At 56.7% G+C, this 57,671-nt stretch carries 46 protein-coding genes and 1 tRNA gene (1 of these 47 running past the window's edge); 27 read left to right on the plus strand and 20 right to left on the minus strand.

Annotated features, from left to right (window positions below; all coding sequences use genetic code 11):
* On the plus strand, positions 1 to 378 hold a 378-nt coding region (locus K6118_RS03080), incomplete at its 5' end, for a sensor histidine kinase (protein WP_247118754.1).
* On the opposite strand, the gene K6118_RS03085 is transcribed toward K6118_RS03080, so the two are convergent.
* A complete protein-coding gene (locus K6118_RS03085; RefSeq protein ID WP_247118755.1) occupies positions 341 to 1,033 on the minus strand; it encodes a response regulator in 693 nt (230 codons plus the stop codon). The genes K6118_RS03080 and K6118_RS03085 overlap by 38 nt on opposite strands.
* Positions 1,034 to 1,275: 242 nt before the next feature.
* Between K6118_RS03085 and K6118_RS03090 the strand changes: the two genes are divergently transcribed.
* From K6118_RS03090 to K6118_RS03110, 5 genes are all read left to right on the plus strand, one after another.
* On the plus strand, positions 1,276 to 2,328 hold the full coding sequence (locus K6118_RS03090) for a DNA-binding transcriptional response regulator (protein ID WP_247118756.1): 1,053 nt from the start codon (positions 1,276 to 1,278) through the stop codon (positions 2,326 to 2,328).
* Between the two features lie 208 nt (positions 2,329 to 2,536).
* Positions 2,537 to 3,235: a YIP1 family protein gene (locus tag K6118_RS03095; RefSeq protein WP_247118757.1), complete on the plus strand. Its 699-nt coding sequence runs from the start codon at positions 2,537 to 2,539 to the stop codon at positions 3,233 to 3,235.
* A gap of 4 nt (positions 3,236 to 3,239) precedes the next feature.
* On the plus strand, positions 3,240 to 4,448 hold the full coding sequence (locus K6118_RS03100; protein WP_247118758.1) for an efflux RND transporter periplasmic adaptor subunit: 1,209 nt from the start codon (positions 3,240 to 3,242) through the stop codon (positions 4,446 to 4,448).
* The gene (locus tag K6118_RS03105) at positions 4,445 to 5,146 is read left to right on the plus strand and encodes an ABC transporter ATP-binding protein (RefSeq protein WP_247118759.1); all 702 of its coding nucleotides are present in this window, start codon (positions 4,445 to 4,447) and stop codon (positions 5,144 to 5,146) included. Before K6118_RS03100 ends, K6118_RS03105 begins: the two co-directional genes overlap by 4 nt.
* Positions 5,143 to 6,366, plus strand: a complete 1,224-nt coding sequence (locus K6118_RS03110; RefSeq protein WP_247118760.1) for an ABC transporter permease — start codon at positions 5,143 to 5,145, stop codon at positions 6,364 to 6,366. Before K6118_RS03105 ends, K6118_RS03110 begins: the two co-directional genes overlap by 4 nt.
* 40 nt (positions 6,367 to 6,406) lie before the next feature.
* Here K6118_RS03110 and K6118_RS03115 read toward each other — a convergent pair whose 3' ends face one another.
* Complete coding sequence (locus tag K6118_RS03115; RefSeq protein WP_247118761.1) at positions 6,407 to 8,386, minus strand: bacteriohemerythrin; 1,980 nt, start codon at positions 8,384 to 8,386, stop codon at positions 6,407 to 6,409.
* 169 nt (positions 8,387 to 8,555) lie between these two features.
* The gene (locus tag K6118_RS03120; RefSeq protein WP_247118762.1) at positions 8,556 to 9,449 is read right to left on the minus strand and encodes a LysR family transcriptional regulator; all 894 of its coding nucleotides are present in this window, start codon (positions 9,447 to 9,449) and stop codon (positions 8,556 to 8,558) included.
* Between the two features lie 118 nt (positions 9,450 to 9,567).
* Between K6118_RS03120 and K6118_RS03125 the strand changes: the two genes are divergently transcribed.
* The 9 genes from K6118_RS03125 (at position 9,568) to K6118_RS03165 (ending at position 22,792) form a co-directional block, all read left to right on the plus strand.
* A complete protein-coding gene (locus tag K6118_RS03125) occupies positions 9,568 to 10,203 on the plus strand; it encodes a nitroreductase family protein (RefSeq protein ID WP_247118763.1) in 636 nt (211 codons plus the stop codon).
* A gap of 48 nt (positions 10,204 to 10,251) precedes the next feature.
* Positions 10,252 to 11,178, plus strand: a complete 927-nt coding sequence (locus tag K6118_RS03130; protein ID WP_247118764.1) for a DMT family transporter — start codon at positions 10,252 to 10,254, stop codon at positions 11,176 to 11,178.
* A gap of 471 nt (positions 11,179 to 11,649) precedes the next feature.
* A complete protein-coding gene (locus K6118_RS03135) occupies positions 11,650 to 12,861 on the plus strand; it encodes a tyrosine-type recombinase/integrase (RefSeq protein ID WP_247118765.1) in 1,212 nt (403 codons plus the stop codon).
* Positions 12,862 to 13,020: 159 nt separating this feature from the next.
* On the plus strand, positions 13,021 to 15,003 hold the full coding sequence (locus tag K6118_RS03140) for an AAA family ATPase (protein WP_247118766.1): 1,983 nt from the start codon (positions 13,021 to 13,023) through the stop codon (positions 15,001 to 15,003).
* A gap of 170 nt (positions 15,004 to 15,173) precedes the next feature.
* Positions 15,174 to 16,283 (plus strand): McrC family protein, encoded by a 1,110-nt coding sequence (locus tag K6118_RS03145; protein WP_247118767.1) that lies wholly within the window; start codon positions 15,174 to 15,176, stop codon positions 16,281 to 16,283.
* Positions 16,284 to 16,425: 142 nt separating this feature from the next.
* Positions 16,426 to 19,152: a type I restriction endonuclease subunit R gene (locus tag K6118_RS03150; protein ID WP_343269904.1), complete on the plus strand. Its 2,727-nt coding sequence runs from the start codon at positions 16,426 to 16,428 to the stop codon at positions 19,150 to 19,152.
* Positions 19,152 to 20,495: a restriction endonuclease subunit S gene (locus K6118_RS03155; protein ID WP_281500571.1), complete on the plus strand. Its 1,344-nt coding sequence runs from the start codon at positions 19,152 to 19,154 to the stop codon at positions 20,493 to 20,495. The genes K6118_RS03150 and K6118_RS03155 overlap by 1 nt, the downstream gene beginning before the upstream one ends.
* On the plus strand, positions 20,492 to 21,340 hold the full coding sequence (locus K6118_RS03160; RefSeq protein ID WP_247118770.1) for a hypothetical protein: 849 nt from the start codon (positions 20,492 to 20,494) through the stop codon (positions 21,338 to 21,340). The genes K6118_RS03155 and K6118_RS03160 overlap by 4 nt, the downstream gene beginning before the upstream one ends.
* 9 nt (positions 21,341 to 21,349) lie before the next feature.
* A complete protein-coding gene (locus tag K6118_RS03165) occupies positions 21,350 to 22,792 on the plus strand; it encodes a type I restriction-modification system subunit M (protein WP_247118771.1) in 1,443 nt (480 codons plus the stop codon).
* Positions 22,793 to 22,813: 21 nt separating this feature from the next.
* Here the strand turns inward: K6118_RS03165 and K6118_RS03170 are convergent, their stop codons facing one another.
* The 3 genes from K6118_RS03170 to K6118_RS03180 form a co-directional block, all read right to left on the minus strand.
* Positions 22,814 to 25,432, minus strand: a complete 2,619-nt coding sequence (locus tag K6118_RS03170) for an amidohydrolase family protein (RefSeq protein ID WP_247118772.1) — start codon at positions 25,430 to 25,432, stop codon at positions 22,814 to 22,816.
* A gap of 11 nt (positions 25,433 to 25,443) precedes the next feature.
* On the minus strand, positions 25,444 to 28,359 hold the full coding sequence (locus tag K6118_RS03175) for a hypothetical protein (protein ID WP_247118773.1): 2,916 nt from the start codon (positions 28,357 to 28,359) through the stop codon (positions 25,444 to 25,446).
* Positions 28,360 to 28,628: 269 nt separating this feature from the next.
* Positions 28,629 to 28,871 (minus strand): helix-turn-helix domain-containing protein, encoded by a 243-nt coding sequence (locus K6118_RS03180; protein WP_343269901.1) that lies wholly within the window; start codon positions 28,869 to 28,871, stop codon positions 28,629 to 28,631.
* 129 nt (positions 28,872 to 29,000) lie between these two features.
* On the opposite strand from K6118_RS03180, the gene K6118_RS03185 reads away from it, so the two are divergent.
* Positions 29,001 to 29,468: a hypothetical protein gene (locus K6118_RS03185; protein WP_247118774.1), complete on the plus strand. Its 468-nt coding sequence runs from the start codon at positions 29,001 to 29,003 to the stop codon at positions 29,466 to 29,468.
* A 183-nt stretch (positions 29,469 to 29,651) separates the two neighbouring features.
* On the opposite strand, the gene K6118_RS03190 is transcribed toward K6118_RS03185, so the two are convergent.
* The 5 genes from K6118_RS03190 to K6118_RS03205 form a co-directional block, all read right to left on the minus strand.
* Complete coding sequence (locus tag K6118_RS03190; protein WP_247118775.1) at positions 29,652 to 30,038, minus strand: hypothetical protein; 387 nt, start codon at positions 30,036 to 30,038, stop codon at positions 29,652 to 29,654.
* Complete coding sequence (locus K6118_RS03195) at positions 30,035 to 30,322, minus strand: hypothetical protein (RefSeq protein ID WP_247118776.1); 288 nt, start codon at positions 30,320 to 30,322, stop codon at positions 30,035 to 30,037. Before K6118_RS03195 ends, K6118_RS03190 begins: the two co-directional genes overlap by 4 nt.
* A gap of 11 nt (positions 30,323 to 30,333) precedes the next feature.
* The gene (locus K6118_RS17605; protein ID WP_425531534.1) at positions 30,334 to 30,525 is read right to left on the minus strand and encodes a helix-turn-helix transcriptional regulator; all 192 of its coding nucleotides are present in this window, start codon (positions 30,523 to 30,525) and stop codon (positions 30,334 to 30,336) included.
* A 127-nt stretch (positions 30,526 to 30,652) separates the two neighbouring features.
* Complete coding sequence (locus K6118_RS03200; protein WP_247118777.1) at positions 30,653 to 31,279, minus strand: hypothetical protein; 627 nt, start codon at positions 31,277 to 31,279, stop codon at positions 30,653 to 30,655.
* Between the two features lie 339 nt (positions 31,280 to 31,618).
* A tRNA-Arg gene (locus K6118_RS03205) sits at positions 31,619 to 31,695 on the minus strand.
* Between the two features lie 335 nt (positions 31,696 to 32,030).
* Here K6118_RS03205 and K6118_RS03210 point away from each other — a divergent pair.
* Both K6118_RS03210 and K6118_RS03215 read left to right on the plus strand, forming a co-directional pair.
* On the plus strand, positions 32,031 to 32,399 hold the full coding sequence (locus K6118_RS03210) for an energy transducer TonB (protein ID WP_247118778.1): 369 nt from the start codon (positions 32,031 to 32,033) through the stop codon (positions 32,397 to 32,399).
* A gap of 242 nt (positions 32,400 to 32,641) precedes the next feature.
* Positions 32,642 to 33,007: an energy transducer TonB gene (locus K6118_RS03215; RefSeq protein WP_247118779.1), complete on the plus strand. Its 366-nt coding sequence runs from the start codon at positions 32,642 to 32,644 to the stop codon at positions 33,005 to 33,007.
* Positions 33,008 to 33,091: 84 nt separating this feature from the next.
* Here K6118_RS03215 and nadB read toward each other — a convergent pair whose 3' ends face one another.
* Both nadB and K6118_RS03225 read right to left on the minus strand, forming a co-directional pair.
* The gene (nadB, locus tag K6118_RS03220; RefSeq protein WP_247118780.1) at positions 33,092 to 34,720 is read right to left on the minus strand and encodes an L-aspartate oxidase; all 1,629 of its coding nucleotides are present in this window, start codon (positions 34,718 to 34,720) and stop codon (positions 33,092 to 33,094) included.
* Complete coding sequence (locus K6118_RS03225) at positions 34,717 to 35,673, minus strand: ABC transporter ATP-binding protein (protein WP_247118781.1); 957 nt, start codon at positions 35,671 to 35,673, stop codon at positions 34,717 to 34,719. The genes nadB and K6118_RS03225 overlap by 4 nt, the downstream gene beginning before the upstream one ends.
* A gap of 135 nt (positions 35,674 to 35,808) precedes the next feature.
* Here K6118_RS03225 and K6118_RS03230 point away from each other — a divergent pair, with 135 nt between their 5' ends.
* The 4 genes from K6118_RS03230 (at position 35,809) to K6118_RS03245 (ending at position 40,898) form a co-directional block, all read left to right on the plus strand.
* Positions 35,809 to 36,003, plus strand: coding sequence for a zinc-finger domain-containing protein (locus tag K6118_RS03230; protein ID WP_247118782.1), 195 nt, complete (start codon positions 35,809 to 35,811; stop codon positions 36,001 to 36,003).
* Between the two features lie 87 nt (positions 36,004 to 36,090).
* Positions 36,091 to 38,868 carry a DNA polymerase I gene (gene polA / locus K6118_RS03235; protein ID WP_247118783.1) on the plus strand — a complete coding sequence of 926 codons (2,778 nt, stop codon included), beginning with the start codon at positions 36,091 to 36,093 and terminating at the stop codon, positions 38,866 to 38,868.
* Entirely contained in the window at positions 38,850 to 39,638 is a 789-nt protein-coding gene (locus K6118_RS03240; protein ID WP_247118784.1) for an alpha/beta hydrolase, read from the plus strand. The genes polA and K6118_RS03240 overlap by 19 nt, the downstream gene beginning before the upstream one ends.
* Positions 39,639 to 39,722: 84 nt before the next feature.
* On the plus strand, positions 39,723 to 40,898 hold the full coding sequence (locus K6118_RS03245) for a Bcr/CflA family multidrug efflux MFS transporter (RefSeq protein ID WP_247118785.1): 1,176 nt from the start codon (positions 39,723 to 39,725) through the stop codon (positions 40,896 to 40,898).
* Positions 40,899 to 40,912: 14 nt separating this feature from the next.
* Here the strand turns inward: K6118_RS03245 and K6118_RS03250 are convergent, their stop codons facing one another.
* From K6118_RS03250 to K6118_RS03270, 5 genes are all read right to left on the minus strand, one after another.
* The gene (locus K6118_RS03250) at positions 40,913 to 42,373 is read right to left on the minus strand and encodes an inorganic phosphate transporter (RefSeq protein WP_247118786.1); all 1,461 of its coding nucleotides are present in this window, start codon (positions 42,371 to 42,373) and stop codon (positions 40,913 to 40,915) included.
* 177 nt (positions 42,374 to 42,550) lie between these two features.
* A complete protein-coding gene (locus K6118_RS03255) occupies positions 42,551 to 45,058 on the minus strand; it encodes a TonB-dependent receptor (RefSeq protein ID WP_247118787.1) in 2,508 nt (835 codons plus the stop codon).
* A gap of 695 nt (positions 45,059 to 45,753) precedes the next feature.
* The gene (locus K6118_RS03260) at positions 45,754 to 48,369 is read right to left on the minus strand and encodes a TonB-dependent receptor domain-containing protein (RefSeq protein WP_247118788.1); all 2,616 of its coding nucleotides are present in this window, start codon (positions 48,367 to 48,369) and stop codon (positions 45,754 to 45,756) included.
* Between the two features lie 281 nt (positions 48,370 to 48,650).
* Positions 48,651 to 49,064 (minus strand): flagellar basal body-associated FliL family protein, encoded by a 414-nt coding sequence (locus K6118_RS03265; protein ID WP_247118789.1) that lies wholly within the window; start codon positions 49,062 to 49,064, stop codon positions 48,651 to 48,653.
* A 531-nt stretch (positions 49,065 to 49,595) separates the two neighbouring features.
* The gene (locus K6118_RS03270; protein ID WP_247118790.1) at positions 49,596 to 52,655 is read right to left on the minus strand and encodes an SBBP repeat-containing protein; all 3,060 of its coding nucleotides are present in this window, start codon (positions 52,653 to 52,655) and stop codon (positions 49,596 to 49,598) included.
* A 222-nt stretch (positions 52,656 to 52,877) separates the two neighbouring features.
* Between K6118_RS03270 and K6118_RS03275 the strand changes: the two genes are divergently transcribed.
* The 5 genes from K6118_RS03275 (at position 52,878) to K6118_RS03295 (ending at position 56,869) form a co-directional block, all read left to right on the plus strand.
* Positions 52,878 to 53,174, plus strand: coding sequence for a YggT family protein (locus tag K6118_RS03275; RefSeq protein WP_281500572.1), 297 nt, complete (start codon positions 52,878 to 52,880; stop codon positions 53,172 to 53,174).
* The gene (locus K6118_RS03280; RefSeq protein WP_247118791.1) at positions 53,164 to 53,490 is read left to right on the plus strand and encodes an ACR/YggU family protein; all 327 of its coding nucleotides are present in this window, start codon (positions 53,164 to 53,166) and stop codon (positions 53,488 to 53,490) included. Before K6118_RS03275 ends, K6118_RS03280 begins: the two co-directional genes overlap by 11 nt.
* Positions 53,491 to 53,536: 46 nt before the next feature.
* Positions 53,537 to 54,421: a bifunctional methylenetetrahydrofolate dehydrogenase/methenyltetrahydrofolate cyclohydrolase FolD gene (gene folD, locus K6118_RS03285; protein WP_247118792.1), complete on the plus strand. Its 885-nt coding sequence runs from the start codon at positions 53,537 to 53,539 to the stop codon at positions 54,419 to 54,421.
* Positions 54,422 to 54,488: 67 nt separating this feature from the next.
* Positions 54,489 to 55,109, plus strand: a complete 621-nt coding sequence (locus K6118_RS03290) for a MarC family protein (RefSeq protein WP_247118793.1) — start codon at positions 54,489 to 54,491, stop codon at positions 55,107 to 55,109.
* Positions 55,110 to 55,216: 107 nt separating this feature from the next.
* Positions 55,217 to 56,869, plus strand: a complete 1,653-nt coding sequence (locus K6118_RS03295) for a M28 family metallopeptidase (RefSeq protein ID WP_247118794.1) — start codon at positions 55,217 to 55,219, stop codon at positions 56,867 to 56,869.
* Between the two features lie 67 nt (positions 56,870 to 56,936).
* Here the strand turns inward: K6118_RS03295 and K6118_RS03300 are convergent, their stop codons facing one another.
* Positions 56,937 to 57,530, minus strand: a complete 594-nt coding sequence (locus K6118_RS03300) for a glutathione S-transferase N-terminal domain-containing protein (protein ID WP_247118795.1) — start codon at positions 57,528 to 57,530, stop codon at positions 56,937 to 56,939.
* A gap of 10 nt (positions 57,531 to 57,540) precedes the next feature.
* A protein-coding gene (locus K6118_RS03305; protein WP_247118796.1) for an AEC family transporter crosses the window boundary here: on the minus strand, positions 57,541 to 57,671 show its 3' end. The gene runs 817 nt beyond the window's last position; the window shows 131 of its 948 coding nt (coding positions 818-948); the start codon falls outside the window, past its right edge — the gene reads right to left on this strand; the stop codon is at positions 57,541 to 57,543.

Consider the following 57,671-nt stretch of genomic DNA (forward strand, 5'->3'; position numbering starts at 1 on the left):
GAGCTTCTGTTCTCGAACCTCCTGTCGAACGCCTTTGCGGCCCAGGACAAGCCCGAGCATCAGGTCCGTGTCTGGACCTGGGCGGATGAGGGCCGTGTCGGCTGTTGTGTGCAGGACAATGGCCGGGGTATTCCTCAGGCGCGTCTGGCGCGCATCTGGCAAGGTCTTGAAAGCACCCGGCGGTCTGAAGGCGGCACGGGTGTTGGGCTCGGTGTTGTCCGTCGCATTGTCGACGCCCATGGCGGCACCATCGTCGTCACCAGCGAGGAAGGCGTCGGCACCGAATTTACCTTCTCTCTCCCGATTGAGGAAAAGGTCACCAATATCAGCGAAGCCAAGTCTAATCGGCCGAAGCTTGTTGGTGGAAAGCGTGGCTGAGGGCGGTCTCCAGCTTTTCCAGCGTAATCGGTTTTTCCAGATAATCCTGCATCCCCGCCGCCAGGCAGCGCGCGCGCATCTCACTGTGCCGCGGGTCGCTTGACATACCGATGATCCAGCGGGGCGCCACGGAGGGCATCTCCGTCAGAAAACGGCGCGCAACGTCCGACCCTAAAAGCCCGGGACCATGCTGATCCATCAGGATCATGTCGAAGCGGGTTTCGGCGCAAAGGCTGGCGGTATCGTTGATATTGTCGCACGGCGTTACGGTATGGCCGAGTTTGGTCAGCAGCCGGACGCCGATATCCCGGTGGATATCATCGTCATCCACGAGCAAGATATGCAAGGGCACCTGGCTTGCGCGGGCGTCCTTCAAGGGGGTGTCGGCTGTACTGCGCCGGGCGGGGCTGCCGCTGGTTTGTTGCCAGAAACTGTCGAGCCGGTCGCTGATCCGGTTCAACAGGGTGTCTATTTCTTGTTGAAGACCTGCCGTGCTACCTTCGTCAGGAATACGTGTGGCGACCGCCCGCAAGGTCAGGAGCGGGGTGCTCAGGTCGTGCAACAGCCGGGCGGCTTCTTCCCTGGTATTGGGCTGAAGCTCTGATTCGCCTGGTGAGGGCATCGCCATATTCGGATCGGTTTTGGGCCCGGCCATAAACTGCGGCATCCTATTTTTGCAGCGTTCTTCTGTTGCTGTTCGCGAATTATGCCTACCGGAGAGACGGATACGGTCGGTAAAAAACGTAACGTTAAGCCGGAACAGCATGTTCCTAAGATTTCCACTTTACAAAGCGCTGTACAATCGGAAATCATAGAGTTCAATTATAGCAAGAAATCTACACCCATTGGCCAGACTAAACAGACACAGGGTGCATTTTTAGAAAGAGGCCGGGATTTATGTGTACGACCAACCCTTTTGATCCGGAAATACCGTTTTATCATCCCTGCAGCACGCTCCTTCTGGATGATGATGAGGATTTCGTGCGGTCCCTCAGGGTGGTCCTGGGGGATAAGCACGCCGTCCTCGGTTATTCCTCACCGATGAAGGCGCTCGAATGTGTCGATGGCGCCTGTGCGTTTGCCGATAACGCCTTCAACCTGTTTGCGGACCACGGTTATCTGGCCGAGGGCGCGGGCACCGCGATCGGCGACCAGATGGTGCTTCTAAAGTCGTCAAGGCTGCATGACCTGGCCGTTTATGATGACAGGTACCGCATCATTTCGGTGGCCGTGGTCGATGAGGTCATGCCGGGGATGCGGGGTCTTGATTTCTGTAAGGCCCTCAAGAATACCGGGATCAAGACCATCCTGCTGACCGGGCAGATGGAAGATGCCGACCAGACGATCGAGGCCTTCAACAGTGGCGTCATGGACCGCTTCGTGTCGAAAAGGGACCCCCAGGCCCTTATCAAGATCAAGGCGATGATCGAGGCGCTGCACCGCGCCTATTTTGCGGAACGGCTGGCGCCGTTCAGGGTTGCGCTCGGGGCCGCGAATGCCGGTCCGGACGGGGGCCAGCTATCCGAACTCATGGCTGAAATTCACAGCCAGTTCCCCTTCCGCGAATATTATTATCACAGCCGGTCCGGCGGCTATCTGTTGCGTGATGACAGTGGCAAAAGCCGGGTGTGCCTGGTGTCGGACCTGGATGGCCTCAAGGGCCTGGCCGATTTTGTCGAGGACCAGGCTGGTCCGGGGGAAATGAGCGACGGTTTGCGCCGTGGTGACCTGATCGCCTGGGATTTCTTCGACAAGGTTGAAGACGGCAGATTGCTGGAAGACCGTATCGCCCACCTTCTATTCCCAGCGAACCGGTGCGGCGATATTTTCTGGAGCCTGGTCCCGGAAGAAGACATGCCATATGACGATGCTTTCTCTTGCCTTTCCTGGTCGGTTTATAAGGAACGGGTTTCCGCAAGTCCTTTGAACACGTTTGGGCACGCCGCGTAAGTTTTGCGCGGGGACCTTCCTTTCCACCACCTCAGGGTTGTACTGGCAGGGTGTCGTCCCTATGTCTTTAATCAGGGACGAATCTGTCTTTGAACTCTCCTGTTGCTAACCCAAAGATTAGTCGGTGCCCGTCGAGTTTCTAGTTTAGTATCTCACATCATCTATTACCCGGCCCACGTCGGGCTAATAAATTATCCGGGGGGATATTATGGATAAGTCTGCTTCTGTTGTGTCGGCGCTCGCCGATATTTTCGTTGATCCGAAAAAGGTTTTCCGCGCGGCCGACGGCCAGAAGGGCTGGACGCTTCTGCCGCTCTTTTTGGTGCTTGGCGCGGCGCTACTGATGCAGGTCTATTATTTCTCTACTATCGATGTTGGTTGGTATTTCGACCATGTGATCTTGGCTGTGAAACCGGACATCCCGGATGATGCCCGCGCGCACGTGACTCGTACCATCTTGATGATACAGGGGAGTGTACTTCCGACTATTATGATCCTAATCATGTTGGCGATCTTAGCACTGTATTTGTTCCTGGTGGCGAAGACATCGAGCCCGGATGACAGGAAATATGGTGCTTGGTTCAAGCTTGTGATCTGGTCAACGATGCCTGCAGTTCTTGCCTCGATCGCGGTTATGGTCAATTTTGCACTCGCGGCAAACCCGCAGATGGTTTCTCCAAACGACCTGCAGTTTTTCAGCGTGAATGCTCTTTTCACTCATATTCCGATCGGTCAACCTGGGGCAACGTTGATGGATAGTCTTACCCCTTTCACGCTTTGGTCGATTGCCCTCATGGCCGTTGGTCTTCAGGTGTGGACGAACCGTACGTTTGTGAGATCGCTCATCATTGCAGCAGCCCCTTACATTGTAGTTTTTGGGGTCATGGCTATCTCGGCGTTCGGGTAGGTCGATGCGTAAAATCCTGATTTTTGCCGCCATCATCATCGGTATCGTCGTGATGGCGGTGGTTGCCAAGCGCCATGGCGGGGAAGCTGTCGCCGTCCGGATGGAAGCTGTGTCGAAGGGCCGTGTCGCGGCCTCGGTCATGGCGTCCGGCAAGGTGAACTTCCGTGAAAACATCAAGCTGAGGACCGAGGTCACCGGCCGCATCACCAAGATTTTCGTCGAGGAAGGCGACCATGTGAAAGCGGGGGATACCCTTGCGATCATCAGCCCCGAGCTTTTCGAGGCGGATGTCGCCCAGGCGAAAGCGCTGGTGGAAACCCGCACCATCGGCATCGAACGTCAGGAAGTCTATCTCAAGCAGCTGCAGCGGGAGCTCAAGCGCCAGAAGGCCCTGTTTGAGGATGGCCATGTGAACGAGCAGGCCTACGAACAGGCCAGCCGTGATACCGAGATGGCGAAGCTCGACCTGGAAGCGCGGCGCCAGGACCTGCAGCAGGCGAAGGCGACGCTTTCAAGCGCGGATGACCGTCTCCATAAAACCGTGATCAAGTCACCGATTGACGGCATTGTCACCGCGCTCAATGTCAAGGTCGGCGAAACCGTGGTTGCGGGGACAACCAACATCATCGGCTCCAGCCTCATGGATGTGAGCGACCCGTCGGCCGTCATGGCGGAGGTTGAGGTCGAAGAGGCGGATATCCTGCCCGTAGCACTTGGCCAAAACGCCAAGATCACCATGGCATCGGCACCCGGCAAGGCCTATGACGGCAAGGTCGTCAGCATCGCCACCACCGCGCGGGAAGATGCGAGCAAGCGGAACAGCTTCCTTGTCAAACTGCTGGTCGATACCGGCGGCACAAGCTTCAAGCGGCTCGCCATCAATTGCCGGGCCGAGATTTTCACCAAGGTGGTGGAAAACGCGATGACCGTGCCGGTCGAAGCGGTTTTGGAAGAAAAGGCGGATGACGCCGCCGCCGCCAAATCCTATGTCTTCACCGTTAAGGACGGTATCGCCAAGAAGCAGGTGATCACCCCCGGTATCCAGACAGATACGCTGATGGAAGTGAAAAGCGGCCTCAAGGCGGGGGAAAAGGTGGTGACCGGCCCCTACCGCAAACTCAAGGCACTGCATGACGGCGAGAGCGTGAAGCCGGAAGAAGCAAAGAAGGCCGAGGGCGAGGATGATAGCGCCGTAGAAGTGAGAGCCGAATGACAGCCGAAATCATCAGGCTTGAGGGCGTCTCCCGGCATTACCAGATGGGCGATGAGACCATTCGCGCGCTCGATGGCGTCGACCTGTCCATCTTCCGGAATGAGTATGTTGCGGTCATCGGCGCCTCGGGCTCCGGCAAGTCGACCCTGATGAACATCCTTGGCTGTCTCGACCGGCCTTCGGGCGGTCTGTACCGGCTCAACGACACCGAGGTCGAGGGCCTCAGCGACAGCGAACTGTCCGCTGTCCGCAACAAGGAAATCGGCTTCATCTTCCAAAGCTTCAACCTGCTGCCGCGGGCGACCGCGCTCCAGAATGTCATCCAACCGCTTATCTATGCGGGCATGTCCCGGCATGAGCGGCGGGAGCGCGCCATGGCGGCGCTCAAACAGGTGGGGCTTGAAAAGCGGGAAGGCCATTTGCCGAACCAGCTTTCGGGTGGCCAGCGTCAGCGTGTTGCCATCGCCCGGGCGCTGGTGACCAATCCGGCGATCATCCTGGCGGATGAGCCGACCGGTAACCTGGATTCGTCGACCACGGCAGAGATCATGGCGCTTTTCGATAAGCTGATTGAGAGCGGGCAGACGATCATTATCGTCACGCATGAACCGGAAATCGCCGACCATTGCCGCCGCGTTATCACCATCTCCGACGGTCGGATTGTTGGCGACACGGGCAGTAAGGGAGGGGCCGCATGAACCGCTACCTTGAAAGCCTCGCGCTCGCGCTTTCTGCGCTCAAGGCCAATTTGCTGCGCAGCATCCTCACCACGCTTGGCATCATCGTCGGGGTTGCGTCGGTGATCACCGTGGTGTCGGTGATGCAGGGTTTCACCGACAGTATCACCAAACAGTTCGAAAACATGGGCAGCAACACGCTGCTCATCAAACCCTATGTGCCGTTCAAGGAACGTATTGTCGGCAAGCGCGCGCGGCTCACGATCTCCGACTATGAAGCCATATCCCGCGCGGTTGACGGCATCGACATGATCATCCCGGTGGTGTTCCAGGCGCCCGGCCAGCTCCGCTACAAGGGCGAGCAGACGAGCCTGCAATATTATATCGGCACCGTCGCGGGCTATGATGAGCTCAACAATTTCTACCCCCAGAAGGGCCGCTTCCTGATCCCGAGCGATGACACCTACCGCCGCCGGGTGGTGGTGCTTGGTGCCGATATCCGCAAGGACCTCAAGCTGCCGGCCGACCCTGCGGGTGAATATGTCGAATTCAACGGCCAATGGTACAAGGTGGTCGGCGAGATGGAGCAGCAGGACAGCACGCTCGGTTTCAGCCAGGATAATATGCTGATCATGCCGTTCCAGACCGCCGTGGCGCTCCTCCGGGACAAGGCGTCCGAGAATATGCAGTTTATGATCCGGGTCAAAAATGTCGATGAGGTCCCGCGGGTGCATGACCAGGTCAGCCGGTTGTTGCGCAAGCGGCACCATATCGGCAAACGCGATACGGACGACTTCCGCATCGAAACATCCGAACAGATCAAGGAGCGTTTTGAAAGCATACTCGATGCCATGACCTATGTGGTCGCGGCGATTGTCGGGATTTCGCTTGTGGTCGGCGGCATCGGTATCATGAATATCATGCTGGTCAGCGTGACCGAACGCACGCGGGAGATCGGCATCTGCAAGGCACTGGGGGCCACCCGGGCGGATATCCTTATCCAGTTCCTGGCGGAGGCGGTGATCCTGTGCCTGCTTGGCGGCGTGATCGGCATTGCCATCGGCTATGGCCTTGGCGCGCTGGTGGGCGCCTTGGTGCCGACGATCCCGGAGATTGTCGTGCCGGTATGGGCGATCCTCCTGAGCCTGGGCTTCTCAAGCCTCATCGGCATCCTGTTCGGCATTGTCCCGGCTTCGAAGGCCGCGAACCTCGACCCGATCGTCGCGCTGCATTACGAATGATGGCGCCGGCCTTGGGGCAGCCCCGGGCGTGCGTGCGGCCCTATTTCATCATGGGCGGTGCGGGGTCCTGGGCCGAAAGGGCTTTCCGGATCTCGGCCTCCCGGCCGCGGGTATAGTCGATCAGGGTTTTGTCGACCTTCAGGATATGCTCCTCCCACCAGGACTTCAGGAATTTTTTCAGCGCCAAGAGATGCAGACGGTCTCCGGTCTTGTCATACATTCTGGCAAGGTCGTTAAGTTGTGTTTCCAGCGCACGGTGGGCCTGCTGGTGGTCTTCCTGGTCCGGATAATCGCAGGCTTCCATGATGGCCTCTTCCCGCCTGAAATGGTGGCCGGTGTAGGAAATCATCTCCTGCAGGACCTTATATAGTTCCTCATCCGGGCAGTCGTGCCGGGAAACCCGGTTGACCATGGAGAAGATCAGCTGGTGGTCCCGGTCGATGGGGTCGATCCCCGTACAGAGCGATTCGGTCCAGACAAGGGCATTGTTATTGCTCGCGAGCGGCAGATCGATCCAGAAGCAGCTGCCTTCCCCGGGCGCGCTCTCAAAATCGATATCGCCGCCCATACGCTCAGCCAGGCTTTTGGAGACGGCGAGGCCGATCCCGAGGCCGTCAACGGCATGTTCGGCATTATCCACCGCCCGGTGGAACAGTTTGAAAAGCTCGGTCTGGCGCTCAAGCGGGATACCGGGGCCGGTGTCTGTCACCTTGACCCGCCAGTAGCCTTCACCGGCCGGCTCTTGCGAAATGATAACCCGGCCGCCTTCAACATTATATTTGATGGCGTTGGTCAGGATGTTCAAAAGAATCTGCCGGAACCGTGTCTTGTCGGTGTGAAGCTGCGGTGGTGCGGGGGTATCGGCGGCCACCTTCTCGATGGACACTGACCTGCCAGCCGCCATGGGGCGGACGTGGGCGACCGTCTCGTCGATGATCAGGTCAGCCGGGAAGCTTTCCGGGTAGATGACAACCCGGTCGGCTTCAATTCTCGAGAGGTCGAGCAGGTCGACGATCAGCTCGAGGAGGTGATTGGCCGCGGTGCCCACATGGCCGAGATATTCCTTTTGCTTTTCCGACAGGCTGTTTTGCGGGTCGAGCAGAAGCAGCTGGTTATAGCCCAGAACGGCATTGAGCGGTGTGCGGAGCTCATGGCTCATGCTGGCGAGAAATTCGGACTTTGCCCGGTTGGCTTTCTTGGCATCAGTCAGGGCCTTTGCCAGCGTGTCCTTGCTTTGATGCAGCTGTTCGTAAGGGTGCCTGATGTTCGACAGGATGAGGGCGGCAAAGACGCAGGCAAACGAATATATCTTGAAGATATGCCCCAGCTGGTTCGACAGCGCATAAACGCTGACATATTGCGTGAAGCAAAATTCGGCGATGATGGTCAAGGCAACGCTGAGAATCAGGAGCGAAAATTCGCTTTTACGGAATTGGGCGCGCATGGTGATGAAGCCTGCGGCGGCGATCAGGCATATGACGATCACGATATATTCGGTGACGACCTTGAAGGCGGTCAGGCCAGCCCCGGGGATATAGCAGGTCGGGAAATAGCCCTTTACGATCGCGGTCACGGTTGCCAGCGCGGCGATCGCGCTCAAAAGGAAGATCGGGTTGAGATAGAGGGACGTGAAGGGGCGCTTGCGGCTGATGAACCAGGGGACAGCCGCCAGGATGCAAGCTTCGAGAAACCGTGCAGCTATCCAGAACTGGGTCGCCATATTGGCGTCGGCGCCAGCTATCAGGTTCATGCCTTTATAGGTAAAGACATGCGCCATATCGAGAAGGCCGACCCAGACATAGCCAACGGCAATAAGCGGCAGAGACCCGATCGCCCCCAGGTCGCGCGTGCTGTAGGCGATGGCGAACATCATGAGCGATATCAGGATCGGGAAGAGTTCGGCGAGCAGATGGAAGACGAGGAAATTTTCTTTGCCGAGCCACAGAAGAGCGGCCGTAAAGAGCATGATCGCGCCGACGGGGGCGAAATACCTGGAAATCTCTTTCAAGCTTATGGGCATATAGTCTGTTTCCCAAAGCGCTCAGGGCATTGAGCGCCGCTTCAGACTACACATTTCCAGCTTTATGCACAAACAAGTCTGGGTGGGCAGATCGTCGGGGGCGGTCGGTAGAGTGGTTTCTCCGGGGGCTAGTAATGCTGTTTGCCATGTTGAGCACCCATCTTGGTTCTCATCTTTCTCCCCGTGTTTCATCGACTAGGAAATCCACGAAAGCACGCACTTTGGGCAGGACATATTGGCGGGATGGGTAAACAGCGTAAATTGAGGTTTCGGTGGAGGCCCAGTCGTTCAATACCGTCACGAGCTGGCCTTCAGCGATTTCCCTGTCCACATAGATTTTGGGGATCAGGCTCAATCCAAAACCGGCAAGCAGTGCATCGCGTACCGCAAGACTGGTCGTCACCTTATAGCGGCCGCTGATGGGTACACACTCGGTCTGTCCATCTCGTGCAAAAATCCACTCTTGAGCATGGCCGGAAAGAGTGAACTGCACGCAGTTGTGGGCCTGTAAATCTTTCGGTTTCTGTGGTCGGCCGAAGCGGTCAAAATAGTCGGGTGTGGCGCAGACGACGTGGGGCAAAGTCATCAGCTTGCGGGCGACCAGGCTTGAATCCTCAAGGTTGTCACTGCCACGGATGGCGAGGTCGATGCCTTCCTTGACCAGGTCAACCTTTCGGTCCTCCAGCTTCAGATCGAGCATTATCTCAGGGAAATGGCGCATGAAAGCCACGATAGGGTACGAGAGGCGGGTCAGAGTAAAAGCCAGGGGCGCGCTCACGCGTAGAAGGCCACTTGGCTTGCGCTGCAGGGGGCCGAGCGACCGGTCAGCTTCTGCAAGGTCGTCGAGAATACGGGTAATCTGTTCGAAATAACGTGCGCCTGCTTCGGTCAAGCTCATCCGGCGTGTGGTGCGGTTGAGCAGTCGTACCTGCAGGTCCGCTTCCAGCTCCCTGATATTTTTGCTGATGGCCGCAGGCGAAAGGCCTAATGCGCGGGCTGCTCCTGCGAAAGACCCCTTCTCCACTGTTTGCCGGAATATCCGGATCGCCTGCAGCCGGTCCATATTTATTGTTCACTCATGGTTGTTAGTATTAGTACTTGATTTTGTATTACATAATTTCTGGAAATCAATAGCCTTCGCATCAAAGGTGGCCTGTTAGCCCGAAAAATGGACAGGCCCGATGTCGAAGGGGAAACCATTGAAGAATCCAATCATCACAGCACTCGAAACGCGTATTTCGGCGAACCACTTCGATGCGGGTAAGGTCATGTCCGATGATCAGGTCGAGGAACTGATCAGGCTCGCGACATGCGCGCCATCGGCCTACAATCTGCAGAATTGGCGTTTCATTGCCGTTAGGTCTCCTGACGCGAAAGCGCGTCTTCAGGCTGCTTCCTATGGGCAAGCCAAAGTTTCTGAGGCGGCGGTTACGGTCATTGTTTGTGGCCAGTTACCCACTCATATGGACCTGGAGGAACGCCTTCGTCCCAGTGTCGAGGCGGGCTTCATGCCGCATGAAATGGCTGCTGCCTGGACAAGGGCGGCGGAGCGAGACTTTCGAGGCAATCCACAACGTCAGCGTGATGAAGCCATCCGCACGGCAACGCTTGGCGCCGCTTTTCTTATGTTCGCGGCCGAAGCCTATGGGCTTGTGTCATGTCCGATGGTCGGATTTGACCCGTCGACGGTTATGTCCGAGTTCGGCCTTGCCGCCAATGAGATACCCGTCGTTCTCGTCGCCGTTGGTTCCTCAGGCGATGGAAATTGGCCGCAGAAGCCTAGGCTGCCGGTCTCACAAATTCTGGAAACCGTCTGAAACCGCTGTCGCACGCAATCGCAGCAACGTTCTGAAAGAGGAAGAGCCATGAAAATCGACAGCACCACCAATGCTCATATCGGCATGCTGCTTTGGGCGTTGATCGTCGGAACATCCTTTCCGGCGGTAGGCCTTTTAAGCCATGGACTTCCGCCGCTGCTGCTGACGGCCATGCGTTTCATGATCGGGGCTCTTGCTATGTTGCCAATGATCTGGCACCGCAAGGATAGACGACCTCATCTGTCGGGCATTCTTCTGTATGCGATTCTGGGGCTTTGTCTTGCCGCGTTTTTTGGCGCAATGTTCTGGGCCGCTCACAGAGTAACTGGACTTACCATGGCGGCTCTTTCGGTCAGTGTGCCTGTTTTAGCCTACGCTTTCGGCAGGCTATGGGGGGTGGAGCCCCCGGCCCCCCGCCTTCTGGCGATCTTTGCGCTTGGAACTTTCGGGTCTGTGGTTTTGGCCCTTGCCCAAAATAATGGTGGTGATGTGCAAATTCGGTTTGGTTGGGACGAAGCCGTCTTCTTCCTGGGGTGTTTCTCTCTCGCCCTATACACAGTGCTATCGAAATGGGGCTTGGGGCGGCATATTCTATCGCCAAGTTCTGTTGTGCGCGCGTTCTGGAGTTTGGTCGCAGGGGCGTTTCTGATCGCTGCCGCTGGGCTATTCTTGGAACCGCTCGCTTTGTTGAGCCGTCTGGAATTAAGGGACGTGCTACTTCTGTCCTACCTTGGTGCCTGTTCGACCGGTGCAACCTTTTGGCTGTTGCAGCGCGGAGCCGGGGCTCTCACACCAGGTACTGTGACAGCGTATAATTATCTTGTGCCTTGCATTTCGTTGTTGGCGACGGTCTTGCTCAGGCCCGTAGTCATTGGCTTTGAGTGGGTGCCAGGAAGTTTGCTCGTCATCACAGCAATTGCACTTCTCTTTCATAATACAGCCAGTCGTTCCGATGTGCCGACACAGTCAAGATGACGGCTATCATTTGGCTAGCTTGATTGTGAGGCACCATGGCCACCGGTAGCCATAACGCGGTCCTGTGCAATAGATTTGGGTCTGACCATCATCAACATCACGCTCTGTCCCTGACGTGAGCTCGTGACGTTGCGCTTCCGCCTTTATTGTCTTAATTCCCGATCCGAGTGTCGGGGAATTAACGCGTCTATGACGAGCTTTTAAAACGACAAGCTGGTTTCAGGAGAGGGAAAAATGGCGCACCCGAGAGGATTCGAACCTCTGGCCTCTGCCTTCGGAGAAATATTTTTGGCGTTTTGCATGCACTACTATGCTGTGCATGATGTGAAATTATATAAATAAAAACAGTATATTAATTGACTTGTTGTCACGAGGTGCGCAGCATGCGTTTTCATGGAGTGGCGTCCATTTGCACTTATAGGTCACTTACGATGATCCTGTGCCTATGCACTTATCAGGGGAAAGAGGGTCATGCTTTCAAGGTTGAATCGCAAAGTTGTCGATCAGCTAGCGCCTGCGGCGAAACCCTACGAGGTGCGTGACACCCAGGTTAAGGGGTTGATCGTGCGTGTCCAACCCAGCGGCACTAAAAGCTATTACTGCGAATTTCGCAGAGGCCGCCGGATTAGCTTGGGTAAGGCATGTCATCTGTCGGTGGAGGAAGCGCGGACAGCAGCGATCACGGCTATTTCCGAGGCTAGAAACGGAGAAGACCCGGCTGCCGCGCGAAAGCGGCGCAAGGCGGTGTCTTCCTTCAAGGAATATCTGGACGCGCACTATGGTCCGTGGCTGATCGAAAACACTTCCTCGGGGGAGGCGACGATCAAGCGGCTGAAAACGACGTTCGCATTTCTCCTAGCCCACAAGCTCGACGACATCCTGCTCTCCGACCTGGAAAAGTGGCGCACCAAGCGTTTGGCTGGCGGGGTCAAGCATACGACGGTCAATCGAGATATTTCCGCAGTCAAGGCCGCTTTGAATCGTGCTGTGGAATGGAAACTAATTGAAACTAACCCGCTTCAGGCGCTGAAGAAGTCGCGTGAGGACAAGATCGGCCGGGTCAGGTTCCTGAATGAGCAGGAACGAAAGCGGCTGTTTGAAGCCCTGGAGGCCAGAGAAGAACGGATGAGATCTGAGCGCGACACGGCCAACCATTGGCGCCGGGAGCGAGGCTATGACCTGCTGCCGGACCTGAGACAAGTGACGTTTGCAGACCATTTGAAGCCCATGATCCTGCTGTCCTTGAACACGGGCCTGCGCCGCGGGGAGCTTTTCTCGCTCCGGCGGACAGATATTGACCTAAAAAACAAGCTGCTGACCGTCAGGGGCACCAACGCGAAATCTAAGCGGACCCGCCATGTCCCGCTCAACGCGGTTGCCTTGGCCGTTATGACGGATTGGCGGAAGCAATCTGCCGCTGGTGCGGAGTTAATTTTCGTGGGCAAGGGCGGTGGCATGTTCGATAACGTCAGTTCCAGTTGGGAACGACTGTTGGATGAGGCCGATATCATGGCCTTTCGCTGGCACGATATGCGCCATGACTTCGCCTCGCAGTTGGCGATGGCCGGGGTAGACCTCAATACGATCAGGGAGTTGTTGGGGCACAGCGACTACAGCATGACACTCAGGTATGCCCACTTGGCCCCCAACAAAATGGCGGATGCGGTAGCTAGAATTGGATGAATGCCAATCCTAAAAGCCGTTGAGCCTAAAATTTCTTCCCATGCCGGCTGCTAGATCATGGTTGGGCTTGCGGAATGTATTCAAAGCAACCTATCGTAGAGATTATGCAAACTTGAACGTAATTTTAGCCAGTAAAATGGTCGTTCTATGGGGAGGCTTATGGGAAATCAGCAGGTTGTGCCCGCAGGGCTAGAATTAGACCGCTTAACCGAGCGATTGAAAGATCGCTACAGGAAACCGGTTAGGAAAAGTAGTACTCATCTGGGCGTCACTATCGATGGCGAAGATATTGCGTTCTCGGCGCCTGGCCAAGAACAGTATAAAAGTGGAATTTGTGCGTTTGTTCGCCGCAAGCCGCCCCAAGAATTTGCAGTTCAACTGAAACCAAAAGTTCTTCATTCAAAAGCTCGCTTCAACATCACGTCCGAACTGGCTCCAAACCTTGTAGGGGCTGGCGAGGCTTGGGTGGTTAAGATCGGGACGGTTGCCGAATTAGATCGTTTTCTGGAATGGTTTGATCAGTTTGGGCATATCGGTGAAAAAGTTCTTCCTGATAGGGAGGTACAAGAGTTAGGGACAGAGCACCCGCTGAACCAAATCCTATATGGGCCTCCAGGTACTGGGAAAACGTTTAATCTCGCCCGTATAGCGGTTGAAATTTGCGATGGCAAAGCGCCAGAGGACCGCACGGAGTTGATGACGCGGTATCGAGAGTTGGTTAGCCAGAAGCGCATCGATTTTGTTACCTTTCATCAATCCTACTCCTATGAAGAATTTGTTCAGGGTTTACGACCCCATGCAGGCGACGAAGGGGAATCGAATAATTCGGGGGGCTTTTCTCTAAAGCCTGAAGATGGGATTTTCAAACGGATCGCTGATCGCGCAAAAACCGCTGGTGCGACTCTGGGCAAAATTGACACCCCCAAACTAACCAATCAACGCATTTTCAAGATGTCGCTTGGTCAGGCCAATGATCCAGCAGATGCATATCTTTTTGAAGAATGTATGGAGAATGGGTACATCCTGCTTGGTTATGGTGGAGATGTGGACTGGTCTCAGGTTAAGCCGAAAAGCTTTTCCGACATCAAAGAATATTGGCGAGAGAAATTTAACCCTGAAGTGTCAGGAAACGATCCGAATATTGTCTGTATAAACCACCTATTCTTGACAATGAAGGTGGGCGATTTTGTTGTTGTCTCGAAGGGCAATATGGCCTTTCGCGCTATCGGGGTGGTTGCAGGGGACTACGAATATGTAGCGCGAGAAGAGGATGGGTTTCATCATCGGCGCAAGGTTGACTGGATTTGGGTGCATGACGAGGGACTGCCCGTCGAAGAAATTTATGACACGCGTTTCACCCAATATACGTTGGTAGAGATGAAGCGCGAAAAGCTGAATCAGGCCGCCTTTGAGCGGCTGGTGACCCCACACAGGGTTCTTGAGCAAGAAAATAAGGATAATTTTGTCCTGATTATGGATGAAATTAACCGTGCCAATATCTCCAAGGTCTTTGGTGAGCTAATTACATTGATTGAGGACGACAAGAGGCTTGGTACGCTCAACGCATTAACTGCAAACCTGCCCTATTCTAAAATCCCGTTTGGGGTCCCCAAAAATTTGTATCTTCTGGGAACAATGAATACAGCGGACCGCTCGATTGCACTTCTCGATACTGCACTGCGCAGACGGTTCAATTTCAGAGAGTTCATGCCTAACCCCGCGCTGCTCTCGAACAATATCGATGGTGTCGATTTGCAGGGAGTGTTGACGACGCTCAATGCTCGCCTTGAGTATATGCTAGGCCGCGACTACCAGATTGGGCACGCATATTTTATGGACTGCAAGACATTGGATGAGGTCTCAGATGTCATGCGTGGCAAAGTGCTACCTCTACTACAGGAATATTTTTATGATGACTGGTCTAAAATCTTTGCCGTGCTGGGAGAAGAGGGAGATGGCGGCACTTTCATGAGACGTTCAAAACTGAAATCTCCATTCGGCAATGAGGATGCCGCCCAAGACCGGTATGAAATGATAGTGGATGGCTCAGTACCGCCGGAGAAATTTCAAAAGCTATTTGACCTCATCTCGAATGAAATGAGTCCGGAGGTCCAGGATGTGGTGGTAAGTGCGGCTGAATAGCAATGAGGCACTATTCTATACAAGAGTGGGACAAGATTGCCATAAGCGACCGGTCTTCAGGGCATAGCCTGTCGAGAGCCGACTCAGAGGTCTTGGAAAGACTAGTTGAAGAGATAGCCCCTCAAGCCGGTTTGCAAGGTCGCAATATCCTTCAATGTGGCTATTCGCATTTGACCGCCCAACAGGTCGTAGGTGTTGTTCAAACATCAGAATTTGCGCTCGAAATACTACCCAAAATTGGTGGCCAGGATGCAAGAGATTTGCGCAAAAACCTGGTGCATATGCTGATAGTTACGACAGGCCTCGATGTGGCCGAGGGGCCCGGTACTACGTTATCGGCCCAAAACACGGACTTACTAGAGTGTGTTATCGGCTTTTTACTTCGAGAGATGGCTGCGCTTGTGCGTCAGGGTCTTGCCACGGGTTATATTGGGTACTCCGATGACCTAGCCATGCTCCGCGGCAGTTTGAATGTTTCAAGGCAATTCACAAAGTTTGCTGTTAATCCCAGCCGGGTATCTTGCCAGTTTGATGAGCTTAGCAAGGACATACCAATCAATCAGTTCTTGAAACTTGCTCTTGTGAAGCTGAAGAGGTTGGCCTGTTCATTCGAAAATAAGAAGCTGCTGGTTCAATTGGAGCATGCCTTTGCCGATGTGTCTTTAGTGGACAGACGAGCCATCCGGCCAGGTTCAATTGAACTCGATCGCCGCTTTCTCCATTATTCAAATGCCCTGAAATTGGCACAGCTTGTTTTGGACTCCTGTTATCAGACGACATCGTTTGGCAATTATGCCGGAATGTCGCTGCTCTTTGAGATGAATACGTTGTTTGAGGCGTATGTCGCGAAATTGGCCCACAGTGTCGCGGCGACTATTGGCCGCCGGGCAAAGACCCAGAGTCCGCACAGGTACCTGGCTAGGGATGCTCAGGGCCTACCCGCCTTCAAGATGATACCTGATATAACTGTCTGGGAGGGTGAGCGGTGCGACATGGTCATCGATACCAAATGGAAGGTTATACAGACCTCGTCTTTTTCCGGTTCGATCGCTTCAAACATTGCCTCTTCAGATGTCTATCAAATGCTGGCCTACAGTGAAGGTTATCAGCCTCGGCGGCTTGTGTTGCTGTATCCTCATGATGAAAAGTTGGAGGGTGCGCCAGGGCTGCGGACCTCATTCAACCTTCCTGGTGGCGGCGCCGCACTTGAAATATGGACGCTGGACGTAAACCAGCTCAACCTAGTCCCTCAGCAACTTAGACGCCTCATAGAGAACTAAGACATGGGCGGGGGAAACAATGGGCGTTCTTTAGCTAGAGACGCAATGTGTTCTGTTTCCCAAGACGCTATAGGGGCTGGACAAATTCGTTGTGAACCATCAGCTTACGGTTGTTGGGCTGAAGGTTGCCAAGGAATTTGATGTGCTGACCCCCGAGCAGGCCGCGCGGCAGGAAATCGATAAGCTGCTGACCAATTCAGGTTGGCTGTTGCAGGATCGCGATCAATTCAGCCGGTCGGCGGGTCTAGGCGTGGCGGTGCGGGAATTTCCACTGCCGGGCGGTTTCTGCGACTATCTGCTGTTCATCGACGGCCGGGCCGCAGGCGTGATCGAAGCCAAAAAAGCCGGCGTGACGCTGAGCGGTGTTGCTGAGCAGGCCGAAAAATATATGGCCCGCTTGCCGGAGCATCTGGCGCGCTGGCATGACACGCTGGTGTTCGATTATGAAAGCACGGGCGAGGAAACCTTTTTCCGTGACCTGCGCGACCCGCGGCCCCGGTCGCGCCGCCTGTTCGCCTTTCACCGCCCCGAAACATTGCATGAATGGTTGCGCCAGCCGGAAACCTTGCGCGGCCGGCTCCGCACAATGCCGCCCCTTAACCCGGCGGGGTTGCGCGCCTGTCAGGTGGAAGCGATCGAAGGGCTGGAGCATTCGCTTGCCGATGATCGCCCGCGGGCGCTGATTCAGCTGGCGACCGGTGCCGGCAAAACCTTTACCGCCTGCTCCTTTTCCTATCGCCTGATCCGCGAGGCCGGGGCAAAGCGCATCCTGTTCCTGGTCGACCGCAACAATCTGGGTGACCAGACACTGAAGGAGTTTCAGGCCTTTCACCCGCCAGGCGCCGCCAACCGCTTCACCGATACCTATATCGTGCAGCACCTGCATTCGCAGCGGATCGACCCTGATGCCAAGGTGGTGATCACTACCATCCAGCGCCTTTATTCGATCCTGCGCGGGCAGGAAATGGCGGAGGAGGACGAAGAAGCATCCAGCTTCGAGAAATGGCAGGCCGATGAAGCCGAGCCTTTGCCGCTGGCCTACAATCCCGACGTGCCGATCGAGACCTTCGATTTCATCGTCACCGACGAATGCCATCGGTCCATCTATGGCCTGTGGCGGCAGGTGCTGGAATATTTCGATGCCTCGATCATCGGGCTGACCGCCACGCCGTCCAAACACACGCTCGGCTTTTTCAACAAGAATCTGGTGGCTGAATATCCTTATGACCGCTCGGTCGCCGATGGGGTCAATGTCGGTTATGAAATCTACCGCATCCGCACGCGCGTGACCGAAGAAGGCGGCATGGTGGAAACCGGCGATACCGGGTTCCAGGTGCCGGTCAGGGACAAACGCACCCGCCGCATGCGCTATGAAACGCTGGACGAGGACCTGGCCTATACCGCGAAGGAGCTGGACCGGTCGGTTGTGAACCCCAACCAGATCCGCACAGTGCTGCAGGTCTATAAGGACCGGGTATTCACAGAATTGTTCCCCGACCGTACCGGTGACTGGCTGCCCAAGACGCTGATCTTCGCCAAGGATGACAATCACGCCGAAGAAATCATCCATGCGGTGCGCGAAGTGTTTGGTGAAGGCAATGAGTTCGCCAAGAAGATCACCTACCGCAACACCGGCGAAGACCCCAAGGCATTGATCAAGGCTTTCCGGGTCGACCCCTTCCCGCGCGTGGCCGTGACGGTGGATATGATCGCCACCGGCACCGACATCAAGCCGGTGGAGGTGCTGATCTTTATGCGCGACGTGAAGTCGGAAGGCTATTATGAGCAGATGAAGGGCCGGGGCGTGCGCACCATCCCGGACGCCGACCTGAAGACCGTTACGCCGGACGCCAAAACCAAGACCCGCTTTATCCTGATCGACGCCGTCGGTGTGTCCGAAAGCAAAAAGAACGCATCCCAACCGCTTGAACGCAAGCATGGTGTCGGCTTCGAGGCGCTGATGGAACAGGTTGCCATGGGCCGGCGCGACGACGACGCCCTGTCCTCCCTCGCTGCGCGCCTGGCGATGCTGGATCGCAAGCTGACGGAGGAAGACCGGGCCTGGGTGCGTGACATCACGGACGGCCTGGCCCCGCGTGACCTTGCTAATGCGCTTTTGGACGCCATCGACCCGGACAAACAGGCGGAAGCCGGCGGGGCAGAGGCAGCACGGGATCTTGTCGATGCTGCGTGCCGACCGTTTGACAGCCCGGCGGTGCGTGCGCTTTTGAAGGACCTGAAGACCAAGGCTGACATCGTGATAGATGAAATCACCACCGACGCGGTGATTGGCGCCGGCTTCGACATGAAGCGCGCCGAGGAAACGGTGAAAAGCTTCCGGGACTTCATTGAGGAAAACCGCGATGAGCTGACGGCCCTCCAGATCCTCTATAACCAGCCGCAGGGCCGCCAGCGGCTGACCTATGCCGCCATCCGCGAACTGGTGCAGCGCCTGACCGATCCGCCGCGTTACCTGACCACCGCCAATGTGTGGCAGGCCTACAAGCGGCTGGATGCCGCCCATGTGCGCGGCGCGCCGGTGGATGACCAATTGACGGAGGTGGTCAGCCTGGTGCGCTTTGCCCTCGGCCAAGTGGATATGCTGGAACCCTTCGCCGCCGTGGTCGAACAGCGTTTCAACCTGTGGCTCGGGCGCGAAAAGAAGGCAGGGCGCGCCTATACGGCGGAACAAGAAAGCTGGCTTCGGGCCATCGCCTCCTTTATAGCTGCGAACGCCGAAATCAGCCCGCGCGATTTTCAGGAGGCCCCGAGCCTTGCCGACCGTGGCGGTGTGCTGGCGGCGCGTAAGATATTGGGGGCAGGCTTGAACGATATGCTGAATGATCTGCAAAGGGCGCTGGTGGCGTGATGGGTGCGGAGGTGTGTGAATTGCCGCCAGGATGGGAGCCCGTGCCTCTCGGCATGTTGCTTGATGACATAGTCGGTGGGGGTACTCCTTCCAAGAGCGTTCCCGAGTATTTTCAAGGCTCCATCCCTCTCATGACGGTCAAAGACATGAAAGTGTCTCGTCCGTCTCAAACAGGTTTTAATATTACCGAGGCCGCTCTTGCCGATAGCAGTGCTAAAGTTGTTCCAGCGGACACCATCATAATTGCGACTAGAATGGGGCTTGGGAAAGTGGTCCGGCCGAAGATGGCTACTGCCATTAACCAGGACTTGAAGGCACTTTTCCCTAAAGAGGCACTAGATAAGTCGTTCTTGGAGCAATGGCTGCTCTCGGCGGCATCCAAAATAGAGGCGATGGGTACTGGCACAACAGTCAAAGGTATCCGCCTAAATCAAATTCGCGAGCTCGAATTCGTCTTACCCCCAATCAACGAACAGCGGCGCATTGTTGACAAGATCGAAACCCTGTTTGCCGACCTGGACAAGGGCGAGGAAACGCTCCGGGCCGTGCAGAAGCAGCTTGTGCGCTATCGCCAATCGGTGCTGAAGGCCGCCGTCACCGGCGAGCTCACCGCCGACTGGCGGGCGGAAAATGGTGCTGCCGAATGGCGGAAGATTACCTTAGGTGAACTGGCGGAATTCCTGACCTCCGGCTCTCGCGGATGGGCCAAGTACTATTCGCAACGCGGTGATATCTTTGTGAGAGCGCAGAACATTAAATATGACCGGCTTGATTTATCTGACATCGCCTATGTGTCACTACCACAAAAGTCTGAGGGCACCAGAACTAGGCTGAAAGTGGGTGATCTTCTGATCACGATCACCGGCGCCAATGTAACAAAATCTGCTTTGGTCGAAAAGGACATTGGGACGGCTTATGTTAGCCAGCATGTCGCGCTTTTCCGTTGCACGGACCAGGTTGACCCTGAATTCCTATATTGGTTTGTGGTCGCTGATTACGGCGGCAGGAAGCAGCTCGAAGACTATGCCTACGGGGCCGGCAAGCCCGGTTTGAATCTTCAAAACATTAAGGACGTGAAGCTTGATTTGCCGCCGCTACCTGAGCAACGAGAAATTGTACAACGTATCAAAAGGCTTCTAACAAGTCAGGAGTCTTTAGCGGCAGAGCTAGTGCGCCAAGAACGAGCAGCAAACGCCTTGCGCCAGTCGATCCTGAAGGACGCCTTCGCTGGCAAACTGGTGCCACAGGACCCGGCGGACGAGCCGGCCTCGGCGCTGCTGGCGCGCATTAAAGCATCTGCGCCCAAGGCGGTAAAACGTAGCGTTAGAAAGGCCAGTACATGAGTGCAAACTATCCCTCGATAGGTAGTGGAGCAATTGTTACCACGTGCTGTATTCTGGACGAAATTCGTACCAATGCGGAACTTGAAACCATATTACTTGAATATGGCTTGTCAGATGAAGTGAGGGACCAGGGGTCTATCGCTAAAACGCTTTTGGCTTTAAAGAAATTTGCGGTTGCCAATCCTGATTTTGAGGTCGCTACGGACTTGGGTCGGCTCCCGGTGTCGCATCTACTTGTTCAGTTAGCAGTTGAGAAGATCGGCTGGACCCAGAGGACGGCCGCCCTATGGGAAAAGCTGGAACGCTATCTGGCGCTTGATGGCTACAGCCTTCAGAAAGAAGTTACGGAAAACTGGGGCAGCCAAGACATAAAAGTAACTGGTTTGACAGTAGCAATGCCGTCCTTCGTCGAACTCCCAGAAACGGCCAGTGAGGTTGATCTGCTGCTGGAGCGATTTGGGCTTCAGGTTGCCAGGCGGCATCTCAGTAGTGCTAGGGACAATATTGCCCAAGGTGACTTTGAGGCAGCGAATAGCCAATGCCGAACCTTCCTGGAGGCGTTGACGGATGCAATAGCCGACGGGCTATATCCGGAAGATGCTCAGTCGAGGTCAGGTGGGCTTCAAAAGCGACAGCTCTTGTCTGAAAAGGGCTTCCTGTCACGAGACAAACATGAATTTGGCGACGGCAATGGTCAGACTTTTTTGCCTGGGCTTGCCAAGCTACTGCATATCGATGGCGCTCATCCCGGAATATCAAATTTGCCTGACGCCACTTTCCGGCTGCAAGTGGTGGTGATTACAGCGCGGTGGCTGCTTAAACGCCTGGAAGACCTGGCGAACTGAGGTGATACAATGACGAACGAACAACTGGTCTCCAAGGTCTGGAACTACGCGCATGTGCTGCGCGACCAGGGCGTTTCCTATGGCGACTATGTCGAACAGATCACCTATCTCCTGTTCCTGAAAATGGATCAGGAACGTGAGGAGCTGCTGGGCGAAACCTCGGCTATCCCTGCAAAATGGAACTGGGGCCAACTGATCAAAAAGGATGGTGACGCGCTTGAGCTGCAGTACCGCCATACGCTTGAGGCGCTTGGCAAGGAAGAGGGCCTGATCGGGACAATCTTCCGCAAGGCGCAGAACAAGCTTTCCGATCCCGCCAAGCTGAAACGTGTGGTCAGCCTGATCGATACCGAGGGCCCCTGGATCGGCCTTCAGGTGGACGTGAAAGGCGAGATCTATGAAGGTCTGCTGGAACGTAACGCCTCGGAAGTCAAATCCGGTGCAGGCCAGTATTTCACTCCGCGCGCGGTGATCGAAGCAATCGTCGCCTGTGTCGACCCTAAAATTGGCGAAACCGTATGCGACCCCGCCTGCGGCACCGGTGGTTTCCTGCTGGCGGCCTACGACCATATGAAGGGCCAAAGCCAGGATCGGGCCAAGCTCAACCAATTGCGGCATTCAGCCTTCACCGGCACCGACATTGTGGACGAGGTGGTCCGGCTCTGCGCGATGAACCTCTATCTGCACGGCATCGGCAATGGCGGTAGCCCGGTTCAGCAGGCCGATGCGCTGGCGGCGGACAGTGGCAAGCGTTTCAACGTGGTGCTCACCAACCCGCCGTTCGGCAAGAAGTCCAGCTTCAAGATCGTCGGTGAGGACGGTTCGATCACCACCGAGAAAGAGGATTACGAGCGCGAGGATTTCAAGTTCACCACCTCGAACAAGCAGCTCAATTTCCTGCAGCATATCATGACGATCATGGAGGTGGGCGGCCGCGCCGGCGTGGTGCTGCCAGATAACGTGCTGTTCGAAGCCGGACGCGCGGGCGAAGGCATCCGCAAGAGATTGCTGGAGGGGTTCAACTTCCATACCTTGCTGCGCCTGCCAACCGGCATTTGGTACAGCCCCGGCGTGAAGGCTAACGTGCTGTTTTTCGACAAGAGACCGGCCGCGCGGGAGGCTCAGACCAAGGAGCTGTGGGTCTATGATTACCGTACCAACGTTCATAAGACCCTGAAGACCAAGCGTTTGGTGGATGAGGATTTCAACGATTTTGTTGAGTGCTACCGAAAACGTGAAGAAACCGAGCGTTTCCGCCGTTTCAGCTATGAAGAGCTGATTGCGCGCGACAAGCTCAACCTCGATATCTTCTGGCTCAAGGACGACAGCCTTGAGGACCTGGAGAATTTGCCCGAGCCCGATGTGCTGGCTGCCGAGATTGTCGAAAACCTAGAAGCGGCGCTCGAGCAGTTTCGCAGCGTGAACGCGGAGCTCGCGGGTGAGGATGAATAGGTCCTAGTAGGGGAGCAGCAGTCAAACTGTGCCGCCCTCCCGAAAGCTGTATGTTTCCGAATTTTTCATGAGGTCAATCAAGGTCTTCTCTGCGTCTCCCACTTTCACATCACAGGCCTTATGCAACAAGCGCAGAGCGTGAGCATATTCGTTTCGAATATTCGTCGCGAATATGCCTGGGTCGTCACTGGCCAGAATGATGGTTGGTCTTGGCTCATCTTTGAAAGTGGGATCAAGGCCGAGCCAGCGCCGTAAATGGTGCTCACCATATCCTCTGTAAAAGGAAATGCTTACGTTGCTGGATAACATGGTTTCGATGACGACCTTGCGTCGACATACCTCTTGCAATACCACCTGCTGCATCTTGACGAGCGCTGCCGCCGGGAAGAAGTCACTCTGAATCAGCGTTTTCTCCCCGCTGGTTTTTACGCAGCGCGGCGTTTCATAAAACCGGCGGACCTGATAGGCGATAGGCGCATCTTTTTTCGCGTCGATGTGCAACGCTCGTTCGTGGGCGCTCATCGAACCTAGCTGTGGGCCTTTGTCATCAAAATAGCGAGGATCAAGATGGCGCAATTGCCAAGCCTGATGCAGTAACGGCGCAGCGCCAGCTAGGACTAAGCCCAAAAGTTCACTATCTGAAACCTTCAGGCCCACATAAATTTGTTGTACTAGTCGTGTTATTTCATCTTCTGCCTTTGCTACTACACCATGGAACTCAGGTTCCGCTCGTAGAACCGACCATGCGAACACCAGGTTATCCAGCCATTCACCTTTTTCCATGTGTATTGTCTGTGGCATGCGTTCGAGCCAAAGCTGGGGAGCGATTCCGATTGCTGTGGCGTGACCGAGTCGGTTTCCGGGCCGATAGTCGAGAAATTCGATCGCTTCCTTGACGGCTCTGATGCCTGATACAAGGTGGTTGAAGTCCTCTCCCACATGATACGTTGCGTAGGAAAGCCCGGCCTCTCGAGCGCATCTATATAGAGGTGCAAAGACCTCGGGCGGCGTATGCAGCTCGTTGCTGGCCGCATCTATGCTGTTGATGAAGTAGCGGGCGGCAGGAAATGTGCGTCTGGCGAAATCCAGATGACGCCATTGCTTGTCGAGATCATTTCGCAATCGCGCAAACCGGTGCTCCCGTTCCGGCATCTTCGTCCTAAGTTCATTTTTTTTTATGAAGTGCGCGGTCAAGCGCAATTGCAGGCCCTGTGTTTTTTGAGACAGTTCGATGGTGTCTTTTGGCAACGGCTCAGGCGTCTGCCCCATTGCGGCGCCACCATTTTCCAGGGCGAGCAGGTAGCTGCGATAACCCTTGATGATCTTTGAGAGCAGAGAAATCAGTTTTTGCCGGTCAGCTTTAGGTGCAAAACGGCCTTCGAAGATTCTGACATCGGCATGGGCCTTTGGCCCGATTTGGTGGAACCGGGCTTCATAACCATTTTCGACACTGTTTCGCGCGCCGCTGACGGTGAATTTTTGAAATTGATCAAAGCCTTTGTAGGCGATTTTTTGTACGCAGATTGGCAGGAACGTACCGTTGAGAATTAGAAGATACAGGTGTAGGGCCCGCGCGACCTGGGGGCGCAGTGTGTGCCGTCTATCCCCTAATATATCGTACAGCCGTATATACATTGCCAACTCTGCCATGGTCGGGCTTGCCCCTGGCGGCTCCGCGCCAAATGTGCGGAGCGGATGGTAACGCCATACCGGTTGCTCCGTCCCTTGTGGCCAGCCTCCGGCGATGATGGTTTGCAGATTTGGCTGAGTGTTACCCTTGTTAGCGTGTAAAGCCTCTGGGCTTTTGGTATGTCCATATGCCCAGAAACACAGGGCATGCCGGAGCCTGCGTGCTATTCTGATCCGCTCCAGCAGGAGCTCTGGGGTCAGGGTGACGTCAATCTGCAAAAGTAACTCACGCGCGATTTGTACCTCATTCAGTTTTAGCGCGTCGGGATCAGGCCCCGAGGTGAACTGCTGCTTCAGGTCAGCCGAGAACTCACCATAGCGGTCGAGGGCATGAAGCCAAACCGCATCTGCTTCCGTGGTGCCATTCAGATGGACGTGTGGATCATTATACCCACGTTCCCTACCCAGTTTTTCTAGGAGCTGGCTGTGCGGTCCGATCAGTAGGCTATGCCGGAACGGTTCGAGATGTTGGCTATAGGCTTTTCGCTCCGCGTAACTATCTCGATACCGACCGTATCGGCGCCATAGGCCAAATGCGATAAAGGGAAGTGGTGATAATTCGGCTAGCTCACCCTGCCAAGCAGCAAAGTGCTTTCTCTTCACACACAGCCGTAAACCATGCCATTCCAAATATCGGTCATGAAAGCGTTCGAACAGCGCAAAGAGATGCTCCGCCAGTGGGCCCTCTGCGGACGAGCCAGCGTTGCCGTTTCCTAGCCCAGCATCGGGCCCGCCTTGGTTGCCTACACCGCAGCCCAACAGTGCGTCTTGATATTTTCGATGAAGATGATCCGGCCAATCGGGACGTCGTCGCCATTCGGCTAAATAGACCTGCTGTTTGGCATCTGCCCATGATGGTAAAATACCGGTACTGCCCCCAGATAGGTAGGCGTTTAGAAGGGCCTGACTATTCAGTATTGGGTGCAGGGGGTAGAGGGGATCTGACAACATGGTATGACCTGTCAGCTATCTGTGGCCGTCTCGGAATCAGTCTGAATTTCCACCTCGTGCTTCCGTTTCTGCTCATCTTTGGCCACAACCTCCTCCTCCTGGTTGGCTTGTTTGTTTGACGAGTTTGTCTTAGCTGAAGGCATAGTTTTTCCCTGGATAGTGACGGCATTTAGGAGGTCGACGAGAGAGATACCTTGACCTAATTGATCCACTTGAGAGGCGTCTTTACCCACGCTGGCAGCCTCGCTGTCAGCCCCGAGCAACTTAAACTGCCACTGGCCTGGATCATAATTCGGCGCGATGCTTTTACTCTTATACAGCTTCTCGGCCTCTGCATCGAATTTCAGGAAAGGCCACCACAGAGGACAGCCTAGCACTAGCTGGGTGAGTGGTAAGTTTGAGTGATCCAAACCTTTTCCTCGGCGGGGGGCAGTGAAAATTCTCAAGTTTTGAGTAAATTGTTGATCGGTTTGGATGGGGTTTCGTCGGATCACATTGGGCCATGCTTCTGTGTCATTGGCGAGCATTTCCTCGGTAAGTATGGCATGCAAGAATGCAACGATCTGTCGATGCATTAGATTGCCAAGAAAATAGTGGCTGTTTGGAATCCTCTCCACAATGTTTCGGGAGGTTGCGACATACCGGGTCCAAATCCTGCCCCATAGCAAGGGGCTCACAGATAACTCTATTGCATCAACGCTATTTCGCCATTTGGACAACTGTTTGACTAGAGACTCAAAGATTGTGATTCCGTTGCCAAATTCTTGGGCCTTTGAATTCAGCTCGGACTCGTCGCCATCATCATTGTTGTCATCGTTCTGAGCGCGGCTATCCAATGCGATTGATGCAGAACTACGATCATCCTTTACCTGAAAGCCTGCGATAGCAGGTCTTTCAGTGTGCTCATCTAACAGTCTTGCGATGTCTGAAGTATGGGCAGAGTGGGACAATAGCTCCGCCATAAGGCCAATAAGGCGTAATGGCGATGCGACATACGCACTTTCACCATTGTTCATCATGAATTCCATGATCGGCAATTTCGCCAGTGGGCCCAGTCGATCATAAAGATTGCTAGGGGTCAGACAGAGAGGCCAGTTTGATTCGTAACCTTGTCGGAAATCGAGATAGTTTTTCATCATTTTTTGGGCCGACAAGTTAAGCAAAGCGTCAGAGCCGAGTTTCTTATAGTTGCTCGTTATGACGGTGCTTGGCGCTCGCTTACCGTATAGCAATTGAACTGACTCGTTTACGGTACCTTTGCTTTTATCTCTGTAGAGTGGGATGGCGAGGTGACTGGGGCGGAATCGGTTAGGCGTGCTTACGTCGCGCCCCATGACGTGGAAAATGCTGACAAGCCGTTCGGCGACATGGCTGGCACTGTTTAATCCAGTGGCTCCGAAAAAATCTACACTAGCCTTGAAATCGTCCCCGATGTGGACCTCTTGAATGGTGGCAAGGGAGGCAATGCGTAACATGACGCCCAGGCCTCGGTCCCGCGCTTTTTCACCGGAAAGATAAAGCGCTGAGATAAACACGAGCTGCGCTGTCCGGATATCATCATCGTCTCCCGTGCTGGCCATAAATGGGCCATCCGGGAAATGGTCTGCTCGTGCCACAATTATACTAGCAAACTGACGGGCCACCGACGAGGGATCGTCAAGCGAGAGGCTTGCGCGGTCGACACCAATGCGGTTGAGGGGGCCCACAAAAATACTTGTCAGGCTTTGAGCCACGAAGGCACGCAAACCGTTTGGCTCACTGTCCGCATACCCATGCAGAAGCTGTAGAAAAGCGCGCAACGGCTGTTCCGCTACTACCCTACGCAACAATTGAAGCTCCCGTCCCTTTCGGATACCTGTCAAGCTAGCCAGCATGTCGTCTACTAACGCAGGCAACGGTTCAGGTTGGGCCGAGGTGCTTATTTTAACTTTCACCGACCGATCTTTCCCGCGGTCGTCCAGCAACGCAGCTACGGATTTAAGATCAATACGATTTTCCGGCTTAAGGATTTTTTGCAAGTATTGGTCTTCCAGATGGTTGACCATGGCCAGCACATTGACCTGACCGTCATGTTTAAGCTGCTTTTGGCTAAAATTAGTCCACTGTCTGCTGCGAACAGCCATTGTGTAAAGGCGGAGATCACCCGAAAGAATTGGCACAAGAAAAGGAGTGGCGACATAACGGCGTAGGGTTTCCAGGACAGGCCAGCCACGTGCAAAATCCGTGTCGACATCGTCGATGGACAGTACGAAGATGGTCTTTCCTAGCAGCTCAAGACTTTTTTGCAGAAATTGGTTGAAGCTCTTTTCCAGGTCGATGCTGTTGGAAGCGTTTGCAAGCCCAGTTTCCATGATGAAAACGTCATCGTCCCATTCCGTGCCATAGAGGGCCGGGCTGCCTACGCCATCAAGCAGCTTTAGGCCCCTGGCGAGGCTCCGCTGATACTTTTTCCAGTCCTCGTAGCGGGCGTCGTCCCGGGCTTCACCCTTGATAAAGCCATCTACGCGCTTACAAACTTGGCTGACGATTACAATCAGGAAGTTTTCTCGACTGCTAATTAAGGTGGGATCAATTGGGTCTAGAATGGCCAGTCCATTCAAACCTTTATCTTTTCCTATCCCTAGCCCTGCGTCGATGCGAAGGGCTTCTAGAACATTTAGGGTGAAGGTGGTTTTGCCCGAACCGCGCGGGCCGCTTATGAGGATGGCATTATGTTGCCGGTCGTCAATGAGTGACTTGTTCCCAGCTTTTTGATTTGCATCTACTGCTGTTTTAATCCGTTCAGTCAGCAGCTCTTCTAGCGCCGCTCGAGCTTCCCATTGGATGAACTCTGCATCATCCAGTCGCCGCACCTCCTGAGGTTCTTTGAGGTCTATCACGATCTCTTTTTTTGAAACGTTTTCTTGAGAGGCGCTAATAGTTGGCATTGCTCGATTCCGTTCATAAACTCGATGAAGTGATTATCTTTACTCTGCAATTCACAACTGGCGGTTTCAATCGAAAAGTGTTGTTTGAAGAAGTTGTTGGAGGTGGGGCGCTCTTAAAGCCAGCTAGGAATGAGTTTAGCCATCGCTTATGGCAAACGAGTCCCTTCGCCTGTACAGGACGGGTACATACATTAATGTAAATAACGCGCTTCTTAGATCCACAATAATTGATCAGCAGCTCGACCAATTATTTATCGAAGGCGACAATTTCAGTAGCGAATTCCAGAATATTTTGAGTTTTGTTTCGTACTGGCGACTAGGATTGCTACATCTACTACCAAAGCAGATGCTATTTCCTGGATGACGGTAATCGTGGGGTTTCTGATGCCGCGCTCCACGCCTGAAATGTATGTACGGTGCAGGCCAGACCTAAATGCCAGCTCCTCCTGCGAAAGCCCTTGCTCCCGCCGAATCCTTGCTACATTCATACCCACTTGCCGACGAATATCCATGAGCCAAATATTTCTGGATGTTGACTATCGGTCTACAGACTATGAGTCACATTTCGATTGAAAGGCCGGAACCTGCAAGTTAACCTGGGACCTAATATTCTGGCTTTAAACAGCAGCGGAGGCATAACTATGTTCGGCAAAAAGAAAGATGCGGCACCGATCAAATCGCTCGCGCGGGTCGGGCCGATAGTACCGAGTGTGCCGGTCTTTTTTGGATCAGCGCCAGAGGGCTATGTGTTGATCGAACAGAAGGGTGTGGTTATCACCAACGTGACAGCGTCTGATCCTTTCAGCGGATCGTTCGCGGCTCTTATGCGCGAGGAACAGGGCAACATGGTTCGGGCGCTGAGCAGCCAGACCAAGGAGCTCGGCTGCAATGCGGTTCTGAATTGCCAGCTTGAGTATGGTACCTACCAGAGGCAGGGGTCGAGTTGGAACGGCATTCTGGCCACTATGTATGGCAATGCCTGTGTGCTTGAGCGGAGGCTAGTTAGGGCCGCGGTAGGGCCGTTCTGGGACTGCCCCAAGGGTATTTTTGCCGGCGGTCATTGGTTCGGCAATTGGGTCATGACTTCTCTTTTCTTCATACACACCTGAACGCAGGTGCCCTTTTCTAAAATACTCTTTTAAAATCAATATCTTAAGTTTGAATACTGGAAAAATACGAAGTATACGCTTTTGAAAACATTGAGTTTTCACCCAATGGATCAATCACTTAGCCATTTACTTATGATTTGAGAAATGAGTCGAGGGGCAGCGCGGACGCTACCCCTCCTGGAGCTATATTTTGATGGCGATCACCTCGAAGAGCTGATCGATCTGACGATGGAGAATCTTCGCATCATCAAGTCGAAGCTTTCTCAGATCATCCAAAGCCGTGTCACGTGCTTTGACCAGGAGCTCGCTAAACTCCCCTTCGTCCAACCGGTCTTTCAGCAGCTTTTCGGCGGTGGCGACTTGAACTCGAAATGCCGTCGCTACCATGATTGTGAGTGCCCGAAAGGGGCTATATTCAATCTTGCTTTGTAGCTCATTCTCGGCAGCACGGACCACCATACTGCGTCCAAACTGAGCGGGGCTCACACCCGCTTGGTCGGAGGCCTTCAGCACCTTATATTTTTGGTCTTCCGTGAGCCGGACGGTCAGCGTTTCGTGGTACCTACTCATTCGAGACTCTCCCGAATCCTAACTCCTAGCAGAAAGTCCTTTCCGAAAATTTCCGAAAGTGCCATTTCTAGGAACTTTCGTAGATCTCGCGCAGAAGAGAGGATTTGTTGAAGTGCCTGCTGATGGTCATAATCCTCCCCATGCGACATCTTCTGAAGCACGATTTGCGTCAGCAACGTTCGGGCAATCACACTTTTGGACAGACCTTTTCCGTCCGCGAGGACGGCCAACCAATCATCAACTTGCGGAGTGACGCGGATAGAAAGAGTGACAAGTTTTGACATGTTGCCCTCCTTCATACGTGCCGCGCGGGGGCGTTGGAAAGCCAGTTGTGGATCTCTTTCCGATGCCATCGAACGACGCCGCCTGAGAACCGAAGTGGTCTTGGCAAGCGCCCGGTGCGCTCCCAGCGATAGACGGTTGAGGTACTGACACCGAACAGGTTCGCAACCTCTCGGGCGGATATATATTCAGCTTTATCAGACATACAATTTTCCTATGGGGTCGAAAGCGGACCCGATGCGCTGCCAGCGCGAATCACTAGCAAGCATTGTATGTCATGGTGGAGAACGGGGAGGGTGCACCTGCATGCAGTTGCATGCAGGTGTCGATTTTTATTTTCGTGGCTGAACTTTGCGGCTCGCGTCAAAGAAGGCGCCAGCTCCTTCTCGGATGCTGCGGCATACTCGATCACCCAATTCGCCCGCGTGCGGGGTGTCCAACCGACTTTTTTCGAGAGCTTCAAGAGCGTAACGGTCCAGACTATCCAACCTATCGGCATGTACGCGCCTGTATATCTTTAGGAAGACGTTCCGGACATGAATGAAGTTATCTTCAGGCCAGTCTTTCTCCATATCGTCCAGGAAGTCGTCAATATAGTGTTGGGGAATGGCGAAGTACCAGCCAAGCTTGGGTTTTGAAATCGCCAGTATCTTCTGATCAAGCAGTGGTGTCCACGGAACCGGCTTGTCTGTCTTGGCAACACGGGTGAGGTGTAGGCCGTAGTAGTAGGCGAAGCACAGAGCGGCCAATATCCACGTAAATGCAGGCAGCGACATTGGTGGATGCCGCATGTCCTGCCCTACAGGGATTCCCTCTTGTATGAATGACCGACCCACGTCCGCAAAAAGCAGAGCAACCAACATCCAAAACAGCGTACTTACGACACCAAAGCCGAACCCCAACTTGGTATCCAAGGCAACGGTGGGTTCGTATAGGAATTTCTTTGCAAAGCTTGCCATATATCCTCCTCTCAGATGAACAAGTTCAACAACGAGATTGTCAGGCTGTGCCGCGCCAGCGAGTTCGCGAGGTTATTGCCCTGTTAGCTCAAGAAATCTGGCCTTGGCACATCCAGCGAGAACAATAATAGTACAAAACAGGAATATAGACAAAAAATAGAACAAAAAAGGTGCATATATAGAACATTTTCAGAGTGTCAGACTCTATTCATGATGCACAATCAGTGATTTGGGGGAGCGTGTGGTGCGGGAATGCACTTACTATGCACTTATCTGACGCTGCAACCGACGAGGGCTTGGGCTTTCAGTGATGTAAGTGTATGGTTTTTCTTGGAAAAATGGCGCACCCGAGAGGATTCGAACCTCTGGCCTCTGCCTTCGGAGGGCAGCGCTCTATCCAGCTGAGCTACGGGTGCATGGCCGGTAAAGTTCGCCGCGGACACTACACGCGAGCCTGCCATGATGCAAGAGCCTTCAACAGGCCCCCAGGCTGATTCTCTGTTCCCCGGATGCGGGGCAATAGGACAGCGACACTGTCCCAAGAAGGCGAAGGCTATGGAAGGATGGAAATTTCCATTATATTTCAATTTGTTACAGGTAAATTTCATCGTTCATTAAAATTTTATCCAATTGATTACCCGGGGTTAACGCCCTCTCTTTATATATCGGACCCGCGCACGATACTCGTAGGCCTTGCAAATTTTCGGGGCCTATCGGGTTAATAAAAATTCCAAGACGATGGATGGGAAAGATGTTGAAGAAATTTAACGCTTTATTCGCGGCTGTAATCGCCGCTGGTTTTGTTTTCGGGGCCTTTACCGCACCGGCTTCTGCCGCGCCGCTTGATGACTGGCGCCATGCTGTCATGAAGTCCGTGGCTAAACACCAACGCTACCCGCGTGCGGCTGTCGCCCGTGAGATTGAAGGCTCCGCGAAAGTGAAGCTGATCATTGCCGCTGATGGCACCATCACATCGAGCCAAATTCTGAAAGAGACTGGCCAGAGCATTCTGGACCGCGAGATTCCGAAGCTGATCGAGCATCTGAACCCGCTGCCTGCCCTGCCGGCTGGCACCAAGGAAATGGCACTTGTTCTGCCGCTGACGTGGGCCCTGAAATAGGGTCTCTATAGAGTTTTTGTTCTGAGTATCCTTCCTATTTGTTTTGAGTATAAAATGGCCGTCCCTTGGGGCGGCCATTTTTCTTGTCTAACTAAAGTGAAACGAAGCACGAGAACTAGGTAAAATTGTCTGAATACCGCCATTTATTTAACGGTTAGGTCTTATAAGTAACTATTCGTTAAGGGGTTGCCGGATATAGGAGCGAGCCAATAAATTAAACTCCTGTTTTGGATGCCAAAGACATGACGATTGCCCCCTTTATCAAGACCCTTACCGCCGCTGCGCTTCTGAGTGTTTCGCTTGCGGGCACCGCCTATGCCGGTGCTGCTGACATGAAAGCCTGGCGCATTTCCGTCGTAAAAGAAATTGCCAAGAAGCAGCGCTATCCGCGTGCGGCCCAGGTCCGTGAGATCGAAGGCACCGCGAAAGTGAAGATCGTGGTTGCGGCCGACGGCACCATCAAGTCGAGCGAAGTCCTGCAGCCGACCGGCAAAGACGTTCTCGACCAGGAAATTCCGAAACTGCTCAAGCGGCTTACGCTGCCTGCGCTGCCTGCTGGCGAAAGTGAAATGTCGCTGGTCCTGCCGCTGAGCTGGACCCTGCGCTAAGCCCCTGTCGGCATATTGTTTGAAGAAAAGGCCGCTCCAATTCGGGGCGGCCTTTTCTGCTAGGTTGGGTGATGGCCGGTGCGATCAGGCGACGCGGTCGGATACTGCGCGCCCGAACGGGATCAGCGTGGTGTCGCGCGCGACTTCCGCGGTTTCCGGGTAGTCGGCGGTATAATGGAGCCCGCGTGATTCCTTGCGCATCTGCGCCGAGCGGACGATCAGGTCCGCGACCGTGACGAGGTTCCTCAGTTCCAGAAGGTCGGCGGTCACGCGGAAGTTGCCGTAATATTCCAGGATCTCGCTCTGGAGCAGGTCGATGCGGTGTTTGGCACGCGCCAGCCGCTTGTCGGTGCGGACGATGCCGACATAGTCCCACATGAAACGGCGAAGTTCCTTCCAGTTGTGGGTGACCACAACTTCCTCATCCGAATCGGTGACCTGGCTTTCATCCCAGTCCCGTGCGGTGGCGGGGCCGATCATGTCATCAAGCCGGGCGAGGATATCATCGGCGGCGGCATTGCCGGTCACCAGGCACTCGAGCAGGCTGTTGGAGGCCATGCGGTTGGCGCCGTGAAGGCCGGTGTGGGCGCATTCGCCGACGGCATAGAGGCGGTCGAGCCCGGTGCGGGCTGAGAAGTCCACGTCGACGCCGCCGCAGGTATAGTGCGCCGCCGGTACCACCGGAATCATATCCTTGGTGATGTCGATCCCGAGCGTCAGGCAGTGGCGGTAGATGGTCGGGAAGTGGGAGATAACGAAATCGGCATCCTTGTGGGTGATATCCAGATAGACGCAGTCCTGACCCGTGCGTTTCATCTCGCTGTCGATCGCGCGGGCGACAATGTCACGCGGCGCAAGTTCCTCGCGTTTGTCATAGCCGGGCATGAAGCGTTTGCCGTCCTTGCCGCGTAGAACCGCGCCCTCGCCGCGCATCGCTTCGGTGATCAGGAAGGTCTTGGCGTCGGGGTGATAAAGGCACGTCGGGTGGAACTGGTTGAATTCCATGTTGGTGACCCGGCAACCCGCCCGCCACGCCATGGCGATGCCGTCACCGGTGGAGGCATCGGGGTTCGAGCTATAGAGATACACCCGGCTCGCGCCGCCTGTTGCCAGGATGGTCGCGCGGGCGGAGAAGGTCTCTACCTGGCCCTTATCCAGATTGAGCACGTAAACGCCGTGCGCCTGGTCGGTATAGGCGGCCTTGTTCTTCAGGTGGCGGTTGGTAATGATGTCGATCGCCATATGGTTCTCATAGACGTCGATGTTGGGTTCATGCATCACCTGCTCATTGAGGGTTTTTTGCACCGCGCGGCCGGTGGCGTCGGCGGCATGGATGATGCGCCGGTGGCTGTGGCCGCCTTCGCGGGTCAGGTGGTAGTCGTAGCCGTCTTCGTGGCGGGTGTCGGCCTTGTCGAACTCGACACCGAGGTTGATCAGCTTCTCGATCGCCTCACGCCCGCGTTCAACCACATAACGCACGGCGTCTTCGTGGCAGAGACCGGCGCCCGCGATCAGCGTGTCGTCGATGTGGGACTGGATCGAATCGGTAGCCTCGAGCACGGCGGCGATGCCGCCCTGTGCCCAGCGGGTTGACCCCGCGGCCATTTCGCCTTTCGACAGCACCGCAACGCGCATATGCGGCGCGAGCTTGAGGGCCGCGGTCAGCCCTGCGGCGCCGCTGCCGACGATGACGACATCATAGGTGCGTCTCATGCTGCTTCCTGTCCATCCTTGTTTTTGCTGCTGGTGAGCTGCAGGAAGATATCTTCGAGGTCGGTCTCCTGCGTGGAGATATCCAGGATCGTGAGACCGGCGTCCTGCACGGCGGCGAGAACCTGGCCGACGTTGGCGTTGGCCTGGTTGATTTTAACCGCAAGCCGGTTGTCTTCCAAGAGCTCGGTCGAAAACGCCGACAGGGCTTCGGGGACGGCGGTCAGTTTTTCGGTGAGCTCGATGATCACCTGCTTCTCATCCACGCGCTTCAGAAGCTGCTTGGTCGGCTCGCACGCCACCAGTTCCCCATGGTTGATGATGGCGATGGTGTCGCAAAGCTCCTCGGCTTCTTCGAGATAGTGGGTGGTCAGCACGATGGTGGTGCCGCGGGCATGAAGCTCGCGCACATAGTCCCACAGTTGCTGGCGAAGCTCGATATCGACGCCGGCGGTGGGTTCATCCAGCACCAGGATCGGCGGGTTATGCACCATGGCTTTGGCGACCAAGAGGCGGCGTTTCATGCCGCCTGACAGGGTGCGCGAATAGGCATCCGCCTGCGGCAGCAGATGCACGGCCTTCAGGAGGTCCTCGGTGCGGCGTTCCTCCGGCGGGACGCCATACATGCCGGCCTGCACCTCGAGCATCTCACGCGGGGTGAAGAAGGCATCGAACATCAGTTCCTGCGGCACGATGCCGATATTGGCGCGCGCGTTCCTGGGGTTTTCGTCGATATCGAAGCCCCAGATTTTGGCGCTGCCCTCGGTTTTATTCACAAGGCCTGCGAGGATATTGATGGTGGTGGATTTCCCGGCGCCGTTCGGGCCCAGAAGGCCGAACATGGACCCTTGCGGGATATTGAGGTCGATGCCCTTGAGTGCCAGCTTGTCCGGGGACCCGTGCCGACCCTTGTAGACCTTCTTCAAGCCTTTGATTTCAATTGCATTTTCACTCACACGCCATTCCTTCCGTACTGGTTACCGGCCGCCGCTTTTGTCAGGAGCCTTCGTGCGGTTCTGTCTCACCGCTTGTCGGCTCTTCCTGCCTTCGTTATATAGGGTCCAATCCTAACAGTATCAGAGATTAGTGCCATGAGCGTTGAAGCACCAGAAATCAAAATTGTCGACACACGTAAAGTTTCCTGTGACGGGGACGAAGGCCCGCTCGGCCACCCGCGTGTGTTCCTGACCATGGACGAAGAAGGCAAGGTCGAATGCCCATATTGTGACCGCCTGTATATTTTGCAAGGCGGCCCGTCGGACAAGACCGCAGCCAAAAGCAAGTAACACCAGGTTAGCACCCCGGCGGGATCCATGTGACCAGCCGGGGTGTTGCATAGGTCCGCGCACCGCGGGCGAAACAGGGGGATCCCCATGTCTGAGCCAGCGGACGGCCAAAAACACATCTATCTCGTTGACGGTTCCGGTTTCATCTTCCGGGCCTATCATGCCCTGCCGCCGATGACGCGCAAGGACGGTACGCCGGTGAATGCGGTGTACGGTTTCTCCAACATGCTGTTCAAGCTGTTGCAGGACCTGGGCGAGAATGAAAAGCCGACCCACCTGGCGGTGATCTTCGATGCCGCGCGCAAGAATTTCCGTAATGATATTTATGCGGACTATAAGGCCCATCGGCCGCCTGCGCCCGAGGACCTCGTCCCCCAGTTCAGCCTGATTCGTGACGCTGTGGTCGCCTTCGGGGTGCCGTCGATCGAACTTGAAGGCTATGAAGCCGATGACCTGATCGCGACCTACGCGGCCGAGGCGCGCAAGCGCGGCTGGAAGGTGACGATCGTCAGTTCCGACAAGGACCTGATGCAGCTTATCGATGACGATACCGAGCTGTTCGACAGCATGAAGAACGTTCGCATCGGTTATGACGGCGTGGAGGCCAAGTTCGGCGTGACGCCGGACAAGGTGGTCGATGTTCAGTCGCTGGCGGGTGACAGTGTCGATAACGTGCCCGGTGTGCCGGGGATCGGCATCAAGACCGCGGCCCAGCTCATCAATGAATATGGCGACCTCGACACGCTTCTTGCCCGCGCGGGTGAGATCAAGCAGCCGAAGCGGCGCGAAAGCCTGATCGAACATGCCGAGATGGCGCGCATCAGCCGCGAGCTGGTGCGCCTCGCCAAGGATGCGCCGGTTGAGGTCGGGCTCGATGACTTCACGGTGCATGAACCGGAAGCCGGCCCCCTGCAGGCGTTCCTGGACGCGCAGCAGTTCCGCTCCTTGAAGGTCAAGGTCAACCATCACTATGGCCATGACCTCGCCGCCACCGACCCGGTCAGCGACGCCGTGACGGTTGAGAAGACCGAGTATGTGTGCGTGACCGACATGGACGCGCTCAAGGGCTGGATAAAGGCAGCGACCGAGGCGGGGCAGGTGGCGGTCGATACCGAAACCACCGGTCTCAACACCTCGAAGGCTGACCTCGTCGGCGTGTCGCTTTCCATCGAGCCCGGCAAGGCCTGCTATATCCCGGTCGGCCACGGTGTGATGGGCGGGGACCTGCTCGCTGAAAAGCCCAAGCAGATCGATAAGGCTGAGGCCCTTGCCGCGCTGAAGCCGCTCCTTGAAGACCCTGCGGTCCTGAAGATCGGTCAGAACCTTAAATATGATATGTCGATCCTCGCGCGCGAAGGCATCGACCTTCACCCGATCGACGACACCATGCTGATGTCCTATGCGCTCGACGCGGGCCTGCACGGCCACGGCATGGATGAGCTTTCAAGCCTGCATCTGGACATTACGCCGATCCCGTTCAAGGACGTAGCGGGCACCGGCAAGAAGCAGATCACCTTCGATCAGGTCCCGCTCGATAAAGCCACCGACTATGCCGCCGAGGACGCGGATATCACCGGGCGGCTCTACCGCATCCTGAAGCCAAGGCTGGCGCCTGAGCAGGTGACGACCGTTTATGAAACGCTGGAGCGTCCCCTGGTGCCGGTCCTCTCGGCGATGGAACGTGCGGGCATCAAGGTGGATGTGGCAGAGCTGAACCGGCTGTCGAATGAGTTCGCGACCGGTATCCAGAAACTGGACGAGGAAATCCAGAAACTGGCGGGCCGCCCGTTCAATGTGGCGTCACCCAAACAGCTTGGCGAAATCCTGTTTGAGGATATGGGCCTCAAGGGCGGCAAGAAATCCTCCAAAACCGGCGCCTGGACCACCGACGCCGAGGTGCTGGAAGGGCTGGCGAACGAAGGCCACGAACTGCCCGCGAAGGTGTTGCAGTTTCGACAGTTCGCCAAGCTCAAAAGCACCTACACGGACGCGCTGGTCGCCCAGGTCAATGACCGCACGGGCCGGGTGCACACGAGCTATCACTTGGCGGCCACCACCACGGGGCGGCTGTCCTCCAACGACCCGAACCTGCAGAATATCCCGATCCGGACCGAAGAAGGCCGCAAGATCAGGAAGGCCTTCATCGCCGAGAAGGGCAATGTGCTGATCGCGGCCGACTATAGCCAGATCGAACTTCGCATCCTCGCCCATATCGCCGGGATCGACGCGCTCAAGGAAGCGTTCGAGAAAGGCACCGACATTCACGCCATGACGGCGTCCGAGGTGTTCGGCGTGCCGGTTGAAGGCATGGACCCGATGGTGCGCAGGCAGGCCAAGGCGATCAACTTCGGCATCATCTACGGCATTTCGGCCTTCGGGCTCGCGCGTCAGCTTGGCATCAGCCGCGGTGACGCCCAGGGCTATATCGACGCTTATTTCGAGCGCTTCCCCGGCATCCGCCACTATATGACCGAAACGGTCGACGGCGCGAAGGAGAAGGGCTACGTCAGCACGCTCTTTGGCCGCAAATGCCATATCAAGGCGCTCACCGACAAGAACCCGATGAAGCGCGGCTTCGGCGAACGCGCCGCGATCAACGCGCCGATTCAGGGCACGGCCGCGGATGTCATCCGCCGCGCGATGATCCATATGCCCGCAGCGCTCGAAGACGCGGGGCTCACGGATGTCCGTATGCTTCTGCAGGTGCACGATGAACTGGTGTTCGAAGCCCCCGAAGGCCTGGCCGAGAAGGCTGTGCCCGTGATCCGGGAGACCATGGCCAACGCCTGCGCCCCGGCGCTTGAGCTTACGGTCCCGCTTATCGTAGACTGCGGTATCGGTAAGGATTGGGAAGAAGCGCACTGAGCCACCTGAAAGCCGCTCTTATCTGTCTTCTGCTCCTGGTAACTACACCAGCGGCGTGGGCTGGCGGCGTGCTCAGCGACAATATCCGGATCGATAGCAAAATCCTCGGCTATGCGCTGCAATATCGGGTCTACCGGCCTGAAGGCGTGGCCGCCAAGGCCCCGCTTCCCACCGTCTATGTCACCGACGGCCAGTGGTACCTGAAGGACGGTGGGTTCAAAGAAACCCTGGACAGGATGATCGCATCCCACGTCATCACCCCGGTGATGGCTGTGTTTGTCGACGCCCGCAACCCGGACAAACCCGCTGAGAACCGACGGAACGACCAGTTCATGTGCAATCAGGCCTATGCGAACTTCTTCGCGGGTGAATTGGTGCCGACGGTCGAAGCGCATTTCGCCGCGCTTGCGAACCGGGACCATAGGCTGATCATGGGGCTATCGTTTGGCGGGCTTAATGCCGGCTGCTTCGGCCTGATGGTGCCGTCCGTCTTCGGCAAGATCGCCATGCAGTCACCCGCGAGCGACAAGCATGTGAAACTTCTGATGGGTCTTTATAAGAACAACCCTGTCCAGCTCGTGCGCATGTTCCTGAGCGTGGGCAAGAAGAAGGACAACACCAGCGCCGTGCGCCGTTTCCATAAGCTGCTCGTAAAGAAAGGCTATGATGTCACCTACAAAGAGGTGCCGTACGGCCACGAATGGGCCAACTGGCGCCCGCTCATTGATGACGTGCTCACCACCTTCTACGGGACGGCGAAAACCGGCTGAGACTTGAGGAACGCGTGTCTGCCGTGGTAAGCGGAGAATAGCTATCCGCATTTCCGCCCATCGCCAACGCCCGGAACCTCGCCCATGCTGCCTCATAAAAACCAGACCCTCAGGGTCGTGCTTATCCTTGGCAGCGTAACCGCGCTTACGCCCTTGTCGGTCGACATGTACCTGTCCACGTTCCCGGCGATTGCGGCGGACCTCAAGACCGATATGTCGCATGTGGAGCTGTCGCTGACGCTGTTCTTTATCGGGATCGCCACGGGCCAGCTTTTCTTTGGGCCATTGTCCGACCGGTTCGGGCGCAAGCTGCCGCTGATGGGTGGGCTGCTTCTGGCAGCGCTTGCTTCTTTCCTGTGCGCGGTGACGCCGGATATCGGTTCTTTCATCGGGTTCCGTTTTGTGCAGGCGTTGGGCATCTGCGCAGGCACGGTGATCGCCCGGGCGATGGTGCGGGACATGTTCGATCACCATGAGGCGGCGCGGTTTTTCTCGCTGCTTATGCTGGTGATGGGGCTTGCGCCGATCCTGGCGCCTGCCGCGGGGAGCATCCTCAGCCGCTTTTTCGGCTGGCCCTCGGTGTTTTATTTCATCATGGCGGCGGCGCTTCTATGCCTTGTGGCCGTGTTGGTCCTGTTGCCGGAAACACAGGCACCCAACCGGTCGGTCCGGCTGACCAAGGTATTCCATACCTACTTGGATATCCTCAGGAACCCAGGCTTCCGCCACTATGCGCTTGCCGGGGCGTGCGCTCAGGCGGGCATGTTCGCCTATATTACCGGCAGCCCTTACGTCCTGATCGATTATTTCGGCGTTGCGCCCGAACATTTCGGCCTGATTTTCGGCTTGAACGCTGTTGGTCTCATCGGCTTCAGCCAGCTCAACCGCTATCTTCTCAAGCACCATGATTTCAACCGCATCCTCCGGGTCGCATTCTCGGTGATCCTGTTTGCGGGGCTGGGGCTGATTGCCGGGACGATTTTCAATTTCGGGCTTGTGGGCGTGGCGCTGCTTCTGTTCGCCTATGTCGCCTCCCTTGGCATGGTGATGCCGAACGCCCTTGCCGGCGCGCTTGCGGAAGAAGGCGGACGGGCGGGTGCCGCGTCCGCGCTGGCCGGGTCGTTGCAATTCTCGGCGGCGTTCGTGTCATCCGGCCTCATTGGCCTCATCCATGCCACGTCCCCGGTGCCGCTTATGCTGGTCATGGGGGTATGCGGCACAGGCGCGTTCGTTATTTCCCGTCGGCGTACGGTGGCCTGAAAAGACGGTCCAGCCTAGCCTTCAAACGTGTGGTACAGCGCCAGGTACAGTGCGGCTGATACCAGGGCCGAGACCGGCACGGTTATCACCCAGGCGGCCACGATGGTGAGAAGCTCGCGCCGTCTGACCAGGCGGCGCCGTTCACGCGTGCGGGCCACATTGGGTGACAGCTTCTTGGTGTTGCCATTGCTGTTGTTGCTCAGATATTCCCGCAGGAAGCCAACCCCGAAAACACCGCCCACGGCAATGTGGGTGGAGGAAACGGGCAGTCCCAGCCAGCTGGCTGCGATAACCGTGATCGCGGCGGACAAGGCCACGCAGAAGGCGCGCATCTGATTGAGCTTGGTGATCTTCTCGCCGACCGTGCGGATCAGCTTCGGGCCGAATAGCATCAGGCCGATCGAGATACCAAGCGCGCCGATGACCATCACCCAGAAGGGCAGGGCGATCTTGGCCGTGCCTGCCACGGTGCCAGTGGCGGCGGTCACGATAGCGGCCAGCGGTCCGACCGCGTTGGCGACATCGTTGGCGCCGTGGGCGAAGGACAGCAAGGCTGCCGATCCGATGAGCGGAATGGTGAATAGCGTCGCGACCGACTTGCGGCGGTTTTCAAGGCCACGGCAGGCTCCGGCGATGACCGGACGGGTGATGACCCAGGTGATGGCGGCCGTTCCCAGGGCGATCAGCCACAACATCCCGGGACCCGCGTGCCAGATATGCTTAAGGCCCTTCATCACCAGATACATGGCGAAGGCGCCGGTCATGATGGCGACAAGCACCGGCACCCAGGTGCGTGAGGCGGCGAGCTTGTCTTCCTTGAACAGGATCATCTTCTTGATAAAGAGGAGGAACCCGGCGGCGATCAGGCCGCCCATCAGGGGTGAGATCACCCAGCTTGCGACAATCGCCCCCATCTTCACCCAGTCGACGCTGGACGCCCCGGCAGCCGCGATACCGGCGCCGACCACACCGCCGACGATGGAATGGGTGGTGGAAACCGGTGCCCCGAACCAGGTGGCGAGATTGAGCCACAGGGCGGCTGCCAGCAGCGCAGACATCATGGCCCAGATGAAGACCATCTTATCTTCCACCCCTTTGGGGTCGATGATGCCTTTCTGGATGGTGGAGACCACGTCACCGCCCGCGATCAGGGCGCCACTGGCCTCGAAAATGGCGGCAATGATCAGGGCGCCGACCATGGTCATGGCGCGCGACCCGACCGCCGGTCCGATATTGTTGGCGACATCGTTGGCACCGATATTCATCGCCATATAGGCGCCGACGACCGCCGCGGCGACCACGAACATCCCAAGGTGGCCATTGCCCTGCGCGAAGGCCGCATAGAGAAGCACGAGCACCAGAAAGATGATCGCCATCCCGAGATTGGTCAGTGATTGATGCTCTTTCGCCAGCCCGGCCCGGAAGCTCTGCACCTTCTTGAGGTCTACATCAACCTTGTGCGGCTCAATAGACATGCCTTCCCCCCTATTTCTGATGGGCGATCGCCCAACAGACCGCCCTCAGCAACAGGCTGTCATAAATATGTAATAATGTCGACCTTCGGGGGTGCAGGTGCTGTGTGACCGGGGTTTCCGGGAGCCAAAGAAAAAGGGCGGCCAAAGCCGCCCTTCTCCAGATCTTGTCTGCGGGTCTTAGTATTTGACCCGGAGCGTAACACCGTAGGTGCGCGGGTCGCCGATGTAGGCATTCAGGCTGCCGCCCGGAATGGTCGAATCGAACGTGTCGAGCACATAGTGTTCATTGAGGAGGTTGCGGGCCCACAGTTGCAGGCTCCAGTTCTGGTCCTGACGGCCGAGGCCGAAGCTTGCGCCGACAAGGGCGTAGGCATTCTGCTTCTGGCGGGCATCCTGTGCGACCGACAGGCGCTGGTCGCCTTTATAGTAGAGCTCGCCGCGGACGAAATATTCCAGATCGTCATTGATCGGCTGGGAATAGGTCGCCGTGACGTTGCCGGTGAATTTCGGAACTTCCGACAGGCGGACGCCCGAGAGGTCCTGAACCGGACGAACCACACCCTGGTCGTTGGCAACGAAGGTACAGCCTTCGGTGTTGTAGGCCGGGCACGGGCCGTTGGTGTAGTTCTGGTATTCCGCTTTCCACAGCCAGGTGAAGCCGGCGGTCAGCAGCAGTTCAGGCGTTGCCTGGAACTTGCCGTCGAATTCAAGGCCTTGTACCGCAGCGTCCACGTTACCGGGCACGAAGGACGACCCGGTGAAGATGTTTTCCTGGAAGCCTTTGATCTTCTCATCGAAGAGCGCGAAGTCCAGGCTCATCCGGCGGTCCATCAGGCGGGCTTTCATGCCGAGTTCGTAGGAAGTGGTGACTTCCTTGTTGAACTTGAAGCTGCCGACGCGGACAGCGGCACTGTCGAGCGCATAACCGCCAGCTTTGAAGCCGCGGCTGTAGCTTGCGTACATGGTGACCTGATCGCTCATCTCATAGTTGGCGATGAGGTTGCCGGACAGTTCATTGTCGGTGAAGCTGTCGTCAACATTCGATGCCGGCGGGAAGAATTGCAGCGCCGTCAGGCCCAGAAGCGGGTTGTAGGTCGGCGTCAGCGGATCGGTTTGCGGGCCGCCGGACTGAACGGTCTTCACAGCTGCCGCGTTGGCATAGGCCTGGGCGGTGGCCGCCTGGACGTAAGCCGCCGGATACCCGGCTGCGGTCAGTTGCGCCTGGACGCCACCGGCGAAGACCGGTGCCCACAGGTCGATCATGTTGAGCGCGGCAAACGGGTCGTTGATGACGATATCCGACACCATCGACTTTTTCTCACTGGTGTAGCGCAGGCCGCCGGTCAGGGTCAGCTTGTCATTGAGGTGCCAGTCAAGCTGGACAAAGCCCGAATAGGACTGGTTGTCCTGGTTGAAGAGGCCCTTGAGCTGGCCGGACCCATCAGCAAGGAAGGTGCCGGACGGCAGGCCAAGGCCGGCTTCCAGGTTGGTGATGGCGTTGCCGGTCAGGAGGTCGGCGAACGGCCGCAGGGCGGCGCCCTGTACCGTGGAGTTATTGGCGCTCAGGTTCTGCTTGTAATAGTAAACGCCGGCCATCCAGTCGATCGGGCCCGAGGTTTTGGAGGTAACGCGCAGTTCCTGGGTGAAGGTGTTGTAGGACTGGTCGAGCGTGCGGTACTTGTTCAGCTGCAGGTCCGAGAAGTCGGCATCGATATTCTGCTTTTCCTTATAATCGCGGTAAGCCGTGATCGAGGTGACGCTGAAGGTATCGAAGTCCAGGTCCAGCTGGCCGGAAACCCCCCAGTTTTCAACATTGCCTTTGACGGCGCCGTTGATGTGGGTGTTGCCGCTGAACGGATGGGCGCCCTGTACCTTGGACCCCATGACGGTCAGAACCTGTTGGGTTGCGTCGGTCACCAGATAGAAGGGGGCGGCGCAGCATTCTTCATCAAGCTTGTTATAGTCGGCGATAATGCGCAGCTTGGTGCGGTCGTTCGGCTCGAACAGCATCTGGCCGCGGAGGCCATACCGGTTGCGCTCATTCAGCTTGCGGCCGTCATCGTTGGTGAAGATGCCGTCGCGCTTGTTGAGGTTGGCGTCGAGGCGGAAGGCCAGCTTGTCTTCGATGGCCGGCAGGTTCACAGCCGCCTTGGCAACGGTGGCGTTATAGTTGCCATAGGTGAACTCGCCTTCGACGAACGGCTCGTAGGTCGGTTCCTGGGTAATGATGTTGATCACGCCAGCCGAGGTGTTCTTGCCGAAAAGGGTCGACTGCGGGCCCCGCAGCACTTCCACGCGCTGGATGCCGAGGAAGTCGTTGACCGAGGCGCCGTTCCGGGAGCGGTAAACGCCGTCAACGAAAACGCCGACAGCCGGCTCGATACCGAAGTTGAAGGTGGAAGATCCGATACCGCGGATCGAGAAGGACGTGTTCGAGGCCGAAGCACGCTGGGTTACAGCCAGGCTCGGCATCAGCGTCTGCATGGCGGTCAGGTCGCGGATCTGCGCCTTCTCCATGCTCGCGCCGGTGAGCGCTGAAACGGCAACCGGGGTCTCAAGCAGGGTTGCTTCCCGCTTCTGTGCGGTTACGACGATTTCTTCAAGGCCGAAACCGGCCTTGTCCTTTTTGGTCGACTGGGTGTCCTGCGCCATTACCGATACGCTGGCACCCATGACAGTAGCCATGGCGGCTCCAAGCATCAGACGGTTACGCCAAACTTGTTGTCCGTACTTTTTCATGATGGTCCTTCCCATTTTTCCCTCCCCGGAAATTCTGCATCGGTGCCGCCTGTCATGAATGAACGGTCGCTCATCCCCGGGCAGGACTGACATAGGGCAGCATCGCAGACTTATCCGGACGTCTGACTATTTCATGGGGGTCAACAGATGGGGGATGAATGCCTGCCGGACGACGCTAAAACCGACCATGGTCTTCCGACGCGGATTCACCTTTCCTCCCTTGCTCCCTGAAATCGCGCTTGGCTGGTAGAGGCCAGGGTCGCGATTTAGCCGAATATTGCCCGCCTCTTTCCGTAAACGTCAAGCGGATCACAAGGTTATTTTCAAGATTTGCCGGGTAGGTGTTACCCCCCAACCACAGCCATGGCTGGTAAAAAATCGGTACACTATAACGCGGAGGCCAGAGTTCCGTAACGTCACAGAGAATCGCTGGTTTCGGTTTGCGCGAAAGATAGGCCTGAGAAAAAATATTCGTGAAAATAATCTATCGATGAGCCGGGGGGCCGCCAATGTCCCTTTTGGGCGGGTTTGGCGTTTCTGGTGATGCTGCGTCGGGTCCTGCGTCGGGGTGTGTCGTATGGCGTCGGGGCATAAAAAAAGGGCGGCTCGCGCCGCCCTTTCCGATCGTTTTTTTACCCGGCTTAGAAGCTGGTGGTCAGCTTCACATAAGCCATACGGCCACGCGGGTCATGCAGCTTCGATTCAAAGCCACCGTTGGTCGAAACATACGGCGGGGCTTTGTCGAACGCGTTGATCACGCCGACCTGCAGGCTGGTGCCCTGAAGCGATTCCATCAGGCCACCCAGGTTCAGGGTATATTGCGCATCGACCGTGGTCATGGCGCCGACACGGCTACCCGGGTTCTGGTCATCGGTCACGCCGCTCATGTAACGGACGTAGAAGCGGATGTCGTGAACGTCGTTCACCCAAGCCGCCCCGAAGTTGGACCGCCAGCGCGGGGTCGGGCTGCCGAAGTTGGTGAAGTTCCGGTTGCCAGCACCGCTGATCGTACCGGCCTGCGGGTCTTCAAGGTCATACTTGTTGACATAGGTCGCATCCACAAACGGCATGAAGGTGCCGCTACCGGCGGCCATGCGGTATTTGGCCGAGAAGTCGAAGCCATCGGTCTTGACGCTCGACGCGTTCACATAGTCGACCAGGACCATCAGGATGCTGCCCGAGGTACCGAACGCGCGGACAACGCGGGTCGGGTCGGTCGGGTTATCATTCACCACCGACTGGTAGTTTTCCTGAATGATCACATCCTTGAAGGTGTAGTTCCAATAGTCGATGCTGAGGTCAAGGCCATCGGTCGGCTGCCAGCTGATACCGAAGTTGAGCGCGCGGCCTTTCTCCGGCTTCAGGTCCCGCGTGCCAGTGGACGGCAGGAAGCTGCGGATTGCAGCAAAGGCCGTACCGCCAAGCGGATCGACAACCTGGTTCAGGCTCGTGCCCGTACCCGACACCTGATAGACGCTCGGTGCCCGGAAGCTGGTGGAATAGCTGCCGCGAAGCGAGAGCTTGTCGTTCGGGTGGAACAGCAGCGACACTTTCGGGTTTGTCGTGCTGCCGATACCGCCGCCATAGCTTTCATGGCGGGCTGCCAGCGACAGATCTAGCTGTTCGGTCAGCGGAACCGAGGTTTCCAGGAAGACGGCTTTAGCCGTACGGTTGTCGCCAAAGTCCTGGTTACCGATGATGAAGGCAAAGCAGTCGCGGTTCGAGCAATTGTCGTAATCGCGGCTCCATTGTTCACCACGGACCTGCATCCCGATGGCAAGCCCGATATCGCCAGCACCGGTATGACCGACCGTGCCGGAGGCTACAGCATCGAAGACCTGGGTTTTCGAAATGCCGCGGATCTCCTGACGACCGATAATATAGTCCATGACGCTCTGGCTGTTGGGTGCCGTGGTGAAGGAGGTTGCGAACGGATTGTAGAATTCGCAGCCATTCTGCCCCGGAACGCCGGCCTTGCGATCACAGTTGCGACCACCGTAACCCATCAGGGCACGCTGGAAGCGGTCGGTTACAACATCGTTGGTGAAGATGTTGTAATGGTTGCCGGCCATGGTGAAGGCGACGTCATAAGTCCAGTCGCCACCGAGCGGACCGGTCAGGTCGATATTGAAGCGTGCGGTGGTCGAATAGAATTTGTTCGGAGACGCCGTCCCGCCGTTACCGATCGCACGGCCAAGCATGATGGCATAGGGGTGCGTCGGGTCCCAGAAGGGCGAGTTGAGGAAAGCGGCCGGGAAGTCCGGATGGTAAGCCGGTACGACAGCTTTCGCGAGTTGCAGATACGGGAACGTCGGCGAGTTGTTCCGGATAGCGTCATTGTAGGCATAGCCGCCTTCAAGACGCAGGGTATGGCCGTCACCGAGATCCTGTTTGACAGTCAGGTAGGCCTGGGTGCGGTGCTCTTTCGGTACCAGGTTATAGTAGCTGCCGAAATCGAAGCCGCAGGTGCCGAGGTCGAAGCCCGGATAGAGCGTCAGGCCGACATTGCGCTGGCCGCCGGCGGATTCACAACCCGTCGGGTCGATCACCGGTGCCGCACCAGCCCCGAGGCTTGCGAGGAAGGCATTAACACCCGGCAGATAGTAGGCGCCCGGGTTGCCGAGGACGGAGCTGTCGTCCTTGGTTTGGCTCAGGCGGCGTTCCGCGGTGGTCAATGGTGTCCGGCTATAGTAGCTGAAAGCACCCATGACATGGGTGTTGTCATTGCCGAAACCGAATTTACCTTCAGCCAGATAGTCGTCCTGGCTGCCTTGGTTGGTCACACCCTGCCACTTGCCCGAAAGCTGGACGCCCTGGAAGCTGTCGTCGGTGATGAAGTTGACCACACCAGCCACGGCGTCGGTACCGTAAATGGCGGCGGCGCCGTCTTTCACGATTTCAACACGCTGCACGGCGATCTGCGGCACCAGCGAGCTGGTGTCGACAAAGGCGATGCCGTCGTTGGTGGTGGTGGCACCGACAACCTGACGGCGGCCATTGAGGAGCACGAGCGTGGAAGCCACGCCCAAACCACGCAGGTTGAAGTTGGAGGTCCCTGTGGTGCCGTTCTGGGTGAAGGCATCGGGGTTGTTCTGGGACCCGGTATTGATGGTCAGTGTCTGAACAAGATCGGCGACGTTACTGGCACCGATATTGTTCAGTTGGTCTGCGCCGATCACCGCAATCGGTGATGGGCTGTCAAATTGGGATTTCCCTTTGATGTGGGTACCCGTGACCACCACTTCTTCGATTTGCATATTCGACGAAGTATCGGCCTTGTCTTGGGCATAGGCTGCATTGGTGGCAAGTAGGCCAAGGCAGCCGGTCGTTAGAGCGGTAGCTCTAAATAGTCTATGATGACGCATGTTTCCCTCCCTGGAATTAACAGCAGCTAATCTTCCTTCCCAGATATAAAGGGTTAGGTCGAAACGGCTGGGGGTCAAGGCAGGGATGATGCTATTTTTATGACAATGGTTGCGTGCCCTCCCAGTGTATCAAATAAACCACAGTTAGAGGGGGTGTTGACCCGGAAAATCCCCTATTCGGGGGTTACCATGGCTTCCTTCACATAGACGGTGACCTTGCCCGTTCCGAGACGGTAGTCGGCGTATGGCGTGAGGTAGGCGGAGATAATATCGGGGTCAATCGGCCTGTTGGGGTCAATCTGCTGGTTGGCGAGGATGGTGAGCGCGGTCAGGAAATCGGACCTGAGCTGCGGCTGATGCAGGCGGATATATTTCATATCGTCCGACTTATTGACCACAAGTGTCAGGGTGACGCTGACTTTGCCGCGGACCCTTCCCCGCTTGATCAGGGAAAACTTGAAAGGGGTCATGTCGATCTTGGGCAAGGCGTCTGTCTGCGAGTCAGGCGCTTTCTCGGCGCCACCTTCTCCGGCCCAGGCGGCAGAGGGCGTCATCATTAGGCAGAGCAGGATCAGAAGGGTGCGCATGATTTTCAAGTATCCTTTGTCGACCAGCGTGGTGCTTGTGCCTTTTCCTAGCATAGCCCGGATGAACGGTCCCCTAACAAATTGGCGGTTCCAACCAGGCAAGCTTGCTGCATATTGCGATTATTATTGCAATATGCAGCTATAAAAGATGCATATTGCAACAGATTCAACGAGTCTCAAAACGGCGTTAAAGGCGTATTTTTTGTAACCATTTGTTTTATATGAAGTTTCATTTTTTATGGGAACTGGCACAGGTCTTGTACCTATTGGTGTACCTCTCGAGCAGGGGTGCGGGAATGGGTAAATTTATTTACTCGACCCCCAATCGTGCACCTGTTCCCGCCTACCCCCTGCGAGGAAAACCCGTATCGGTTCGATACGGGTTTTTTCATGGCCTTTGTTTCGGGGGGGACCGCATAAATATACTTTCAGCCTGCCAAAAGGAGCCTGCTAGAGGGCGTCCCTTAGCTAAAATTCAGGAAAATAAGGTCGGATTTGTTGTGTCATTGGCCTTGGATTGGCCAAGAACAGTCAGGCAAACAAGCTGTAGGACGATGAAGAACTGCCCGCCGTCAAGCGCGCCAGGCCGGTCTGAAGGTTCGCCAGTTGCTTGGCCTGCTCGGGCGACGGGCCGCCGCCGGTGTTTTTGGTGCCGTTCTTCAGTTTATCGACAAGCGGGTTATAGTCCAGCGTCCGGTAGGCGCGCTCGATGGTCGAAATCGCCTTGTCGAGAAGGTTGAGCGTATATTTGGCCGTCGGCTTGTCGCCGATATTGATTGCGCCGCCCAGGCCCAGGCCGAACACGCCGCCAATGTTAAGGGATGGGTCTTTCTTGGCCGCGGCTGTCTGGGCAGCGGTTTTGATGCCATATACCTCATTACTATTGAGCAGCTTACCCGGCTGGATTCCGAGATGAGACAGCAGGTCGCGGCCATTCGCGCCAGCGATCAGGTCGATGGACTGGCCAGTCGCCAGGGTGCTGATCGTCAGCTTGTCGCCACTGGTTGTGGTCGCAACCGAGGCTTTCAGCTTGCCAAAGCCCGCGATGTTGAGCTTGCGGGAAATGTCCCTCAGGTCGTCCCCGGCTTGCAGGGTAATCTTGTGCTTGATCCCGCCGCCGAGCGAGAAATAGAAATAGTCACCGACCTGCGCGGATGTCTGTGTTTGGATATTCAGTGTCTGGGATGCAATCACGGAACCAGTGGGCAGGCCCAGGGTCGAAAGAACGGAGTTGCCCTTGTTGGTGAAGGCAATGCCGCCGCTTGTCTCCTGGGAAAGGCTCTCCCCAAATTGCTGGATATCGCCGAGGGTTCCGGTGGCGCCATCGACCCGGGCGACAAAAGCATCCGTGGCACCGTGGGAGACCTCCCCGGCGAACGTTCCTGACGTCGACCCGGCCACATAAACGGTGTTGCCCGAGACTTTAACGTCAGCGATGCGGTCCGTGCTGGCTGTGCCAAGATAAGTGGTGAAATTGGCGGTAAGGGCGGTGGTACCGCTCAAGGTTACACCGCTGACAAACCCGTCGAAGCCACCGGCTGCCGCGCCGTTCACTGTGGCGGTACCCCCGGCATTGAGGCTGCCGTTGGTGGTTGTGCCGGCGAGATAGACGCTGTTGTTGGCGTTATCGATGCTGAGGCCCTGGATCGCCCCGCCGCTGCCGAGCGCCCCGAAGTCGATGCTGGCGGTCTGGTTCGCGAGGTTGGTGCTGTCGATCCGGTAAACCTTGGCATTGCCGCTTTGTTCGGCCGCGACCACCAGGTTGTTGTTGCTGTCGACCTGGATGCCTTTGATGACATCGTTGCCCGCCGTGCCGAACACATTTGAATCTATCAATTTACCTGTGGTGCCGGATACCTTCAGGATCATGGCATCCTGCCCACCTGAGAAGCCGGAGGTCGCGCTGATGCCGGATTTGGTATAGCCGCCGACATAGATGTCGTTGTTGCTGTCCACGGTCACAGACGTGCCTGCGCTTTCACCGGCGGTGTCGAGCTGGTAGCGGAAGACCTCATCCCCGGTCTTGGTGTATTTGGTGACGAAAGCATCCTTGCCGGCGATGACGTCGCTGGTGGAAAGCGCACTGTCGGTCTGGCCGGTGACGATGACATTATCATTGCTGTCCACCGTCACGCCGTAGGCGCTGGCGTCGCCCGAAACACCCAGAAGACGCGAGAAGATGACATTGCCCTGGTTGTCAAACTTGGTCAGGAACACATCATTGCCGGTGGCGGTGTTGATTTGGTTGTTGAAGCTGCCCTGCGATTTGCCGACAACATAAACGCCGCCTTCGCTATCGACCGCAACCTTGCTGGCCTGGGTATTGGCGGTGACTTTGTTTTTGCTGGTAATATCGGTGATCGACTTGAGCGCATCGGCATTGGCCGTGGCTGTTGTCGTGGTCGAACTGCCGGTGACGGCGAGCAGGGCGGCGGATTTCATTTTGTCGCGGAGCGCGGCAATTTTCGGATCGATCGAAGTATTGGCTGTTTTGTCGTTGGCCACGGCCTGCTTGATCGCACTGCCTGCGATATCGACACCGGCAAAGGATGTGGTGTGGTCGACCGTCATGGTGCCGGAAAGGTTGCCGATTTCAGTGAGGCGGCTGGTAACCGGCGCCGTGCCGCTGACCTGCGCAACCGAGGAGGCAATATAAAGGCTTGGCGACGATGACGCTGCCGACAGGCTGATTTGTTCGGTTGAAACCCCGTCTACCTGCAAACCATATTGGCCGGTGGTCGTGTTCCGGTGAACACTGAACCGGGTCAGATCCTTCGGAACCGGGTTGCCCGTGGCGTCCAGGATGGTCAGAGACGAGATCTGAGTGTTGATATAGTCCTTGATGTTATTCAGCGACAGGGTGCCCGTCATTTTGCTGAGGTCGACGGTGATATTGTCAGTTACGCCGCTTTTGGTGATGGCGACGTTGAAGACTTCAGTGCCGGTCAGGCCGCTGATGGCAGCATTTGGGTCGTTGGTGATGAAGCTGCCGCCATAGCTGGTGGCATTATGGCCGGTCTGGATGCTCGTATCTGCCTTATAGGCTTTATCCCCCAGGAACAGGCCAAGCTTGTCCAGCTGTGTGTTGGAGAGATAATTGCGGACTTCGTTAAGCCCGGACTGGAACTGGGTATCGAGCCGTGCCAGCGACGTGGTCGGCGTGGCGTTCTGGGAGGCATATTCCGCCAATACGCGCAAATTCGACAAGGCCTTGTAAAGCGCGAAGGTCGCCTGTTTGTCGGGGTTTTTCGATACCGACTTCACTGTCGGGTCATTGAGGTCGATGAATTTGGTGAGCGACCGGGCCTTGCGGACCTGCTCATTCAGTGACGGCGGCGACTGGTTGGCCTGATCCTGCTGCCAGGGCGTCGTGATGCTCGAACTTGCGCCGCGGAAGTTATAGGCGGCGCGGTCTGCGGCCGACAGGGTCGAGAGACCCGCGAGAGCATTCTGGGAATCTATTGAGGCGGAGATGAGCGAATAATCGATCCCGACAATCGAGCTACCGCTGGATGTGCCAAACAGCCCACCGCTACTAGCGCCAAGGGTGCTTAAAAGGCTGCTCGAACTGACGGTTCCAAAAAAGGCCATGGCCTATATTCCTGTCTCTCCGCGTCTTATCGGCCTCGAGTTTTTTGCCGGGTGGGCAAATATTTCCGAGCCAAAAACCCGAGTCACTTCAAACGACTCGGAATTTCAGGCAAAATTTGCCGCCCAATTGCATTTGGGGCGATAAGTCACTAGATGTCATGCAAGGATTGTGACAATTTGGATTCCGCACGCACGGTATCCACGGCTGGCGAGGACCTGAATATGGCCATTGTATATGCACTTCTCGACGTAACCTACATGGCGCTGTCCATCTATCTATGGATATTGTTCGCCAGCATTATCCTGAGCTGGCTGACCAACTTCGGCATCGTCAACAGTTACCAGCCGTTCGTGCAGGCCGTCGGCCGTTTTCTCTATGCCGTGACCGAACCTGTGCTCAGGCCGATCCGGCGCCATGTGCCGGCAATGGGCGGCTTCGACCTGTCACCCATGCTGTTGATTCTGGTGATCTATTTTATCCAAAGCCTGATCCGTAACATCTATCTCCATGGCTTCTGAGGACGTCCTTTCCGCGCGCGAAGATGGCGTTCTCCTGCGCGTGCGCCTGACCCCGAAGGCCTCGAAGGATGCCATTGGCAGGGTCGAGGCTGACGCCGATGGCAAGGCATGGCTCAAAGTCTCGGTGACGGCGGTGCCTGAAAAAGGCAAGGCCAATGCAGCACTTGCAAAGCTGCTGGCCAAAAAACTGCGGTTGCCCAAAACCGGCATCCGCCTTATAGCGGGGGAAACATCCCGGCAGAAGACGCTGCTGATCGCAGGGGAGCCGGGGGAAGTGTTGCCCGAGCTTCTGGCCCGCCTTGAGGCGCTAGGCTAGAAGCCGCAGAGTTCGCCAGCCAAGACCTCAAGGGAGAGCCCAGCCCATGACTGCCAAAATCATCGACGGAAAGGCCTTCTCGGCCAAGGTCCGCGCCGCCGTCGCCACGGATGTTGAAACGCTCAAAGCCAAGCACGGCGTCACGCCCGGCCTTGCCGTCGTGATTGTCGGCAAAGACCCGGCGAGCGAGATTTATGTCCGCAACAAGGTGAAGCAGACCGCCGAAGCAGGGATGAACGGCTGGCACTATGAACTGCCCGCTGAGACCACGGAAGCCGAGCTTCTGGCCAAGGTCGAGGCGCTCAATGCCGACCCGGCGGTGAACGGCATTCTGGTCCAGCTGCCGCTCCCCAAGCATATCAATGAATCCGCCATCATCGCTGCGATCGCGCCGGAGAAGGACGTGGACGGTTTCCATGTCATCAACTCCGGCCTCCTGGCCACGGGTGGCCGCGCCATGGTGCCCTGCACGCCGCTTGGCTGCTTGCTTATGCTCAAGGACACGCTCGGTGACATGACCGGCATGAAGGCGCTGGTGGTCGGCCGCTCGAACATCGTCGGCAAGCCGATGGCGCAGCTGCTCTTGGATGCCAACTGCACCGTCACCATCGCCCACAGCCGCACGCGCGACCTGGCCGCCGAAGTGGCCCAGGCCGATATTGTCGTCGCCGCCGTTGGCGTGCCGGAACTGATCAAGGGCGCCTGGGTCAAGGAAGGCGCGACCGTCATCGATGTCGGCATGAACCGGATCCCGAAGGAAGACGGCAAGACCAAGCTGGTGGGTGATGTGGAATATGCCGCCGCCGCGGAACGCGCGAGCGCGATCACGCCGGTGCCGGGCGGTGTCGGTCCGATGACCATCGCCATGCTGCTCAGAAATACCGTGACAGCCACCTGCCGTCAGAACAATATTGACCCGGATGCACTTTAAGGCTGCGCTTTAGGGCGCCTCTGTACGGAAGGCCCGGCCGGGGCCGGTAGAAAAGGGGGAACACTCGATGTATGACGCTTTCATCGCTGCTTTCACGGCGCTTTTCGTCATCGTCGACCCCATCGGCATCGCGCCGGTGTTCGCCGGGCTCACTCAGGGCACCACGGTCGCGCACAAGCGCAAGATGGCGATCCGCGGTACCATCATCGGCACGCTGATCCTGGTTTTCTTCGCCGCCGTCGGGAAGCCCTTCCTCAACTCGCTCGGGATTTCCATGAACGCGCTTCGGGTGTCGGGCGGGTTGATGTTGTTCATCATCGCGCTCGAGATGGTTTTCGAGAAACGCGCCGAACGCAAACAGGAAACCGCCGACAAGCTCGACGAATATTTCGAGGATATTTCCGTTTTCCCGGTCGCCCTGCCTTTGCTGGCTGGGCCGGGGGCGATCGCCACCATCATGCTTCTGATGACAAGCTATGAGCATAACACCGCGGCGCAGCTCGCGGTGATGGCCGCCTTGGGCGTGGTGATGCTGATCGTGCTGATCGTCTTCTTCACCGCGGGCAAGCTGATGGACCTTCTGGGCCCCACGGTGAACGCGGTCCTGACCCGTCTTCTCGGGGTCATTCTCGCGGCCCTCGCCGCGCAATATGTGCTGGACGGCCTGAAGCGCGCCTTCATGGGGTGAGGTTTCCCGACCGGGCGGTCACGTGTTTGTGTGCGCCCGCCCCCTGGCATTGACAAGCCCCTTCCCTTGCCGCCACTCTGCCCGCTTCTATGCAGGGGAAAAATAGTATGAAGAAATTTTTATTGGCCTCGGGCCTGGCCCTGGCGCTTGCCGCCTGTGGCAACAATGGCGCCGAAGGCCCCAGTAAACCGTATCAGATGAATGCCAAGGCGCTGGGTGAAAGCATCAAGACGCTGGCATCGGACAAATTCGGCGGCCGCGGTGTCGGCACCGAAGGCGAGAAGCTGACCGTCGCCTATATGACCAAACAGTTCAAGGATGCCGGCCTTCTGCCCGCGAACGGCGACAGCTACACCCAGGACGTGCCGCTCGTCTCCATCGAAGCGCTGGGGAACCCGGACCTGAAGATCGAAGGAAACGGTCAAAGCCTGGACTTCAAATACCGCCACGATGAAGTGGTCTGGACCCGTCACGAAGTGCCGGAAATGTCCGTGAAGGACAGCGACCTCGTGTTCGTTGGTTATGGCATCAACGCGCCGGAGCGCGGCTGGAACGACTATGCCGGTGTGGACGTGAAGGGCAAGACGGTGGTCATGCTGGTGAACGACCCCGGGTATGCGACCCAGGACCCCAAGCTTTTTGGCGGCAACGCCATGACCTATTATGGCCGCTGGGACTATAAGTATGACGAAGCCGCCCGCCAGGGCGCCGCGGGTGCCATTATCATCCACCGCACCAAGCCCGCCGCTTACCCGTGGGCGACGGTGGATTCAAGCTGGACCGGGCCGAAGATGCGGACCGTTCAGCAAGACAAGGGCGCGCATTTTACCGGTTTCGAAGCCTGGATCACCACGGACGCGGCCGACAAGCTGTTCGCGGCTGCCGGGCTCGACCGTGCCGCCCTTGAAGCTGCCGCTGAGAAGCCGGGCTTCAAGGCTGTGCCGATGGGCGACCTGAAGGTTTCCACGAGCTTCAAGAATGAGGTCAAGCATGTGACCTCCCACAATATCGCGGCCTATGTGAAGGGCACCGAACACCCGGATGAAGTGTTCGTCTATATGGCCCACTGGGACCATCTGGGCACCGACCCTACCATGGAAGGCGACAATATCTATAATGGCGCGCTCGATAACGCCTCAGGCTCCGCCGGGCTCATCGAACTTGCCCGCGCTTTCGGCCACGCCAAGGTGAAGCCGAAGCGCTCGGTGCTGTTCCTGTCGGTGACGGGCGAAGAGCAGGGGCTTCTGGGCTCGGCCTATTATGGCGACCATCCGCTGTTCCCGCTCGCCAAGACCGTGGGCGGCCTCAATATGGACGGCCTCAACAACTATGGCCCGACGAAGGACATCACCATCATCGGCCTCGGCAATTCCCATCTGGATGACTATATCCGCAAGGCGGCGGCCAATCAGGGCCGTGTGCTCGACCCGGACCCGGAGCCGGAAAAAGGCGGCTTCTACCGGTCGGACCATTTCGAGCTTTCGAAGCATGGTGTGCCGATGCTGTACCCGGAATCCGGTGCCGACAGTGTTGCACATGGTCGTGAATGGGTGCGGAAACGCTCGGAAGACTATACCGCGCACAATTACCACAAGCCGTCGGATGAATATCACGACGATTGGGACCTCTCGGGCGCCATTCAGGACCTGAATGCCTACTATCAGACCGGCCGTATGCTGGTTGATTCCGGGGACTGGCCGACATGGAATGACGGCACCGAGTTCAAGAAAATCCGCGAAGAACAGCGCCCCGCTAAGTAAGCGCCGGAGACAGAAACGACAAAGGGCCGCCAATTGGCGGCCCTTTCTTTATGCTTATGACAGGGTATTAGCTGTTCGTGCGTGGGTCCGTGGCGGTGATGTCGGCGTCCCCTTTGGCGGTGTCGAACCAGGCGGCAAGGGCGGGGGCTTCTGCGCGCCAATTGAGCCCTTCGTGGCGGAAGCCGACATAATCGAGCGCGCACACGGTGGCGATGCTGCCCATGTGCCAGCCCTCAAGGCCGTCTGTGCCTTGGTCTTCCAGATATTTCACCGCGCGCAGGATCGCCTGCGTCCAGCGGTCCATCCAGAAGGCTGAAGGCTCGGCGTCCGGGCGGCGGGTCTCCATCGCCATGGCGACGGCGGCGTCCATGATGCCGTCGGCTACCGCCTGAAGCTGCAGCTGGGCGAGATAGTCATCCCCGCGCTTTACCCCGGCCATGTCGTTCAGAGTTTCGACGATCACCGGGCTGTCGAACACTGCCGCGCCCGCGTCTGTGATCAGCGCGGGCACCTTGCCGAGCGGGTTGGTGTTCGGCAGGTCGGTCTCCGGGTCCATGGAGCTGCCGACGATCAGCTCGATCTTTTCTGCCAATCCCAGCTTGCGCGCGAGCACATAGACTTTGCGGGAATAGGGCGAGGTGACGGAATAATAGAGTTTCATGCGCGGGGTCCTATAGAGGCAGGTGTGACTTCAGGAGGAGCAGGATGATGCTGATCGTCACCGCAGACAGGGAGGTCGACAGGAGGATGGTCGAGGCCGCCCGTCGGGCGCCGATGCCGTGCTGGGTGGCGAAACTGTAGG

Origin of the sequence: Kordiimonas marina (assembly GCF_023006325.1) — a bacterium.
Lineage (GTDB): Bacteria > Pseudomonadota > Alphaproteobacteria > Sphingomonadales > Kordiimonadaceae > Kordiimonas > Kordiimonas marina.

Coding starts and splice junctions, on each gene's coding strand:
- K6118_RS03185 (WP_247118774.1), top strand. CDS start 29,001: ATGTTCGGCAAAAAGAAAGATGCGGCACCGATCAAATCGCTCGCGCGG.
- K6118_RS03255 (WP_247118787.1), bottom strand. CDS start 45,058: ATGGCTACTGTCATGGGTGCCAGCGTATCGGTAATGGCGCAGGACACC.
- K6118_RS03090 (WP_247118756.1), top strand. CDS start 1,276: ATGTGTACGACCAACCCTTTTGATCCGGAAATACCGTTTTATCATCCC.
- nadB (WP_247118780.1), bottom strand. CDS start 34,720: ATGAGACGCACCTATGATGTCGTCATCGTCGGCAGCGGCGCCGCAGGG.
- K6118_RS03295 (WP_247118794.1), top strand. CDS start 55,217: ATGAAGAAATTTTTATTGGCCTCGGGCCTGGCCCTGGCGCTTGCCGCC.
- polA (WP_247118783.1), top strand. CDS start 36,091: ATGTCTGAGCCAGCGGACGGCCAAAAACACATCTATCTCGTTGACGGT.
- K6118_RS03270 (WP_247118790.1), bottom strand. CDS start 52,655: ATGGCCTTTTTTGGAACCGTCAGTTCGAGCAGCCTTTTAAGCACCCTT.
- K6118_RS03260 (WP_247118788.1), bottom strand. CDS start 48,369: ATGCAAATCGAAGAAGTGGTGGTCACGGGTACCCACATCAAAGGGAAA.
- K6118_RS03135 (WP_247118765.1), top strand. CDS start 11,650: ATGCTTTCAAGGTTGAATCGCAAAGTTGTCGATCAGCTAGCGCCTGCG.
- K6118_RS03190 (WP_247118775.1), bottom strand. CDS start 30,038: ATGAGTAGGTACCACGAAACGCTGACCGTCCGGCTCACGGAAGACCAA.
- K6118_RS03195 (WP_247118776.1), bottom strand. CDS start 30,322: ATGTCAAAACTTGTCACTCTTTCTATCCGCGTCACTCCGCAAGTTGAT.
- K6118_RS03300 (WP_247118795.1), bottom strand. CDS start 57,530: ATGAAACTCTATTATTCCGTCACCTCGCCCTATTCCCGCAAAGTCTAT.
- K6118_RS03280 (WP_247118791.1), top strand. CDS start 53,164: ATGGCTTCTGAGGACGTCCTTTCCGCGCGCGAAGATGGCGTTCTCCTG.
- K6118_RS03140 (WP_247118766.1), top strand. CDS start 13,021: ATGGGAAATCAGCAGGTTGTGCCCGCAGGGCTAGAATTAGACCGCTTA.
- K6118_RS03250 (WP_247118786.1), bottom strand. CDS start 42,373: ATGTCTATTGAGCCGCACAAGGTTGATGTAGACCTCAAGAAGGTGCAG.
- K6118_RS03120 (WP_247118762.1), bottom strand. CDS start 9,449: ATGGACCGGCTGCAGGCGATCCGGATATTCCGGCAAACAGTGGAGAAG.
- K6118_RS03105 (WP_247118759.1), top strand. CDS start 4,445: ATGACAGCCGAAATCATCAGGCTTGAGGGCGTCTCCCGGCATTACCAG.
- K6118_RS03215 (WP_247118779.1), top strand. CDS start 32,642: ATGACGATTGCCCCCTTTATCAAGACCCTTACCGCCGCTGCGCTTCTG.
- K6118_RS03165 (WP_247118771.1), top strand. CDS start 21,350: ATGACGAACGAACAACTGGTCTCCAAGGTCTGGAACTACGCGCATGTG.
- K6118_RS03200 (WP_247118777.1), bottom strand. CDS start 31,279: ATGGCAAGCTTTGCAAAGAAATTCCTATACGAACCCACCGTTGCCTTG.
- K6118_RS03115 (WP_247118761.1), bottom strand. CDS start 8,386: ATGCCCATAAGCTTGAAAGAGATTTCCAGGTATTTCGCCCCCGTCGGC.
- K6118_RS03170 (WP_247118772.1), bottom strand. CDS start 25,432: ATGTTGTCAGATCCCCTCTACCCCCTGCACCCAATACTGAATAGTCAG.
- K6118_RS03210 (WP_247118778.1), top strand. CDS start 32,031: ATGTTGAAGAAATTTAACGCTTTATTCGCGGCTGTAATCGCCGCTGGT.
- K6118_RS03125 (WP_247118763.1), top strand. CDS start 9,568: ATGTCGAAGGGGAAACCATTGAAGAATCCAATCATCACAGCACTCGAA.
- K6118_RS03180 (WP_343269901.1), bottom strand. CDS start 28,871: ATGGATATTCGTCGGCAAGTGGGTATGAATGTAGCAAGGATTCGGCGG.
- K6118_RS03110 (WP_247118760.1), top strand. CDS start 5,143: ATGAACCGCTACCTTGAAAGCCTCGCGCTCGCGCTTTCTGCGCTCAAG.
- K6118_RS03095 (WP_247118757.1), top strand. CDS start 2,537: ATGGATAAGTCTGCTTCTGTTGTGTCGGCGCTCGCCGATATTTTCGTT.
- K6118_RS03265 (WP_247118789.1), bottom strand. CDS start 49,064: ATGCGCACCCTTCTGATCCTGCTCTGCCTAATGATGACGCCCTCTGCC.
- K6118_RS03130 (WP_247118764.1), top strand. CDS start 10,252: ATGAAAATCGACAGCACCACCAATGCTCATATCGGCATGCTGCTTTGG.
- K6118_RS03245 (WP_247118785.1), top strand. CDS start 39,723: ATGCTGCCTCATAAAAACCAGACCCTCAGGGTCGTGCTTATCCTTGGC.
- K6118_RS03155 (WP_281500571.1), top strand. CDS start 19,152: ATGGGTGCGGAGGTGTGTGAATTGCCGCCAGGATGGGAGCCCGTGCCT.
- K6118_RS03290 (WP_247118793.1), top strand. CDS start 54,489: ATGTATGACGCTTTCATCGCTGCTTTCACGGCGCTTTTCGTCATCGTC.
- K6118_RS03175 (WP_247118773.1), bottom strand. CDS start 28,359: ATGCCAACTATTAGCGCCTCTCAAGAAAACGTTTCAAAAAAAGAGATC.
- K6118_RS03230 (WP_247118782.1), top strand. CDS start 35,809: ATGAGCGTTGAAGCACCAGAAATCAAAATTGTCGACACACGTAAAGTT.
- K6118_RS03085 (WP_247118755.1), bottom strand. CDS start 1,033: ATGGCCGGGCCCAAAACCGATCCGAATATGGCGATGCCCTCACCAGGC.
- K6118_RS17605 (WP_425531534.1), bottom strand. CDS start 30,525: ATGTCTGATAAAGCTGAATATATATCCGCCCGAGAGGTTGCGAACCTG.
- folD (WP_247118792.1), top strand. CDS start 53,537: ATGACTGCCAAAATCATCGACGGAAAGGCCTTCTCGGCCAAGGTCCGC.
- K6118_RS03275 (WP_281500572.1), top strand. CDS start 52,878: ATGGCCATTGTATATGCACTTCTCGACGTAACCTACATGGCGCTGTCC.
- K6118_RS03160 (WP_247118770.1), top strand. CDS start 20,492: ATGAGTGCAAACTATCCCTCGATAGGTAGTGGAGCAATTGTTACCACG.
- K6118_RS03100 (WP_247118758.1), top strand. CDS start 3,240: ATGCGTAAAATCCTGATTTTTGCCGCCATCATCATCGGTATCGTCGTG.